This window comes from Rhodoplanes elegans (assembly GCF_016653355.1).
Lineage (GTDB): Bacteria > Pseudomonadota > Alphaproteobacteria > Rhizobiales > Xanthobacteraceae > Rhodoplanes > Rhodoplanes elegans.
The window spans coordinates 1-55,878 of sequence record NZ_NHSK01000111.1 but is presented as its reverse complement, the minus strand read 5'-3'; the positions used below and the strand labels follow the sequence as shown (position 1 = coordinate 55,878).

The 55,878-nt window shown below is 69.6% G+C and carries 37 protein-coding genes and 3 pseudogenes; 3 read left to right on the top strand and 37 right to left on the bottom strand.

Translation table 11 applies throughout. The features are described 5' to 3' along the window. Positions 1-3,365: DNA polymerase III subunit alpha (gene dnaE, locus CCR97_RS14630; protein ID WP_201159596.1), on the bottom strand; the 3,365-nt coding region annotated here is incomplete at its 3' end. A gap of 575 nt (positions 3,366-3,940) precedes the next feature. Between dnaE and CCR97_RS14625 the strand changes: the two genes are divergently transcribed. Beyond that, positions 3,941-4,237: a PilZ domain-containing protein gene (locus tag CCR97_RS14625; protein WP_207199471.1), complete on the top strand. Its 297-nt coding sequence runs from the start codon at positions 3,941-3,943 to the stop codon at positions 4,235-4,237. Positions 4,238-4,401: 164 nt separating this feature from the next. On the opposite strand, the gene CCR97_RS14620 is transcribed toward CCR97_RS14625, so the two are convergent. The 25 genes and pseudogenes from CCR97_RS14620 to ribD form a co-directional block, all read right to left on the bottom strand. Continuing rightward, positions 4,402-5,094, bottom strand: a complete 693-nt coding sequence (locus CCR97_RS14620) for an ABC transporter ATP-binding protein (RefSeq protein WP_111358443.1) — start codon at positions 5,092-5,094, stop codon at positions 4,402-4,404. A 14-nt stretch (positions 5,095-5,108) separates the two neighbouring features. Further along, positions 5,109-6,377, bottom strand: coding sequence for a lipoprotein-releasing ABC transporter permease subunit (locus tag CCR97_RS14615; protein WP_111358442.1), 1,269 nt, complete (start codon positions 6,375-6,377; stop codon positions 5,109-5,111). Between the two features lie 213 nt (positions 6,378-6,590). Further along, on the bottom strand, positions 6,591-7,919 hold the full coding sequence (proS, locus tag CCR97_RS14610; RefSeq protein WP_111358441.1) for a proline--tRNA ligase: 1,329 nt from the start codon (positions 7,917-7,919) through the stop codon (positions 6,591-6,593). Positions 7,920-8,572: 653 nt separating this feature from the next. Beyond that, positions 8,573-8,848 carry a DUF1467 family protein gene (locus CCR97_RS14605; RefSeq protein WP_111358440.1) on the bottom strand — a complete coding sequence of 92 codons (276 nt, stop codon included), beginning with the start codon at positions 8,846-8,848 and terminating at the stop codon, positions 8,573-8,575. A gap of 232 nt (positions 8,849-9,080) precedes the next feature. Beyond that, on the bottom strand, positions 9,081-9,485 hold the full coding sequence (mce, locus tag CCR97_RS14600) for a methylmalonyl-CoA epimerase (protein ID WP_111360167.1): 405 nt from the start codon (positions 9,483-9,485) through the stop codon (positions 9,081-9,083). Positions 9,486-9,556: 71 nt separating this feature from the next. Further along, on the bottom strand, positions 9,557-11,227 hold the full coding sequence (locus tag CCR97_RS14595; protein ID WP_170146074.1) for a ribonuclease J: 1,671 nt from the start codon (positions 11,225-11,227) through the stop codon (positions 9,557-9,559). Then, the gene (locus CCR97_RS14590; protein ID WP_207199470.1) at positions 11,227-12,033 is read right to left on the bottom strand and encodes a biotin--[acetyl-CoA-carboxylase] ligase; all 807 of its coding nucleotides are present in this window, start codon (positions 12,031-12,033) and stop codon (positions 11,227-11,229) included. The genes CCR97_RS14595 and CCR97_RS14590 overlap by 1 nt, the downstream gene beginning before the upstream one ends. Before the next feature lie 139 nt (positions 12,034-12,172). After that, positions 12,173-13,609, bottom strand: a complete 1,437-nt coding sequence (nuoN, locus tag CCR97_RS14585) for an NADH-quinone oxidoreductase subunit NuoN (protein ID WP_111359290.1) — start codon at positions 13,607-13,609, stop codon at positions 12,173-12,175. Positions 13,610-13,708: 99 nt separating this feature from the next. Continuing rightward, a pseudogene (locus tag CCR97_RS14580) lies at positions 13,709-15,205 on the bottom strand (NADH-quinone oxidoreductase subunit M); the annotation flags it as partial. Continuing rightward, the gene (nuoL, locus tag CCR97_RS14575; protein WP_111359288.1) at positions 15,205-17,334 is read right to left on the bottom strand and encodes an NADH-quinone oxidoreductase subunit L; all 2,130 of its coding nucleotides are present in this window, start codon (positions 17,332-17,334) and stop codon (positions 15,205-15,207) included. The gene nuoL and the pseudogene CCR97_RS14580, both read right to left, overlap by 1 nt. A gap of 8 nt (positions 17,335-17,342) precedes the next feature. After that, positions 17,343-17,651: an NADH-quinone oxidoreductase subunit NuoK gene (nuoK, locus tag CCR97_RS14570; protein WP_111359287.1), complete on the bottom strand. Its 309-nt coding sequence runs from the start codon at positions 17,649-17,651 to the stop codon at positions 17,343-17,345. Positions 17,652-17,664: 13 nt separating this feature from the next. Next, a complete protein-coding gene (locus CCR97_RS14565; RefSeq protein WP_111359286.1) occupies positions 17,665-18,270 on the bottom strand; it encodes an NADH-quinone oxidoreductase subunit J in 606 nt (201 codons plus the stop codon). A 274-nt stretch (positions 18,271-18,544) separates the two neighbouring features. Continuing rightward, positions 18,545-19,033, bottom strand: coding sequence for an NADH-quinone oxidoreductase subunit NuoI (gene nuoI, locus CCR97_RS14560; protein ID WP_111358321.1), 489 nt, complete (start codon positions 19,031-19,033; stop codon positions 18,545-18,547). Between the two features lie 10 nt (positions 19,034-19,043). Further along, the gene (nuoH, locus tag CCR97_RS14555; RefSeq protein WP_111358322.1) at positions 19,044-20,069 is read right to left on the bottom strand and encodes an NADH-quinone oxidoreductase subunit NuoH; all 1,026 of its coding nucleotides are present in this window, start codon (positions 20,067-20,069) and stop codon (positions 19,044-19,046) included. 6 nt (positions 20,070-20,075) lie between these two features. Continuing rightward, the gene (gene nuoG / locus CCR97_RS14550) at positions 20,076-22,169 is read right to left on the bottom strand and encodes an NADH-quinone oxidoreductase subunit NuoG (protein ID WP_111358330.1); all 2,094 of its coding nucleotides are present in this window, start codon (positions 22,167-22,169) and stop codon (positions 20,076-20,078) included. A gap of 109 nt (positions 22,170-22,278) precedes the next feature. Continuing rightward, on the bottom strand, positions 22,279-22,482 hold the full coding sequence (locus CCR97_RS14545; RefSeq protein ID WP_111358323.1) for a hypothetical protein: 204 nt from the start codon (positions 22,480-22,482) through the stop codon (positions 22,279-22,281). A 13-nt stretch (positions 22,483-22,495) separates the two neighbouring features. Next, complete coding sequence (nuoF, locus tag CCR97_RS14540) at positions 22,496-23,818, bottom strand: NADH-quinone oxidoreductase subunit NuoF (protein WP_111358324.1); 1,323 nt, start codon at positions 23,816-23,818, stop codon at positions 22,496-22,498. Continuing rightward, complete coding sequence (nuoE, locus tag CCR97_RS14535; protein ID WP_111358325.1) at positions 23,818-24,573, bottom strand: NADH-quinone oxidoreductase subunit NuoE; 756 nt, start codon at positions 24,571-24,573, stop codon at positions 23,818-23,820. The genes nuoF and nuoE overlap by 1 nt, the downstream gene beginning before the upstream one ends. Then, positions 24,573-25,763, bottom strand: a complete 1,191-nt coding sequence (locus CCR97_RS14530) for an NADH-quinone oxidoreductase subunit D (protein WP_111358326.1) — start codon at positions 25,761-25,763, stop codon at positions 24,573-24,575. The genes nuoE and CCR97_RS14530 overlap by 1 nt, the downstream gene beginning before the upstream one ends. Positions 25,764-25,848: 85 nt before the next feature. Further along, positions 25,849-26,463, bottom strand: coding sequence for an NADH-quinone oxidoreductase subunit C (locus tag CCR97_RS14525; RefSeq protein WP_111358327.1), 615 nt, complete (start codon positions 26,461-26,463; stop codon positions 25,849-25,851). Between the two features lie 13 nt (positions 26,464-26,476). Then, positions 26,477-27,067 carry a NuoB/complex I 20 kDa subunit family protein gene (locus tag CCR97_RS14520; protein ID WP_201159595.1) on the bottom strand — a complete coding sequence of 197 codons (591 nt, stop codon included), beginning with the start codon at positions 27,065-27,067 and terminating at the stop codon, positions 26,477-26,479. Next, positions 27,058-27,423 carry an NADH-quinone oxidoreductase subunit A gene (locus CCR97_RS14515; RefSeq protein WP_111358329.1) on the bottom strand — a complete coding sequence of 122 codons (366 nt, stop codon included), beginning with the start codon at positions 27,421-27,423 and terminating at the stop codon, positions 27,058-27,060. The genes CCR97_RS14520 and CCR97_RS14515 overlap by 10 nt, the downstream gene beginning before the upstream one ends. A 563-nt stretch (positions 27,424-27,986) precedes the next feature. Beyond that, positions 27,987-30,698, bottom strand: coding sequence for a bifunctional acetate--CoA ligase family protein/GNAT family N-acetyltransferase (locus CCR97_RS14510; RefSeq protein ID WP_201159594.1), 2,712 nt, complete (start codon positions 30,696-30,698; stop codon positions 27,987-27,989). A 492-nt stretch (positions 30,699-31,190) separates the two neighbouring features. Further along, positions 31,191-32,465, bottom strand: a complete 1,275-nt coding sequence (locus tag CCR97_RS14505; protein WP_111356928.1) for an amino acid ABC transporter substrate-binding protein — start codon at positions 32,463-32,465, stop codon at positions 31,191-31,193. Between the two features lie 159 nt (positions 32,466-32,624). Next, entirely contained in the window at positions 32,625-33,728 is a 1,104-nt protein-coding gene (gene ribD / locus CCR97_RS14500) for a bifunctional diaminohydroxyphosphoribosylaminopyrimidine deaminase/5-amino-6-(5-phosphoribosylamino)uracil reductase RibD (RefSeq protein ID WP_244670467.1), read from the bottom strand. A gap of 246 nt (positions 33,729-33,974) precedes the next feature. Between ribD and CCR97_RS14495 the strand changes: the two genes are divergently transcribed. Then, the gene (locus tag CCR97_RS14495; protein WP_170145797.1) at positions 33,975-34,673 is read left to right on the top strand and encodes an alpha/beta fold hydrolase; all 699 of its coding nucleotides are present in this window, start codon (positions 33,975-33,977) and stop codon (positions 34,671-34,673) included. Positions 34,674-34,904: 231 nt separating this feature from the next. On the opposite strand, the gene CCR97_RS14490 is transcribed toward CCR97_RS14495, so the two are convergent. The 6 genes and pseudogenes from CCR97_RS14490 to dsrO all read right to left on the bottom strand — a co-directional run bounded on the left by CCR97_RS14490 (position 34,905) and on the right by dsrO (position 44,200). Continuing rightward, positions 34,905-35,912: a helix-turn-helix domain-containing protein gene (locus CCR97_RS14490; RefSeq protein ID WP_170145796.1), complete on the bottom strand. Its 1,008-nt coding sequence runs from the start codon at positions 35,910-35,912 to the stop codon at positions 34,905-34,907. Positions 35,913-36,003: 91 nt separating this feature from the next. Continuing rightward, positions 36,004-36,336 carry a hypothetical protein gene (locus CCR97_RS14485; RefSeq protein WP_111356924.1) on the bottom strand — a complete coding sequence of 111 codons (333 nt, stop codon included), beginning with the start codon at positions 36,334-36,336 and terminating at the stop codon, positions 36,004-36,006. A 28-nt stretch (positions 36,337-36,364) separates the two neighbouring features. Beyond that, positions 36,365-37,471, bottom strand: a pseudogene (locus tag CCR97_RS32535) (methyl-accepting chemotaxis protein); the annotation flags it as partial. A gap of 1,770 nt (positions 37,472-39,241) precedes the next feature. Further along, positions 39,242-42,331 (bottom strand): molybdopterin dinucleotide binding domain-containing protein, encoded by a 3,090-nt coding sequence (locus CCR97_RS14475; protein ID WP_201159593.1) that lies wholly within the window; start codon positions 42,329-42,331, stop codon positions 39,242-39,244. 10 nt (positions 42,332-42,341) lie between these two features. Beyond that, a complete protein-coding gene (gene nrfD / locus CCR97_RS14470; protein ID WP_111356923.1) occupies positions 42,342-43,442 on the bottom strand; it encodes an NrfD/PsrC family molybdoenzyme membrane anchor subunit in 1,101 nt (366 codons plus the stop codon). Beyond that, positions 43,439-44,200, bottom strand: coding sequence for a sulfate reduction electron transfer complex DsrMKJOP subunit DsrO (dsrO, locus tag CCR97_RS14465; protein ID WP_201159592.1), 762 nt, complete (start codon positions 44,198-44,200; stop codon positions 43,439-43,441). Before dsrO ends, nrfD begins: the two co-directional genes overlap by 4 nt. Before the next feature lie 398 nt (positions 44,201-44,598). Here dsrO and CCR97_RS14460 point away from each other — a divergent pair, with 398 nt between their 5' ends. Continuing rightward, entirely contained in the window at positions 44,599-45,057 is a 459-nt protein-coding gene (locus CCR97_RS14460) for a GyrI-like domain-containing protein (protein WP_111360746.1), read from the top strand. Between the two features lie 236 nt (positions 45,058-45,293). On the opposite strand, the gene CCR97_RS14455 is transcribed toward CCR97_RS14460, so the two are convergent. The 5 genes and pseudogenes from CCR97_RS14455 to CCR97_RS14435 form a co-directional block, all read right to left on the bottom strand. Continuing rightward, complete coding sequence (locus tag CCR97_RS14455) at positions 45,294-45,920, bottom strand: response regulator transcription factor (RefSeq protein WP_111360766.1); 627 nt, start codon at positions 45,918-45,920, stop codon at positions 45,294-45,296. 79 nt (positions 45,921-45,999) lie between these two features. Next, positions 46,000-47,814, bottom strand: a complete 1,815-nt coding sequence (locus CCR97_RS14450; RefSeq protein WP_201159591.1) for a PhnD/SsuA/transferrin family substrate-binding protein — start codon at positions 47,812-47,814, stop codon at positions 46,000-46,002. Positions 47,815-47,941: 127 nt separating this feature from the next. After that, positions 47,942-50,167: a penicillin-binding protein 1C gene (gene pbpC, locus CCR97_RS14445; RefSeq protein WP_111358231.1), complete on the bottom strand. Its 2,226-nt coding sequence runs from the start codon at positions 50,165-50,167 to the stop codon at positions 47,942-47,944. A 25-nt stretch (positions 50,168-50,192) separates the two neighbouring features. Then, on the bottom strand, positions 50,193-55,466 hold the full coding sequence (locus tag CCR97_RS14440) for an alpha-2-macroglobulin family protein (RefSeq protein ID WP_111358230.1): 5,274 nt from the start codon (positions 55,464-55,466) through the stop codon (positions 50,193-50,195). Positions 55,467-55,774: 308 nt separating this feature from the next. Further along, positions 55,775-55,878: pseudogene (locus CCR97_RS14435) on the bottom strand (IS110 family transposase); the annotation flags it as partial.

The window sequence follows — 55,878 nt, the reverse complement described above, 5'->3', positions numbered from 1 at the left end:
CGCTCACCCCCGCCTGGGCGGGGGTGAGCGGAGCCCGGAGCCGCGCCGCCCCCGGCCGGCTCCAGGCGTTTCGCCACCGCCTCGATCGGGGCCTCGTCCCGCAGGAAGATCCGAAGGCCCTTCTGCTGCTTGGCGGCGGCCTCGTCCAACAGCTCGACGGTCTGGATGCGGGCCCGCACCTCCTCGCCCTCGGCATTGGCGGCGATGAACAGGAGCACGGCGCGGCCGGGCTCGAGCAGGTCGCGGTACTGCGCGAGCGCCTCGGCGAACAGGATCGCCTCGTAGTGGCCGGACGGGTCACTGAGGCCGATGATCCCCATCTTGTTTCCGGTCTTGGTGCGCCGCTCGGTGCGCGACACCACGGTGGCGCCGAGCCGCCCGGCCGTGGCCCCCGCCTTCACGCTGCGCGAAAACTCGGCCCAGGTCTGCAGGCGCAGACGCTTCAACAGATGCGCGTAGTCGTCGAGCGGATGGCCGGTGAGGAAGAAGCCGATGGCGTCGTATTCGCGCTGCAGCTTCTCGGCCGGCAGCCAGTGCTCGTAGGCCGGGATGCGCAAGGGCTCGGGCGCGGACGCGCCGCCGAAGAAGTCGTTCTGGCCGCTCGCGGCGGCCTCGTGGGTGCGCTGCGCGGTCGCGAGCACGGCCTCGACCGCCGCATGCGCGCGGGCGCGGTCCGGCTCGATGCAGTCGAAGGCGCCGGCGGCGGCGAGGCTTTCGAGCACGCGCTTGTTGACCTGGCGCGGGTCGATGCGGCGGGCGAAGTCGGCGAGATCGCGGAACGGCTTGCCGTCGCGGCCGGCGACGATCGCCTCGACGGCCTGGCGGCCGATGCCCTTGATGGCGGCGAGCGCGTAGAAGATCGTGTTGCCGTCGACGTCGAAGTCGACGCCGGACCGATTCACGGAGGGCGGCGCCACCGTGATGCCGAGCCGCTCGGCCTCCGAGCGGAAGTCGGAGAGCTTGTCGGTGTTGCCCATGTCGAGCGTCATCGACGCGGCCAGGAACTCGACCGGGTAGTTCGCCTTGAGATAGGCGGTCTGATAGGAGACGAGCGCATAGGCGGCCGCGTGGCTCTTGTTGAAGCCGTAGTCGGCGAACTTGGCCAACAGATCGAAGATCATGTCGGCCTGCGCCTTCTCGACGCCGCGCTCCATCGCGCCGTCGACGAAGCGGATGCGCTGCTTGTCCATCTCGGCGCGGATCTTCTTGCCCATGGCGCGGCGCAGAAGGTCGGCCTCGCCGAGCGAGTAGCCGGACAGCGCCTGCGCGATCTGCATCACCTGCTCCTGGTAGATGATGACCCCGAAGGTCTCGCGCAGATACGGCTCCAGCTTGGGATGGACGTATTCGGGCTGCTCGTGCCCGTGTTTTCGGGCGCAATACGTGGGAATGTTCGCCATCGGGCCCGGACGATAAAGCGCGACGAGCGCGATCAGATCCTCGAGCCGGTCGGGCCGCATGTCGACGAGCGCGCGCCGCATGCCCTGGCTTTCCACCTGGAACACGCCGACCGTCTCGCCGCGGGTCAGCATCTCGTAGGTCTTCTTGTCGTCGAGCGGGATGTGGGCGAGGTCGATGGTGATGCCGCGCCGGGCCAGGAGCTTGACGGCGGTGTCGAGCGTCGTGAGCGTCTTCAGGCCGAGGAAGTCGAACTTCACCAGCCCGGCCTGCTCCACCCATTTCATGTTGAACTGGGTGACTGGCATGTCGGATTTGGGGTCGCGATAGAGCGGCACCAGGTGGGAGAGATTGCGGTCGCCGATCACGATGCCGGCGGCGTGCGTCGAGGCGTGACGGTTGAGGCCTTCGAGCGTCTGGGCGATCGCGAAGGCGCGCGCCACGACGGGCTCGGTGTCGCGGGCGGCCTGCAGCTTGGCCTCGCCCTCGATCGCCTCCTTCAGCGTGACGGGCTTGGCCGGGTTCTGCGGGACGAGCTTGCACAGCTTGTCGACCTGGCCGTAGGGCATCTCCAGCACGCGCCCGACGTCGCGCAGCACGCCGCGGGCCTGCAGCGTGCCGAACGTGATGATCTGGGCGACGTGATCACGTCCGTAGCGCTTCTGGACGTAGTCGATCACCTCGCCGCGGCGGTCCTGGCAGAAGTCGATGTCGAAGTCCGGCATCGACACGCGATCCGGATTAAGGAAGCGCTCGAACAGGAGGCCGAAGCGGATCGGGTCGAGGTCCGTGATGGTGAGCGCCCAGGCGACCACCGAGCCGGCGCCCGAGCCGCGGCCCGGCCCGACCGGGATGCCCTGGCTCTTCGCCCACTGGATGAAGTCCGAGACGATCAGGAAGTAGCCGGGGAAGCCCATGCGGGCGATGACGCCGAGCTCGAAGGCGAGGCGCTCGCGATACTCCTCCTCGGTGTGGCCGGGGGCGACGCCGTGCGCCTTCAGCCGCGCCTCGAGCCCCTCGGCGGCACGCGCTCGCACGGTCGCCTCCTCGTCGAGATGCTCGCCCGTCTCGGTGCCGTAATGCGGCAGGATCGGTTTTCGCGTGCGCGGCCTGTACGCACACCTTTGAGCGATCTCGACCGTGGCGGCGAGCGCCTCCGGAAGATCGGCGAACAGCGCCGCCATCTCGGCCCGGGTCTTGAAGCGGTGCTCCGGCGTGAGGTGGCGGCGATCCTCCTCGGCCAGCAGCCGGCCCTCGGCGATGGCGAGCAGCGCGTCGTGCGCCTCGTAATCCTCTGCGCCGGCGAAGAACGGCTGATTGGTGGCGACGAGCGGCAGGCCGCGCGCATAGGCGAGGTCGACCAGCGCCGGCTCGACCAGGCGCTCCGCCGCGGTGCCGTGGCGCTGCAGCTCGACATAGAGGCGGTCGCCGAACAGGCGCTCCAGGGTGGCGAGCCGGCTCGCCGCGAGCGCCCCCTGCCCGGCCGCGATCGCCTTGTCGAGCGGCCCGTCCGGCCCGCCGGTGAGCAGGATCAGCCCGTCGCTGTGCCCCTCCAGCCAACCGATCTCGATGTGCGGCGCCTCGGTCGACGGGGTCTCCAGGAAGGCCCGCGAGTTGAGCCGCATCAGGTTGCCGTAGCCCTGCTCGCGCGCCGCCAGGAGCACGATGCGCGGCAGCGTCCGGGCATGCGGGCCGGCGCGGCCGATGGCACCGCCGGGCTGCTCCTGGTCGCAGAAGTCGACGGCGAGCGAGATCCCGGTGATCGGCTGGATGCCGGAGCCCGAGATCTTCTCGGAGAATTCGAGCGCGCCGAACAGGTTGTCGGTGTCGGTCAGGGCCAGCGCGGGCTGGCGGTCGGCCTTGGCGAGGCCGGCGAGCTTGCCGATCGGTAGCGCGCCTTCGAGCAGCGAATAGGCCGAGTGGACGTGCAGGTGGACGAAGCCCGGGTCCTTGGCGAGCGGCGGCACCGGTGGCGGCGCGGGTGCGATTACGGGCGCACCGCAGGCCGCAGACGCCGCCGCGGCATTCGGCGTCCCGGCATCCGGGACGGACGGGGTCGAGCTCGGTACGGTCACGGCGGCACTCGCAAGGGTCGGCCGGCCGCCCCGCGGCCGTGCGCACGGCCCGACTCGCCGGCCGGGCCCTCCGCCCCCACATTCGCGAACCGCGCGGGCTCCTGTCTACCGACCGCCCGTCGTCACCCACAGCCGCGACGCGGCAATGCCACGCGCCGCCCGACCGTCACCTTCGGCAGCGTCCTCAGATCACCGCGAACAGCTTCGCCCACACGACGAGGGTTCCGACCAGCAGGGTCATCGAGGTCAGGGCTCGCATCAGATCGCTGGCGGCGGCGCGCATGATCGTCTCCCTCGACACCGGAAAAGAACATGACGAGAACACTAGTTCCTTCTCCGTTCTTCTGTCAAGGACGAACGACATGTCGCGGACCGATCTGACGAGCATAAACCCGGCCTCCCTCCGGATGGTTTAACGGCCCCGACTTTTCGCGATTCAATTAATCGAAACGAAAACCGTGGCTGGCATGGTGCGGCCGATCACCCGGCGGTACCCGGAGAAGCGCGAGGAGGCGCAGGTGGAAGAGCGCCGTAGAGCAAGCCGTCTCCGGGTCCTGAAAACAGGCCGGATCGCCACCAGCGACAAGGCGCCCAAGATCGAGTGCGCCGTGCGCAATCTCTCCGACGCCGGCGCCTGCCTGCACGTCCATTCCGGCACCTTCGGCATCCCGCGCGAGTTCGAGCTGGTGATGGACGGCGGCCAGCGTCAGCCGTGCCGGGTGATCTGGCGCACCGAGAACCGGCTGGGTGTCAGCTTCGGTTGACGTCGGACGATCCGAAAAATCGAAGCGTTCCAAAAGTTTGACCGGGATCAATCGAACGTTCGCGATGCGTTCCGCCGGTGGGGGCGAGTAGCGAGTAGCGACCAGGTTTGCGAAGCGGCCGCCGCCGTGAATCCCTATTCGCCATTCGCTATTCGCCCACTCTCCTACTCCAGCTCGATGATCCGGCCGTCCTTCAGGGTGACGCGGCGGTCCATCCGGGCGGCGATGTCGAGATTGTGGGTGGCGATCACGGCCGCGAGGCGCGAGGCGCGCACCAGCTGGGTCAGCGCCCGGAACACGTGCTCCGAGGTCTTGGGATCGAGATTGCCGGTCGGCTCGTCGGCGAGCAGGAGGCGCGGCGCGTTGGCGACCGCGCGGGCGATGGCGACGCGCTGCTGCTCGCCGCCGGACAGCTCGGACGGCCGATGCGGCAGCCGGTCCTTCAGCCCGAGATAGGACAGGAGCTCCTCGGCCCGCGCCTCCGCCTGCTGGCGCGGCAGGCCGCGGATCATCTGCGGCAGCATCACGTTCTCGAGCGCCGTGAACTCGCCGAGCAGGTGGTGGGCCTGGTAGATGAAGCCGACGTCGTTGCGACGGATGCGGGTGCGCTCGCTGTCGGACAGGCCCGAGGTCGGCACGTCGTCGATGAACACCTCGCCGGCGTCCTGGTGCTCCAGGAGCCCGGCGATGTGCAGGAGCGTCGACTTGCCCGAGCCGGACGGCGCGATCAGCGCCACCATCTGGCCGGACCACACGGCGAGCTCGGCGCCTTTCAGCACGTCGAGGACGACGTCGCCCTGCCGGTACTGCCGCTCGACCTGATGCAGGAAGACGACGGGGCTTTCGGTCGCGGCCATGGGGTTGCTTTCGCCTACTCGTACCGGAGCGTGTCGACCGGATCGAGACGGGCCGCGCGCCAGGAGGGATAGAGGGTCGCCAGCAGCGACAGGCCGAGCGCCATCACGACGACCGCGATGGTCTCCGAAGCGTTCATCTCGGCCGGCAGCCTGGAGAGGAAGTAGAGCTCGCGCGGGAACAGGTCCGTCTGCGTCACCCAGGACAGGAACTGGCGGATCGAGTCGATGTTCACGCAGACCAGCGTGCCGACCACGAAGCCGGTGAGCGTGCCGACCACGCCGATCGAGGCGCCGGTGATCAGGAACACCCGCATGATCGCCCCTTGCGTCGCCCCCATGGTGCGCATGATGGCGATGTCCTGGCTCTTGTCCTTCACCAGCATGATCAGGCCCGACACGATGTTGAGCGCGGCGACCAGCACGATGAGGGTGAGGATCAGGAACATGACGTTGCGCTCGACCTGCAGGGCGTTGAAGAAGGTCGAGTTCCGCTGCCGCCAGTCGATCATGTAGATGGGCCGCTGGGCGGCGTCGGCGACCAGCTTGCGGTAGCGGTCGATCGCGTCGGGATCGTTGGTGTAGACCTCGATCGCCGTCACGTCGTTCGAGCGGTTGAAATAGGCCTGCGCCTCGGGCAGCGGCATGAATACGAAGGCGGCGTCGTACTCCGACATGCCGATCTCGAAGACCGCCACCACCTTGTAGGGCTTGATGCGCGGGGTGGTGCCCATCGGCGTGACGGCGCCGCGCGGCGCCACCAGCGTCAGATTGTCGCCGACCTGCAGCGAGAGCTGATCGGCGAGCCGGCGGCCGATGGCGATCCCCTGCCCCTGGTCGAAGCCCTCGAGGGTGCCCTTCTTGATGTTCTTCGACACCGAGGCGAGCTTGTCGAGGTCGGCAGCCCGCATGCCGCGCACCAGCACGCCGTTCGCCGCGAAGGGCGACGAGGCGAGCGCCTGGCCCTCGACGATCGGCGCCGCGAGCCGGATACCCGGCACGGCGGCGATGCGCTGCGCCACCGGATCGAAATCGGTGAGCGGCGATTCGAGCGGCTGGATCAGCAGATGGCCGTTGAGGCCGAGGATCTTGTCCAAGAGCTCGGTGCGGAAGCCGTTCATCACCGCCATCACGATGATCAGGGTCGCGACGCCCAGCATGATGCCGAGGAACGAGAACCCGGCGATCACCGAGATGAATCCCTCCTTCCGCCGGGCGCGCAGATAGCGCAGCGACAGCATCCATTCGAAGGGTGCGAAGGGTCTCGTCCCGGCAGCGTCGGTCATGGCGGCTCTTTCCACGCGGGATTACACCCGATTCTGCCGGATTCGCGAGCCCCGCGTGTGGGTCGCGCCGCGTTACCCGCAGGTTTGATCGGCCCTTCCGATTTCATTGAATTCGGGCGGAATCGGGCCGGGGTGCAAAAGGATGCTCGGGTTCTGAAAACGGCGCCCGTCTTCCCTCTCCCCCCTGCGCGGGGAGAGGTGAAGAGACAGGGCTCACCCCACCGGCGCCAGCCGCTCCAGCACGTCGGCCGGCGACAGGAGCTCGCGGTCGCCGCCGGCGCGGCGCTTCAGCTCGACCTTGCCCTCTTTCAGGCCCTTGGGGCCGACCAGGATCTGCCACGGCACCCCGATCAGATCGAGGGTCGCGAACTTGGAGCCGGGGCGCTCGTCGAGATCGTGATAGAGCACCTCGACGCCGCGCGCCGATAGCGCCTGGTACAGCTCGCCTGCGGCCGCGTCGGTCGCCGCGTCGCCCTGCTTCAGGTTGGCGATGCCGACCCGGAACGGCGCCACCGGCTCCGGCCACACGATGCCGGCCTCGTCGTGCGACGCCTCGATCAGGGCCGCCACCAGCCGGGTCGGGCCGATGCCGTAGGAGCCCATGTGGACCGGCTTCTCGCTGCCGTCCGGATGCGCCACCACGGCCTTCATCGGGGCCGAGTACTTGGTGCCGAAATAGAAGATGTGGCCGACCTCGATGCCGCGCGCCGATACCCGGTCGGCCTCGGGGATGGCCGCGAAGGCGGCCTCGTCGTGCTTCTCCGAGGTCGCGGCATAGTGCGACGTCCAGCGGTCGACGATCGCCTGGATTCGGGCGACATCGTCGAAGTCGACGCCCGCCTCCGGCACCGGCAGGTCGAGATAGTCGCGATGGCAGTAGACCTCGCTCTCGCCGGTCTGCGCCAGGATGATGAACTCGTGGGACAGATTGCCGCCGATCGGGCCGGTGTCGGCGACCATCGGGATCGCCCGCAGGCCGAGCCGCGTGAAGGTCCGCAGATAGGCGACGAACATCTTGTTGTAGGCGTGCTTGGCGCCCTCGTAGTCGAGGTCGAACGAGTAGGCGTCCTTCATCAGGAACTCGCGCCCGCGCATCAGCCCGAATCGCGGCCGCACCTCGTCGCGGAACTTCCACTGCAGGTGATAAAGATTCAGCGGCAAGTCCTTGTACGACCGCACATAAGCGCGGAAGACCTCGGTCACCATCTCCTCGTTGGTGGGACCGTAGAGCATCTCGCGCTCGTGCCGATCCTTGATGCGCAGCATCTCCTTGCCGTAGTCGTCGTAGCGGCCGCTCTCGCGCCACAGCTCGGCCGACTGGATGGTCGGCATCAGCATCTCGATGGCACCCGAGCGGTCCTGCTCCTCGCGGACGATTCGGCAGACCTTGTTCAGGACGCGCAGTCCGAGCGGCAGGAAGGCGTAGATGCCGGCCGATTCCTGCCGGATCATCCCGGCCCGCAGCAGCAGCCGGTGCGACACGATCTCCGCTTCTTTTGGCGTCTCGCGCAGAATCGGCAGGAAAAACCGGGACAGGCGCATGTCGAAACTCCTCGAGGAATGGTGCAGAGAAACCGGATTAGCGTCGAAAATACAAGGGCGATCGAAGACCGGCCGGGATGCCGGCGGCGTTGCTCTCCGGGCACTCGGTTTCGTTTACCAAGACAACTCCTGGGCATGTTGCAGCGCGAGACAACTGGGATGACAAGGCGGAATCCTTTAGCTATGAAACGAACGTCGTTCCTGACGTTCCGGGATTGAAATAATGTTGCGTCAGGAACGTGGTCCAGGTCTGTGGGAGGAAGAGCCAAACGGCGCGCTCGATCGCTGCCGCCCCTAGAACAACATAGCGGGGAAATGGCAAAAAACTCGGCGTAGAAGGCAGGACCGCGGTCCTGCTTTTTTTTTTGCCTGCCTGCCTGACTGCCTGCCTGCCTGCCTGCCGGGCCGGCGGGCCCGGTCGCCAAACCGAACCCTCCGGATTTCGGCTCGTCCCGTCGTCCTGAGGAGCGCCGAAGGCGCGTCTCGAAGGGCGCGGCCCGGGCGCTGCCGGCCGGTCACGCGCCGGGTGGCCTCATGGTTCGAGACGGCCGCTTCGCGGCTTCCTCACCATGAGGAGAAGAGCAAGCCTCCTCACCATGAGGGGGGAGAGAAAGCCTCCTCGCGACGACGGGCGACGGTTGTCCGGGGCGGCGTCAGTGCCGCGGGAACAGGCCCCACAGCGTCGCGAATCGCTCCATGTCGATGGCGCCGCCCGTCACGGCGCCCCAGAAGGCGCCGACCAGCGCCGTGGTGACGAGCGTAGTCCAGCCGGCCTTGGCGAGGAGCCGCGGCGCCGCTGGCGCGCCTGGATCGGTGCCGGGCGAGATGTCGCCGGTCTCGTGCTGCGAGCGCACGCCGAACGGCAGGATCGCGAACAGCACGATCCACCAGGTGACGAAGTAGATGGCCGCAAAGGTCGTCCAGGGCATGGGGGTGAGTGCCCGTCAGGTTCGTAGTGTCGATTCGTCTCGAAGCGATCGCCAAGGGCAGACAGCCACCCTCTCCCTGAGGGAGAGGGTCGGGCGCGAGCGCAGCTCGCGACCGAGGTGAGGGTTTACGGAGCAGTTGGAGAACTCGGCACCCCCTCACCCGGATCGCGCGCCGATGCGCGAGATCCGACCTCTCCCCGCTGGGGAGAGGTGTGAGCAACGTCCCTGCCTTCTACGCCTGCTCGAGCTCGACGAGCGTGCCGTTGAAGTCCTTCGGGTGGAGGAACAGCACCGGCTTGCCGTGGGCGCCGATCTTCGGGTTGCCGTCGCCGAGCACGCGGGCGCCGCCGGCCTTGAGCCGGTCGCGGGCCGCGAGGATGTCGTCGACCTCGTAGCAGATGTGGTGGATGCCGCCGTCCGGGCTCTTCTCCAGGAACTTGGCGATCGGCGAGTTCTCGCCGAGCGGATGCAAGAGCTCGACCTTGGTGTTGGGCAGCTCGATGAACACCACGGTGACGCCGTGGGCCGGCTGCGGCAGCGGCTCGGAGACCTTCGCCCCCATGGTCTCGCGGTAGAGCTTGCAGGCCTTCTCCAGATCGCCCACGGCGATCGCGACATGGTTGAGACGTCCGATCATGTCGGTCCCCTTTGGCTGGCGTCGCGGACCACCCGCGCGGCCGTTGCCCCTTTATGCCCGATCGCGGCCGGTCAGACTGTCAGTACGTGTACGAGGCAGAGCGGCTTCTTGCCCCAGGACGCCGCAATGCCGCCCCGCACCGCGCGCCGCACCGCCTCGGCGACCGTGTCCGGGTCGCGCCGGCGGGCGCGCGGCAGATGCTCGACCGTCTCCAGCGCGGTCTGTACGGCCTGCGCCGCGAAGCTCTTGCCGCGGCCGTCGTTCTCCGGGATGCCGATCAGCTCGACCTCCGGGTCGGAGCAGAGCGTGCCGGTCTCGTCGAGCGCGAGCGCGACCGACACGACCCCGACGAAGCCGAGCCGCCGGCGGTCCGCGACCGTGCGGGCCTCGGCCTCGACGATGAGATAACCGTCCTTGTAGAGGCGGCCCTGCGGCACCTCGTCGACGATGCCGGCCGGCCCCGGCGCGAGGCGCACGAGGTCGCCGTTGCGGCAGCCGACGACCTCGGGCACGCCGAGCGAGCGGGCGAGCTTCGCATGCGCCGCGAGGTGCAGGGGCTCGCCGTGGACCGGAATCATGATGCTCGGCTTCACCCAGCCGAGCAGCTCCTTCAGCTCGTCGCGGCGCGGATGGCCCGAGACATGGACGAGATGATCGCGCTCGGTGATCACCTCCACGCCCTGAGCGACCAGGCCGTTGATGATCTTGTTCACGGCCTTCTCGTTGCCGGGAATCGTGCGCGACGAGAAGATCACCTGGTCGCCCTTGGCGAGACCGATCTCGGGATGCGAGTCGGAGGCGATGCGGGCGAGCGCGGCGCGCGGCTCGCCCTGGCTGCCCGTGCACAACGCGACCACCTTGTCGCGGGGGAAGTAGCCGTAGTTCGAGGCGGAGCGGAACTCCGGCACGCCGTCGAGATGGCCGGTCTCGCGTGCCACCTGGACGACACGTTCCATGGCACGGCCGACCAGCACGACTTCGCGGCCGCAGTCGCGGGCGGCGAGCGCGATCGAGCGGATGCGCGCGACATGCGACGCGAAGGTGGTGATGGCGACGCGCTGGGGCGCCGCGGCGATCAGCTTCGCCAGCGTCGCGCCGACCTCGCTCTCGGAGGGCGAGCGGCCGTCGCGCACCGCGTTGGTCGAGTCGCCGACCAGGGCGAGGCACCCTTCCTCGCCGAGCCGGCGCAGCCGCGCCTCGTCGGTCGCCGGGCCGACCACGGGCGTCGGGTCGAGCTTCCAGTCGCCGGTGTGCAGGACCTTGCCGAGCGGCGTGCCGATGATCAGGGCGTTCGACTCGGGGATCGAATGCGACATCGAGCAGAGCTCGACCGTGAACGGGCCGAGCTTGATCGTGCCGCCGAGCGGCACGACGTTGACGGGAATCTCCGGCGCGCCGGGCTCCGCCTGGCGCTTCGCCTCGAACAGCGCGGCCGTGAAGGGCGTCGCGAAGATCGGCACCTTCAGGCGCGGCCACAGGTCGATGATGGCGCCGAAATGGTCCTCGTGGCCGTGGGTGAGGATCAGGCCGTGAAGGCTCTTGCGCTCCTCCAGCAGGAATCGGATGTCCGGCATCACGAGATCGACGCCCGGCAGATCCTCGCCGCCCCCGAAGGACACGCCGAGATCGACCGCGATCCAGGCTTTCTTCCGGCCGCTGCCGTAGCCGTAGACGGAGAGATTCATCCCGATCTCGCCGACCCCGCCGAGCGGGGCGTAGACGAGCTCGTCGGCCTTGGTGATCATGCGTCGCGCCGGTTCGAGGGGAGCGCGTCCGGCCGGTGAAGCGGAAACACGTCGCCGGCGGCGATCTTCTGGACGCCCTCGTCACCGGTGATTAGCAGATTCCCGTGGCCGTCGATGGTCTCGAATCGCCCGGCCGTCTCGGTCCCCTCGAATCGCACCATCAGCGGGGTCCCGGGCACCGGTCCGCGGGCGAGCCACGCGTCGCGAATCGAGGCGAAGCCGCGGCTGCGGTCCCATTCGGCGAGACGCGCCCGCATGGCGCCGGCGAGCGCCAGGAACACGGCGGCCGGGCTCGCCGCGGCGCCCTCGGCGGCGAGGTCGGTCGCCGGATAGAGCGTGTCGTCGGGATGATGGGCGCAGTTGATCCCGATGCCGACCACCACCACGAGGCCGTGCCGGGTCTCGCCTTCGACCAGAATGCCGGAGAGCTTCCTGCCGCCGCACAGGAGGTCGTTCGGCCACTTCAGCGTCAGCCGGGGCGCGAGCGACGGCGCGACGGCGCAGACCGCGTCGTGCACGGCGAGCGCCGTGACGAAAGAGATCTGCGAGGCTTCCGGGATCGGCGCCGGATCGGCCAGCAACAGGCTCGCGAACAGGTTACCCGACGCCGACGTCCAGGCACGGCCACGCCGCCCCCGCCCCGCGCTCTGGCGTTCGGCCGTGATCCACACCGGCCCGGTCTCGCCATCGCGGGCGCGCCGCAGCGCCTCGGCGTTGGTGGAGTCGATCGCCTGGAAGGCGAGGTGCGGGATGTCGGCGGCGCCGAGTCCGAGCGTCGTGCCGGTGATGAAAGCGTCTGGCAAGCCGCCCGCCCTCTCTCCGTCATCCTGAGGCGCCCGGCGAAGCCGGGCCTCGAAGGATGCGGCCGCAGCGCTTCGGCCGTCGCCCTTCGAGGCTCGCCTGCGGCGAGCACCTCAGGGTGACGGTTCGGCGCTCAGTTCATCAGAACAGCGACTTCGCCGCCGCCGAGGCGGCGTCGACCAGCGGGGCCGGCCAGACGAAGAACAGGAGGACGAACAGCCCGGTCACGGTGAGCACCACGCCGAGCTCGCCGCGCATCGGCGAGAGCGCCGGCGCCGGCTCGTCGAAATACATCACCTTGACGATGGCGAGATAGTAGTAGGCGCCCACGACGCTCGTCACCACGCCGATGACGGCGAGCGCATAGAGGCCGGCGTTCACGGCGGCGAGGAACACGTAGAACTTGGCGAAGAAACCGGCGAGCGGCGGGACGCCGGCGAGCGAGAACATCATCATGCCGAGCAGGAAGGCGACTCCGGGCTTGGTGCGCGCGAGGCCCGCGAGATCGGAAATGTTCTCGACCGGCCCCTCCTCCCGCTTCATCGCGATGATGCAGGCGAAGGTGCCGAGCGTCATGGCGACATAGATGGCCATGTAGATCAGCACGCCCTGGACGCCTTCGGCCGTGCCGGCGGCGAGCCCGATCAGCGCGAAGCCCATATGGCCGATCGACGAGTAGGCCATCAGCCGCTTGATGTTGGTCTGGCCGATCGCCGCGAAGGAGCCGAGCGCCATCGAGGCGATCGAGACGAACACGACGATCTGCTGCCACTGCGGCACCACGGTCGGGAACGCCGTGGTGGCGAGCCGGACGAACACGGCCATGGCGGCGACCTTCGGCGCGGCGGCGAAGAACGCCGTGATCGGCGTCGGCGCGCCCTCGTAGACGTCGGGCGTCCACATGTGGAACGGCACCGCCGAGATCTTGAAGCACAGGCCGGCGAGCAGGAAGACGAGCCCGAAGGTGAGCCCCACCCCGCCCGCGGCCGCGCCCTGCGCGATCCCGGCGAAGGTGACGCTGCCGGTCGAGCCGTAGACCAGCGAGGCGCCGTAAAGCAGCATGCCCGACGACAGCGCGCCGAGGACGAAGTACTTCAGCCCGGCCTCGGTCGACTTCAGCTTGTCACGATCGATCGCGGCGACGACGTAGAGCGACAGGCTCATCAGCTCGAGCCCGAGATAGAGCGCGATCAGGTCGCCGGCCGAGATCAGCATCAGCATGCCGGTGGTGGCGAGCACGATCAGCACCGGATACTCGAAGCGCGCCCGGTCCGGCGACGACAGGAACTCGCCCGACATCACGATCGCGACGGCCGAGCCGATCAGCGCCAGCAGCTTGAAGAACTTCGCATACGGGTCGAGCACGAAGCTGCCGCCGAAGGTGGTCTGTGTCTCGGCCGGCATCAGCGCGACGACGACGCCCGCCGCGATCAGCAGCATGACGGCGAAGCCCGAGACGGCGCCGGTCGACTGATTTCCCCGGAAGGCGCCCATCAGGATCAGCACCATGGCGCCGGCCGCGAGCACGATCTCGGGCATGGCCGGGTAGAGGGCGGGAAGCTCGGCGAGGTTGTTCATCGGGATGCCGTTCTTGTCCGGTCAGCGGCCGAGGGCGGCGGCGGTCTTGGTGGCGATCTCGGAGGCGGTCGAGGCAGCGGACTTGCCGGCGATCTCGGGCGCCGCGCCGGCGGCGGTCTTGATCGCGTCCTGATAGTCCTGCACGAGCGCCTGGATCGAGGCCGCCGACATGTCTATGACGGGCTTCGGGTAGACGCCGAACCAGATCGTCAGGACGATGAGCGGCGCGAAGATCGCGATCTCGCGCGGCTCGACGTCGCGGATATGCGCGAGCGACGGCTTCTCCAGCGCCCCGAACACCACCTTGCGGTAGAGCCACAGCGCGTAGCAGGCCGACAGGATGATGCCGAAGCTGGCGAAGAACGCGACCCAGGTGTTGACCTGGAAGGCGCCCATCAGGGTGAGGAACTCGCCAATGAAGCCCGACGTGCCCGGCAGGCCGACATTGGCCAGCGTGAAGATCATGAAGATCGTCGCGTAGACGGGCATGCGGTTGACGAGGCCGCCATAGGCGGCGATCTCGCGGGTGTGCATGCGGTCGTAGATGACGCCGACGCAGAGGAACAGCGCGCCCGACACGATGCCGTGCGAGATCATCTGGAAGACGCTGCCGGCGATGCCCTGCTGGTTGCCGGCGAAGATGCCCATCGTGACGAAGCCCATATGGGCGACCGACGAGTAGGCGATCAGCTTCTTGACGTCCTCCTGCATGAGGGCGACGAGCGACGTGTAGACGATCGCCACCACCGAGAGGACGAACACCATCGGCGCGAAGAACTCCGACGCCTCCGGGAACATCGGCAGCGAGAAGCGCAGGAAGCCGTAGCCGCCCATCTTCAGGAGCACGGCGGCCAGCACCACGGAGCCGGCCGTCGGGGCCTCGACGTGGGCGTCCGGCAGCCAGGTGTGCACCGGCCACATCGGCATCTTCACCGCGAAGGAGGCGAAGAAGGCGAGCCACGCCCAGGTCTGCAGATTGCGCGGGAAGTCGTGCGCGAGCAGCGTCGGGATGTCGGTCGTGCCGGCGTTGCCGTACATCGCCATGATGGCGAGCAGCATCAGCACCGAGCCGAGCAACGTGTAGAGGAAGAACTTGAAGCTCGCATAGACGCGGCGCGGACCGCCCCACACCCCGATGATCAGGAACATCGGGATCAGGCCGCCTTCGAAGAACAGGTAGAAGACGACGACGTCGAGAGCCGCGAAGGTGCCGGTCATCATGGTCTCGAGCACCAGGAACGCGACCATGTACTCCTTCACGCGCTTCTGGATCGGCTTCCAGCTGGCGACGATGCACAAGGGCATCAGCGCCGTGGTGAGGATCACGAAGGGCAGCGAGATGCCGTCGACGCCGACGTGGTAGCTGATGGTGCCGGCGAGCCAGGGAGCCTTCTCGGCGAACTGGAACTCGGTCGAGCCGGCGTCGAAGCGCCAGACCATGACGAGCGACACCGCGAAGGTGATCACGGTCGTCCACAGCGCGATCCAGCGCGCGTTGGTCTTCACCGAGTCGTCCTCGGCGCGCAGCATCATAATCAGCAGCGCGCCGAGGAGCGGCAGGAAGATGGTGACGGAAAGGACGGGCCAGCTGGCCATCACCGGGCTCCCCAGATCATGAACCACGTCACGAAGGCCGACACGCCGATCAGCATCGCGAAGGCGTAGTGGTAGAGATAGCCGGTCTGCAGCCGGATCACGTTGCGGGTGACGTCGATCACCCGGGCCGAGACGCCGTCCGGCCCGAGCCCGTCGATGATCGCCCCGTCACCCTGCTTCCACAGGGTGCGGCCGAGCCACATCGCGGGCCGCACGAAGATCAGGTCGTAGAGCTCGTCGAAGTACCACTTGTTCAGGAGGAACAGGTAGATCGGCTTGAGCCCCTTGGCGAGCGCGCGCGGGATCGACGGCGCCTTGATGTAAAACAGCCAGGCGATCGCGAAGCCGGCGACCATCATCACGGTCGGCAGATAGACGACCCAAGTGGGCACGTGGTGCATCTCGCCCAGGATGTCGCCGACGACGATCGAGTTGCGGAAGAACTCCTTCACGCCGTCGCCCGCGAAGGCCTCCTTGAACGGCACCCCGGCGAGGATCGAGCCGGCGGCGAGCACGCCGAGCGGGATCAGCATCGGCAGCGGGCTCTCGTGCGCCTTGTCGTAGTGGTGCCGGTCGTGCGGCGCGCCGTGGAAGGTCTTGAACACCAGGCGCCAGGAGTAGAACGAGGTGAGCGCCGCCGCCGCCACGGTGCACACGAAGGCGTAGAGCGCCATCGGGTTGTGATGGCCGTGCTCGCTCGCGAAGGCCGCCTCGATGATGGCGTCCTTGGAGAAGTAGCCGGCGGTGAGCGGGAAGCCGGTGAGCGCCAGCGTGCCGACCAGCATCATGCAGTAGGTGAACGGGATCTTCAGGCGCAGCCCGCCCATCCGGCGGATGTCCTGCTCGTGATGCATCGCGACGATCACCGAGCCCGAACCCAAGAACAGGAGCGCCTTGAAGAAGGCATGCGTGAACAGGTGGTACATGCCGACCGAGTAGGCGCCGACGCCCATGGCGACGAACATGTAGCCGAGCTGCGAGCAGGTCGAGTAGGCGACGATGCGCTTGATGTCGTTCTGCACGAGGCCGATCGTCGCCGCGAACAGCGCCGTGGTGGCGCCGATGAAGGTGACGACGGCGAGCGCCACGGGTGCGAGCTCGAACAGCGGCGACAGGCGCGCCACCATGAACACGCCGGCCGTCACCATGGTGGCGGCGTGGATCAGGGCCGAGACCGGGGTCGGGCCCTCCATGGCGTCGGGCAGCCAGGTGTGCAGCAGGAACTGCGCCGACTTGCCCATCGCGCCCATGAACAAGAGGAGGCAGATCACGGTGAGCGCGTCGAGATCCCAGCTCAGGAAGTGGATCGTCTTGCCGACCAGCGACGGCGCCTGGGCGAAGACGGTGTCGAAGTCGACCGCCGCCGTCATCACGAACACGGCGAAGATGCCGAGCATGAAGCCGAAGTCGCCGACCCGGTTGACCACGAAGGCCTTGATGGCGGCCGCGCAGGCCGACGGCTTCTTGTACCAGAAGCCGATCAGCAGATAGCTCGCGAGGCCGACGCCCTCCCAGCCGAAGAACAGCTGGACCAGGTTGTCGGCCGTCACCAGCATCAGCATCGCGAAGGTGAACAGCGACAGGTAGCCGAAGAAGCGCGGCCGGTCCGGATCGTCGACCATGTAGCCGATCGAATAGAGATGGACGAGCGCCGACACGGTGGTGACGACCACCAGCATCACGGCGGTCAGGCTGTCGACGCGCAGCGCCCACTCGACCTTGAGGTCGCCGGAGAGGATCCACGGGGCGATCGCCTCGCGCACCTCCGCGCCGCCGAAGCCGACGCGGGCGAAGGCGATCCACGACAGCGCCATGGAGACGAACAACAGGACGGTCGTCACCACCTCGGCGGCGCGCGAACCGGGCGCCGCAGGCTCGGCGTGGTGATGGTCGTCGTGGCCGCCATGCGCGGCGCCGTGCGCACCGTGCGAATGCTCGTCGTGCGACACGTGGACGGCGGTGTGGCTGCCGTGCGGATCGGGGGCGCCCGAGCCGTGCGGCACCGCGTGCGCGTGCTCCTCGTCCGGCGCGGGATACCCGCCCGGATGGAGCGTGCGGGCGCCGACGATGGCGATCGCGGCGGCGATCAGGAAGCCCAGCAGGGGCAGGAAGACGATGGCCTGGTACATCGCGCCGCTCAGCCCTTCATGAGGTTGATGTCCTCGACCGCGATCGAGCCTCGATTGCGGAAGAAGACGACCAGGATCGCGAGCCCGATGGCCGCCTCGGCGGCCGCCACGGTGAGAATGATCAGGGCGAACACCTGCCCGACCAGGTCACCCATGTGGGTCGAGAAGGCCACCATGTTGATGTTGACGGCGAGCAGGATCAGCTCGACCGACATCAGGATGATGATGACGTTCCGCCGGTTGAGGAAGATGCCGAAGATCCCGATCGTGAACAGGATCGCGGCGACCGCGAGATAATGGCCGAGGCCGATGGTCATCCTTGCGTCCCCCTCACAGCCCCTGCCCCGGCCGGACGTTCCGGAGCTCGATGATCGCCTCTTTCCGGCGCATCAGCTGGTCCGGGATCGACTGCCGCTTGACGCCGGGCTTGTGGCGCAGCGTCAGCACGATCGCCCCGATCATCGCGACCAGCAGCACGAGGCCCGCCGCCTGGAAGAAGTAGACGTAGCGCGTGTAGAGCACGAGGCCGAGCGCCTCGGCGTTGCTCACTCCGGTCGGGATCGGCAGCGCGACGGTCTTCGGCACGCCGGGCCCGATCGCCCAGGCGCCGGCGATCAGCAGGAGCTCGACCAGGAGCACGATGCCGATCAGGGCGCCGATCGGGAGATAGTTGTCGAAGCCGCGCCTGAGCTCGGCGAAGTCGACGTCGAGCATCATCACGACGAACAGGAACAGCACCGCGACGGCGCCGACATAGACGACGATCAGGATCAGGGCCAGGAACTCGGCGCCCATCATCACGAACAGGCCGGCCGCGTTGACGAAGGCCAGGATCAGGAACATCACCGAGTGCACCGGGTTGCGCGAGGCCACCACCATCACGGCGGAGGCGACGCAGACGCCGGCGAACAGATAGAAGAACAGCGCGGGGATCATGACTTCGTCCTCGGCGGGGCGAACGGAACGAGGCGCGGCGCCAGACTTCCTTCTCCCCGCGCGCGGGGAGAAGGTGTCTCGCCGCGGCGCGGCGAGACGGATGAGGGGACGTCTCCGCAGAGCAGAGACCACGAGATTCGCATAGACGAGATTCGCGGCGACGCCCCCTCACCCGGATGTCGCGCGGATCGCGCGACATCCGACCTCTCCCCGCACGCGGGGAGAGGTGTCCGGGGCGCGGCGTTCGTGGGGTGGGAAGACGCGATCATCCCGCTCACCGGTACGGCGCGTCGAGCGCGATGTTCTGGGCGATCTCGCGCTCCCAGCGGTCGCCGTTCCCGAGCAGGCGGGCCTTGTCGTAGTAGAGCTCCTCGCGCGTCTCGGTGGCGAACTCGAAGTTCGGACCCTCGACGATCGCGTCCACCGGGCACGCCTCTTGGCAGTAGCCGCAGTAGATGCACTTCACCATGTCGATATCGTAGCGCGTGGTGCGCCGCGTGCCGTCGTTGCGGCGCGGCCCCGCCTCGATGGTGATGGCCTGGGCCGGGCAGATCGCCTCGCACAGCTTGCAGGCGATGCAGCGCTCCTCGCCGTTCGGATAGCGGCGCAGCGCGTGCTCGCCGCGAAAGCGCGGCGACAGCGGGTTCTTCTCGAACGGATAGTTGATGGTGGGCTTCGGCTTGAAGAAATAGCGCATCGACAGGCCGATGGCCTGCACGAACTCCCACAGGAAGAGCTGCTTGGCGGCGAGGTCGAGTCTCATCGGGGGTCCCTCACTTCGGCGCGAGCCCGGTGTACTGCAGCACCCCGGCGACGACGACGACCATCACCAGCGAGATGGGCAGAAACACCTTCCAGCCCAGCCGCATGAGCTGATCGTAGCGGTAGCGCGGCACGAACGCCTTCACCAAGGCGAACATGAAGAAGACGAACAGCACCTTGAGGCTGAACCAGATCACCCCGGGCACCCAGGTGAACGGCGCGAACGGGATCGGCGAGAGCCAGCCGCCCATGAACAGGATGACGCACATGGCGCACATGGTGGTGATCGCCACGTACTCGCCCAGCATGAACAGGACGTAGGGCGTCGAGCCGTACTCGACCATGAAGCCGGCGACGAGCTCGGACTCGGCTTCGACCAGATCGAAGGGCGGCCGGTTCGTCTCGGCCAGCGCCGAGACGAAGAAGATGATGAACATCGGGAACAGCGGCAGCCAGTACCAGCCGAGCAGGCCGTACTGGGTGTCCTGCGCCTTGACGATGTCACCGAGGTTCAGCGAGCCGACGCAGAGCAGCACCGTGATGATCACGAAGCCGATCGAGACCTCGTAGGACACCATCTGGGCGGCGGAGCGCAGCGACGACAGGAAGGCGTATTTCGAGTTCGACGCCCAGCCGGCCATGATGATGCCGTACACGCCGAGCGACGAGATCGCGAAGATGTAGAGGATGCCGACATTGATGTCGGCGACGGCCCATCCGTCGGCCACCGGGATCACGGCCCAGGCCGACAACGCCAGCACGCAGGTGACGATCGGCGCCAGAAGGAACAGGCCCTTGTTGGCCCCGTCCGGGATGATCGGCTCCTTGATGGCGAACTTCAGCATGTCGGCGAAGGACTGCAGCAGTCCCCACGGGCCGACCACGTTGGGGCCGCGCCGGATCTGCACGGCCGCCCAGATTTTCCGGTCGGCGTACAGGATGTAGGCGATCGCCGTCATTAGGATCAGCAGCACGGCGACGCTGTGGATCACGATGAGCAGGAGCGGCCAGAGGGTGTTGGTCCAAAGCTCGGCCATCGGGGGCTACTCCGCGGCGCGCAGCGCGGCGCCGCCTTGCGCGAGTGCGGAGCACTCGGCCATGACGGCGGACGCGCGGGCGATCGGGTTGGTCAGGTAGAAGTCCGTGATCGTCTCGCCGAAGGGCGCCGGGTCGATCTGCCCGGCCGTGCCGGCCCGCGAGGCGAGCCGCTGCACGTCGTCGCCGCTCGCCGGCGTGATGCGGTCGAGCCGCTGCAGGTGCGGGTGGGTCTTGAACAGCGCGGCGCGGAGCTGGGCCAGCGAGTCCCACGGCAGCTTGCGACCCAGCACGTCGGAGAGCGCGCGAAGAATCGCCCAGTCCTCGCGGGCGTCGCCCGGCGGGAACGCAGCGCGCAGACCCATCTGCGGCCGCCCCTCGGTGTTGACCCAGAGGCCGGACTTCTCGGTGTAGGCGGCACCCGGCAGGATCACGTCGGCGCGGTGGGCGCCGCGGTCGCCGTGGGTGCCGATGTAGACGACGAAGGTCTCGGGGGCGACCTCGATCTCGTCAGCGCCGAGCAGGACCAGCACGTCGAGCGTGCCGAAGGCGGCCATCTTGGTCGCGTCGAGGCCGCCCTGCCCCGGCACGAAGCCGACGTCGAGACCGCCGACCCGCGAGGCCGCCGTGTGCAGCACGCCGAAGCCGTTCCAGGTGTCCGTCACGGCACCGGCCGCCACGGCCGCCTTGGCGGCGAGCGCCGCGATCGCGGCGCCGTCGGGCCGCGCCGTCGCGCCGGCCCCGAGCAGCACCAGCGGCCGCTCGGCGGCCGAGAGGATAGGGGCGAAGTCGCCCTTGCCGGCGGCGAGGTCGGCGAGCGTCTCCGGACCGGCGCCGAGATAGTGGTACGGATAGGTGAGATCGACCCGCGGGCCGATCACGCCGACCGCGAACGGCCCCATGCGCCAGCGCTTGCGGATGCGGGCGTTGAGGATCGCCGCCTCGCGACGCGGATCGGCGCCGACGATCACCAGTGCGTCGGCCTGCTCGATCCCGGCGATGGTCGGGTTGAACAGATAGGTGCCGCGGCCGAGCGCCGGATCGAGCGCCGCGCCATCCTGGCGGCAGTCGATGCTCTTGGAGCCGAGGCCGGACAGCAGCTCCTTGAGCGCGAACATCTCCTCGACGCTGGCGAGATCACCCGCGATGGCGCCGATGCGGCCCGGCCCGGTGGTGTCGATCTTCGCGGCGATCGCCTTGAACGCCTCGCCCCACGACGCCGGCCGCAGCTTGCCGTTCTCGCGCACATAGGGACGATCGAGGCGCTGGACCCGCAGCCCGTCGACGACGTGGCGGGTCTTGTCGGAGATCCACTCCTCGTTCACGTCCTCGTTGAGACGAGGCAGGATGCGCAGCACCTCGCGACCGCGGCTGTCCACCCGGATCGCCGAGCCGACCGCGTCCATCACGTCGACCGACTGGGTCTTCGAGAGCTCCCAGGGGCGCGCCGTGAAGGCGTAGGGCTTCGAGGTGAGCGCGCCGACCGGGCAGAGATCGACGACGTTGCCCTGCAGCTCGGAGGTCAGCGCGTGCTCGAGATAGCTGGTGATCTCCATGTCCTCGCCGCGCCCGATGGCGCCGAGCTCCGGCACGCCGGCGACCTCGGTGACGAAGCGCACGCAGCGGGTGCACTGGATGCAGCGATTCATCGAGGTCTTGACGAGGGCGCCGAGATACTTGTCCTCGACGGCGCGCTTGTTCTCCTGGAAACGCGAGGAGTCGACGCCGTAGGCCATCGCCTGGTCCTGCAGATCGCACTCGCCGCCCTGATCGCAGATCGGGCAGTCGAGCGGATGGTTGATCAGCAGGAATTCCATCACGCCTTCGCGCGCCTTCTTCACCATCGGCGACTTGGTGAGCATCACGGGCGGCTCGCCGTTCGGACCGGGGCGCAGGTCGCGCACGTTCATGGCGCAGGAGGCGACCGGCTTGGGCGGGCCGCCCTTCACCTCGACCAGGCACATGCGGCAATTGCCGGCGATCGACAGGCGCTCGTGGAAGCAGAAGCGCGGAATCTCGGCGCCCGCCGCCTCGCACGCCTGCAGGAGCGTGTACTCGGCCGGGACGTCCACTTCGATGCCGTCGACGACGATCTTGGTCATCGCGCTTCCCTTGTCCTCTCCGTCGTCACGTTCGGCTTCGCGCCGGGCATCCGAGCGCCCGAAGGCCCGGATGGCCGGGACGCGCCCGGCCATGACGTCAATCTTCGTTCTAGGCGTCCGACAGCTCGAGCCGCCGCTCGATCCTGGTCAGTCGATCCTCGAGCCGGTCGATCCGGCGGTTGACGCCGGCCAACCCTTCCACGACTCCGGTCATCCGCACTTTCAGCTCGCGCACATCGTCCGTCAGATCGTTGAGCTTGCGATCGAACCGCCGCATGAACTCCAACAAGATGCTGTCGATCTGCTCGGCCATCGTTCGGTCCGCCCTACTCCGCCGCCTCGGCGACCGTATTGGGATCGCGCACGCCCTCGTCGTCGGGGCGACCCGCGTACTCGTCGATGCGCTTCTCGATCTCGTGGCGGAAATGCGTGATCAGGCCCTGGATCGGCCACGCCGCCGCGTCGCCCAGCGCGCAGATGGTGTGACCCTCGACCTGCTTCGAGACCTCGAGCAGCATGTCGATCTCGCGCTTCTGCGCCCGCCCCTCGGCCATGCGCGAGACGACGCGCCACATCCACCCGGTGCCCTCGCGGCACGGCGTGCACTGGCCGCAGCTCTCGTGGCGATAGAAGTACGAGATGCGCGCGATCGCCCGGACGATGTCGGTCGACTTGTCCATCACGATCACGGCGGCGGTGCCGAGACCCGACTTCAGCTTCATCAGCGAGTCGAAGTCCATCGGCAGGTCGTTGCAGAGATCGGCCGGCAGGCAGCGCACCGACGAGCCGCCCGGAATCACGGCGAGCAGATTGTCCCAGCCGCCGCGCACACCGCCGGCATGCCGGTCGATCAGCTCGCGCAGCGGGATGCCCATCTCCTCCTCGACATTGCACGGCTTGTTCACGTGCCCGGAGATGCAGAACAGCTTCGTCCCGGTGTTGTTGGGCCGGCCGATCGAGGAGAACCACGAGGAGCCGCGGCGCAGGATGGTCGGGCCGACCGCGATGCTCTCGACGTTGTTGACCGTGGTCGGGCAGCCGTAGAGGCCGACATTGGCAGGGAACGGCGGCTTCAGCCGCGGCATGCCCTTCTTGCCCTCGAGGCTCTCCAGCAGCGCCGTCTCCTCGCCGCAGATATAGGCGCCGGCGCCGTGATGGACGTAGAGGTCGAAGTCGAAGCCGTGGATGTTGTTCTTGCCGATCAGCCGGGCCTCGTAGGCCTGGTCGATCGCCGCCTGCAGGCGCTCGCGCTCGCGGACGAACTCGCCGCGCACGTAGATCCAGCCGACCGAGGCGCCCATGGCGAAGCCGGCGACCAGGCAGCCCTCGATCAGCAGATGCGGATCGTGGCGCAGGATCTCGCGGTCCTTGCAGGTGCCGGGCTCGGACTCGTCGGCGTTCACGACCAGATAGCTCGGCCGTCCGTCCGCCGAGGTCTTCGGCATGAACGACCACTTGAGGCCGGTCGGGAAGCCGGCGCCGCCGCGGCCGCGCAGGCCCGAGGCCTTGATCTCGTTGATGATGCCATCGCGGCCTTTCTCCAGCAGCGCCTTGGTGCCGTCCCAGGCGCCGCGCCGGCGCGCGCCCGCGAGGCCCCAGTCGTCGAGGCCGTACAGATTGGTGAAGATGCGATCGCGATCGTGCAGCATCATTCGCGCCTGGTGGTTCTGCCGCCGCGGGGACCGACCCCGACCGGCGGCTTGGGAACGGCCTCTTCACGCACGTTCGCGGCCTCGCCGGGCCGCTTGGCGTCGCTGTCGGCGAGCGCCGGCTCCTTCTCGGTGGCGGGCGCACCCGTCCCGGCGTCGCCGGTGAGCGTGGTCGGCCCGCCGACCGGCGCCGAGAACTGCCGGTCGATCTGCGGTCCGGTCTTCACCTCGCGGCCCGCCGCGAGATCGTCGAGCAGCTTCGCGAAGTTTTCGGGCGTCAGATCCTCGTAATAGTCATAGTTGATCTGGGCCATCGGCGCGTTGACGCAGGCGCCCAGGCACTCGACCTCGACCCAGGAGAAGGTGCCGTCGGCCGTCACGTGATGCTCGTGGCCGATCTTCTCCTTGCAGACCTTCTTCAGCGCGTCGGCGCCGCGCAGCACGCACGGCGTCGTGCCGCAGAGCTGGACGTGGTGCTTCCCGACCGGCTCGAGGTTGAACATCGTGTAGAACGTCGCGACCTCGAGCACCCGGATCACCGGCATGCCGAGCAGGACCGCGACGTGCTCGATCGCCTTCTGCGGCACCCAGCCGCCGGCCTGCTCCTGCGCCCGCCACAACAGCGGGATCACGGCGGAGGCCTGGCGTCCCTCCGGATACTTGGCGATCTGGCCCTTGGCCCATTCGAGATTCTCGGCCGTGAAGGCGAACGCCTCCGGCTGCTTCTCGGCGGGAGCGAGACGACGGACGGCCATTAGCGGTCAACCTCCCCGAACACCAGGTCGAGCGAGCCGATGATGGCGGTCATGTCGGCCAGCATGTGCCCCTTGCTGATGTGATCGATCGAGCTCAGATGCGCGAAGCCGGTCGCCCGGATCTTGCACTTGTAGGGCTTGTTGGTGCCGTCGGCGACCAGATAGACGCCGAGTTCGCCCTTCGGCGTCTCGGCCGCGGCGTAGACCTCGCCGGCCGGCACGTGGAAGCCCTCGGTATAGAGCTTGAAGTGGTGGATGAGCGACTCCATCGAGCGCTTCATCTCGCCCCGGCGCGGCGGCGTCACCTTGTTGTCGGTGGCGAGCACGGGCCCCTGCCCGTCCGGTTGCTTCAGCTTGGCGAGGCACTGCTTCATGATGCGGATCGACTGCCGCATCTCCTCCATGCGCACAAGATAACGGTCGTAGCAGTCGCCGTGCTTGCCGACCGGGATGTCGAACTCCATCTCGTCGTAGCACTCGTAGGGCTGGGCGCGGCGCAGGTCCCAGGCGCCGCCCGCGGCGCGCACGAGCGGGCCCGAATAGCCCCAGCCCCAGCACTCGTCGAGCGTCATGATCCCGATGTCGACCATGCGCTGCTTGAAGATGCGGTTCTCGGTGAGGAGCGCGTCGAGATCCGCGATCATGCCGAGGCAGGGGTCGCAGAACGCCTCGATGTCGTCGAGCAGCGCCTGCGGCACGTCCTGATGCACGCCGCCCGGGCGGAAGTAGTTGGCGTGCATGCGGGCTCCCGAGGCGCGCTCGTAGAAGCCCATGATCTGCTCGCGGAACTCGAAGCCCCACAGCGGCGGGGTCAGCGCGCCGATGTCGAGCGCGCCGGTCGTGATGTTGAGGATGTGGTTCTTGATGCGGGTCAGCTCGAGGAACAGGACGCGCAGGAGCTGGCCGCGACGCGGCACCGTGATGCCGAGCATCCTCTCGATCGCCATGCAGAAGACGTGCTCCTGCGACATCGGCGAGGAGTAGTCGAGGCGATCGAAATACGGGATCGCCTGCATGTAGGTCTTGTACTCGATCAGCTTCTCGGTGCCGCGATGGAGGAGCCCGACATGCGGGTCGGCCCGCTCCACCACCTCGCCGTCGAGGTCGAGCAGCAGCCGCAGCACGCCGTGCGCCGACGGATGCTGCGGCCCGAAGTTGATCGTGAAGCTGCGGACGGACGTTTCGGCCATGCTCAGGTCGCCTGTGAGACGCGAGTAGCGGGTAGCGAGTGGCGAATGGCGAGTAGCGAACGGCGGCGCGTGCTCATGTGGGCGCTCACTTCGCCTTCTCGTCGCCCGGCAGCACGTAGTCGGTTCCCTCCCAGGGCGAGAGGAAGTCGAAGTTGCGGAACTCCTGACCGAGCTGCACCTTCTCGTAGACGACGCGCTTCTGCTCGTCGTCCCAGCGCACCTCGAGGAACCCGGTGAGCGGGAAGTCCTTGCGCAGCGGGTGCCCCTCGAAGCCGTAGTCGGTGAGGATGCGGCGCAGGTCCGGATGGCCGGTGAACACCACGCCGTAGAGATCGAACACCTCGCGCTCGAACCAGTCGGCGCCCGGATAGACCGAGATGATCGACGGCACCGGCGTCGTCTCGTCGGTCTGCGTCTTGATCCTGATGCGCCAGTTCTTGGTGGGCGACAGCAGGTGGTAGACCACGTCGAAGCGCTTCGACCGCTGCGGCCAGTCCACCGCCGTCACGTCGACGAAGCCGACGAAGGCGAAGTCGGGATCGTCGCGCAGCCGCTTGGTGACCGCGACGATCTCGGCCGCCACGGCCGTGATCGTCAGCTCGCCGACGGCCACGCTGTACCCCGTCACGGCGCCCGGCAGCGCGCGCAGGACGGCCTGTCCGAGCTCGTCGAGCCTGTCCACGACGACCTTGTCGTCCATGCGATCCTCGCGCCTATCGTTCGATGGTACCGGTACGGCGGATCTTCTTCTGGAGCAGCAGAACGCCGTAGAGCAGCGCCTCCGCGCTCGGCGGGCAGCCCGGGACGTAGACGTCGACCGGGACGATGCGGTCGCAACCGCGCACCACCGAGTAGGAGTAATAGTAGTATCCGCCGCCGTTGGCGCACGAGCCCATGGAGATGACGTAGCGCGGCTCCGGCATCTGGTCGTAGACCTTGCGCATCGCCGGCGCCATCTTGTTGGTCAGCGTGCCGGCGACGATCATCACGTCGGACTGGCGCGGCGAGGCGCGCGGCGCGAAGCCGAAGCGCTCGAGGTCGTAGCGTGGCATCGCCGCGTGGATCATCTCGATGGCGCAGCAGGCCAGCCCGAACTGCATCCACATCAACGAGCCGGTGCGCGCCCAGTTGATGATCTCGTCGGTCGCCGTGACGATGAAGCCCTTATCGGCCAGCTCGTCGTTCAGGCCGACGAAGAAGGGGTCGTCGGCCCCGACCGGCTTGCCGGTGCGCGGGTCGAGGACGCCGGTCGGGGCGGGAGCCACCAGAGTCCGGTCGGATTGGGTCCGGTCGGTCAATCCCATTCGAGGGCTCCCTTCTTCCATTCGTAGACGAAGCCGATGGTCAGGACGCCGAGGAAGACCATCATCGACCAGAAACCGAACAAGCCGATCTCGCCGAACGCCGCCGCCCAGGGAAACAGGAACGCAACCTCGAGGTCGAAAATGATGAACAGGATGGAGATGAGATAGAATCGGACGTCGAACTTCATGCGGGCGTCGTCGAATGCGTTGAACCCGCATTCATAGGCCGAGAGCTTTTCCGCGTCGGGATTCTTGTAGGCGATGAGGAACGGCGCGACCATCAGGCCGAGCACGATCACGAGGGCGATGGCGACGAACACCACGATCGGCAGATAGTCGAGCAGCAAGCCGTTCATTCGAGACCCCTGATCGCGATCGACATTCCGACGGGAGGGAGGTCCCTGCCGGCGGCCGTTCTCGTGCTTCTCGGTCCCGGACGGTTCCGGTCCGGGCTACCCCGCTGCGCCCGTGCCGCGGCATCCCAGGGCGATCGATTGGAGCGTTTCCAGGGCGGCGACGCGAGACGCTTACCGCAGTGCCCCACAGCCCGCAAGCGGCGCGGATGCCGGAAGAAGGGGCAGCGGCTCTGCATCGCCAGAGCATCCGCGCGCCATGGCCGAAGCGGCCGGGGCCGCACTGTGCAGGCTCCCTAAATAGGCACATCCCAAAGCATTTCCACCCGAGCACGACACCTCCGCTGGTTGTTCTGGGGGCGCCGGCGACGCGCCGCGTTCGGTGCCGTTCCCGGTATCATGCGGAGGATGACTCCGTGCCGCAAGGCAAGATGTAGCGAATCAGCATTCCGCCCTGTGGCCGGCGCCTTCGGCGCCGACGGGAGCGCCCGGGGCCGGCCGTGCGCCCAGCCCGGTGAGCGGAGCGCCCGTGCGCGCGAGACAGCGCGGCGGCGGGCCCGTCCGCCTCACTCCGCGGCGCTCGCGACCGGCCCCTCGGCGCTGAGGTCGAGCACCACCTTGCACAGGCCCGGATCCTCCGGGTCGTGCTCGATGCGGAAGCCGAGCTCCGTGCACATGCGCAGCATCGTGGTGTTGTCGCGCAGGACCTGGCCCTCGACCTCGGAAAGTCCCTCGGCCCGGGCGTAGTCGATCATCCGCTGCATCAGCACCCAGCCGAGGCCCCTGCCCTTGAGGTCGGAGCGCACCAGCACGGCATACTCGCCCTTCTCGTAGTTCGCGTCCGAGTGGATACGCACGCCGCCCAGCATCTCGCCGGTGCGCTCCTCGATGGCGACGAACGCCATGGCGCGGGCGTAGTCGATCTGCGTCATACGGGCGATGAAGGTATGACTGAACTCCTTCACGGGTGCGAAGAAGCGCAGCCGCAGGTCGTGCTCGCTGACGTGCTTGAAGAAGTCGAGGTAGAGGTGCTCGTCCTCCGGGCGCACCGGGCGCAGCAGCACCGGGTGGTCGTCCCAGCCCGGCACGTGCATCTCGAGCTCCTTGGGATAGGGCCGCACGGCGAAGCGGCTGCGGGCGCCGGCCGCGACGGGCGCGATGGTGATGCGGCCGTCCACCGCGATCACGCCGCTCTCGTCGGCCAGGACGGGATTGAGGTCGATCTCGCGGATCTCCGGCATGTCGGCGAGGAGCTGCGAGATCTTCACCAGCACCAGCTCGATCGCCTGGCGGTCGGCCGGCGGCACGTTGCGATAGGCGCCGAGCAGCGGGCCGGCGCCGGTGCGGTCGACGAGGTCGCGGGCGAGCTTCATGTCGAGCGGCGGCAGCGCCAGTGCCTTGTCGTTGAGCACCTCGACCGCCATGCCGCCGCGGCCGAACACCACCACGGGGCCGAAGATCGGGTCCTCGGCGGCGCCGACGATCAGCTCGCGTGCCTTCGGCTTGACCACCATGGGATGGACCGTCACGCCGATCAGCCGCGCCGTCGGCATCGCCGCGCGGGCGCGGGCCAGGATGTCCTCGGTCTCGCGGCGGACCGCCTCCTCGCTCAGGATGTTGAGGCGGACGCCGTCGATCTCCGACTTGTGGACGATGTCGGGCGACAGGATCTTCAGCACCACGGCCTGGCCCTTGGCCAGATACGGCCGCGCCGCGCGCGCCGCCTCGAAGCCGTTGCGGGCGAGATGGCTCGGTGCGACCGGGATGCCGTAGGCGCCGAGCAGCGCCTCGATCTCGATCGGGTCGAGCCAGGTCTTGCCGGCGGCGAGCGCCTTGGTGATCACGCCGCGTGCGGTCTCGGTGTCGGAGACGAACTGGGTCGGCACGCTCGGCGGCGTCTCCATCAGCGAGTCGTTGGCCTCGCGATAGCGGACCAGATGCATGAACCCGCGGATCGCCTCGGTCTCGCTGTCGTAATGCGGAATGCCGGCCTGGTCGAAGATGCGGGTCGCCTCGCCGCGGTCGCCGACCCAGACGCACAGCACGGGCTTGCGCATCATGCTCCGCGCGCGCTCGCGCTGGATCACCTCGACGACGGCGGCGGCCGACTCGGCCGGCGAGGCGAGTGCGGTCGGGCAGTTCATCACCAGCACGGCGTCGTTGTCGCGGTCCGAGATCAACTGCGCCAGCACGGCGCGGTAGCGCTTGGCGTCGGCGTCGCCGATCAGGTCGACGGGGTTGGAGCGCGACCAGGACTTCGGCAGCACGGCGTCGAGCTCGGCGACGCGCTTCTCCGAGAGAGTCGCGAGCGTGCCGCCGAAGTCGATCAGCCGGTCGACCGCCAGGACCCCGATGCCGCCGCCATTCGTCATGATGGCGAGGCGCTTGCCCTCGAACGGGCTGAGATGGCCGAGCGTCTCGGCGGCGGCGAACAGCTCGTCGAGGTCGAGCACGCGCAGCAGGCCGGCGCGCCGGAACGCCGCGTCGTAGACGGCGTCGGCGCCGGCGAGTGCGCCCGTGTGGGTCGCGGCGGCGCGCGCCGCCTCGGTGTGCCGGCCGGACTTGACCACGATCACGGGCTTCACGCGGGCCGCGCCGCGGGCCGCGGACATGAACTTGCGCACGTCGGTGATCGACTCGACATACATCAGGATCGCACGCGTCTTCCGGTCGAGGGCGAAGTAGTCGAGCAGGTCGCCGAAGTCGACGTCGACGGCGTCGCCCATCGAGGCGACGGCCGAGAACCCGATCGAGCGGCTCGCCGCCCACTCGACGAGGCTCGACGCGATGGCGCCCGACTGCGAGATCAGCGCGAGGTCGCCGACCTTCGGCATGCGGGTGGCGAAGCTGGCGTTGAGCGCGAGGCTCGGCACCAGGACGCCGAGGCAGTTCGGCCCGAGCACCCGCAGGCCATGCGGCCGCGCCGCCTGGGCCGTCGCCTCGGCGAGCGAGCCGGGCCCGTGACCGAGCCCCGAGGTGATGATCACGGCGGTCGGTATCTTCAGGGCGCCGGCCTTCGCCACCAGGCCCGGCACCTCGGCCGGCGGCGCCGTGATGACGAGCACGTCCGGCGTCCCCTCGAGCTGGTCGAGGCTCGCCACCGCCGGCACGCCGTCGATCTCGGCGTGGTGCGGATTGACGAGCTGCAGCTTGCCCTTGAAGCCGGCCTCGCGAATGTTTCGAAGAACGATACGCCCGAGGGAGAGATCGCGCGGACTCGCTCCGGCGAGCGCCAGCGACTTCGGGGCGAAGAGCGACTGCAGTCGGTAGGTGCTCATGGATTCGCCTCGTCTGGCGCCGAGGGCCCGCTGCGGACAGATCCCCGGCAGAATGGTCGGCCTGATGCGGCAATTCTCGCCGCTTGCGAATACGCAGCATTGCTGCAACGCAAACTACGAAGGCGGCGGACAAACGAAAAGACGACGAACGGCGCAGACGGCGGATGGAAAAGACCGGGCGGGAGACCGGGCGACCCCCGAACTAATACAAAAAACGTCGACTATGCCGGGAGATAGGGACCAGCCCGGGGGCTCTGTAGCCCGACTCGCGCAGGCACCGCATGCGCAGTTTACCGAAGGCGCGACCCAGCGACGCGGCGGGGTGGATTCCGTCATTCCGGGGCGCGGGCGCGGCCCGCGAGCCCGGAATCCATAACCCCAGTCTCAATGGCTCACGACATTCAGGGCGTATGGGGGTTCCGGGCTCGGCGCTACGCGCCGCCCCGGAACGACTGAGGGCGGGCGCAGGTAGCCCGCCCGCAATATCCGTCGCTACCGCTTGATCGGCTCGAACGGCACCTTGAGGTCGCCCGACTTGTACTTGGCCGGGTGCAGGATCACCTGCTTGCCCTGCTTCTTGAACTGCTCGAGATCGTTGCCCTCGATGCCGCGGTACTGGATCAGCAGGATGCGCGGCTCTGCCCATTCGCCGCGGTCGCCGAACGCGATATCGCCGACGATCGTCGTGAATTTGGTCTTGCGGATGTGATCGGCCAGCGCCTTGTCGTCGAGCGAGCCGACCGCCTGCACGGCGGCGCCGAGGATCTGCATCTCCGAATAGGCGAAGGGCGGGATGTAGAGGCCGAGCGGATCGACGCCGGCCGGCGCGGCGCGCTCGCGATACTTCACCAAAAACTGCTCGATGCCGGGGAAGTTCATGGTCGGCTCGGGGACGTAGAGATCGTAGGCGACGATGTTCTCCAGCATCGGCCCGAGCTGCTGCTTCAGCGCCGCGAACTGAAGGCCGATCATGCCGCCGCCGACCATCCGGGCGCCGAGCCCGACCTCGTGGACAGTGCGGATCATGCCGGCCGAGTCCGGCGGATAGGATGCGATGAACAGGAGGTCCGGATTGGCCGCCTTGATGGCCCGCACGATCGGCGTGAAGTCGACCGTGGAGGGCGGATAGGTGCGGTCGTAGACGATGCGGAAGCCGGCCTTCTTGGCGTTCTCGCGCGCACCTTCGAGCGCCAGGATCGAGAACTCGGCGTCGGCGCCGACCAGCGCGACCGTGCGCGGCTTCGGGTCGAGCTTGCCGGCGAGCTCGAAATAGCCCTTCGAGAACTCGAACTTCGCCTCCGGCCCGTTGGGCTGGATCTGGAAGTAGCGGTCGTAGCGGAACTGGTCGTTGGCGGCGAGCGCGAACAGCGACATGAACAGCTTGCCGCGCTGGATCACGACCGGCATGGCGGCGGCGGTCGGCACCGTGGCGTAGCCGGAGATCACCAGGTCGACCTTGTCGACGTCGAGGAGCTTCGTGTAGATGCCCGGCACGGTCGCCGGATTGGACTGGTCGTCGTAATAGACGAGCTCGACCTTGCGGCCGAGCAGGCCCCCCTTCTGGTTCACCTCCTCGGCCCAGATCTGATAGGCGAGCAGCGCCGCGCGGCCGCCGCCGGCGAGCCCGCCGGTCAGCGCCATGCTGAACCCGATTTTTATCGGCGCGCCCTGCCCGGCTGCCGGTCCCGGCACCGAGAAGGCGGCGAGCGTGCCGGCGAGCGCCGTGCCGCCGCGGACGAGCGTCTCGCGTCGCGTGAAGTCGGTCACTGTGTTTCTCTCCCTTGGCCGCTCCCGTCCCGGCCCGTTCTGGTCCGCGAGACGAGGCTCGGGGATCGACGGTGCCGGCGAAGCGGTCCTGTTCGTTGGTCGCCTGTCGACGATAGGTCGCCGGGCGCGCCGGGGCAACGGCGGTGGTGGGCGCCGGGATCAGAGGCACGCGGCGCGACGCGTATAGGCGTCGAGCCGGTCGGGGCCGAGCATCTCGGTCGCCTGCAAGGCGAGGGCCGGCCCGGCGGTCAGCGCGGCCAGCGGAAGCCCCTCCAACGGATCGACGCCGTCCGGGCCGATGACCAGCGGCCCGTGCAGCAGCACCGCCGCGTCGATCAGGTCGACGCGTGAGAGCGCGGCCGCGACGGTCGGGCCGCCCTCGATCAGCAGCCGGGTGATGCCGAGGCCGCCGAGCGCCCGCAGCGCCGCGGCCGGGTCGACCCCGGGGCCGGTCTCGGCGGGCGCGACATGGATCAGATGAGCGCCGGCCTCGCGCAGCCGCGCCACCGCGTCGGCCGGCGCGTCGGGCCGCGTCACGATCCACAGCGGCGTCTCGCGTGCCGTCGCCACCAGGCGGGACGTCGGCGGCAAGCGAAGCGTCGCGTCCATCACCACCCGCACCGGCGAGCGCGGAAAAAGCCCCGGCAGCCGGCAGGTGAGCAGCGGGTCGTCGGCCAGCGCCGTGCCGATGCCGATCAGGATCGCGTCGTGCATGGCGCGCATCAGGTGGACGCGGGCATTCGCCGCCGCGCCCGTGATGGCTACCGGACGCCGTCCGGCGAGCGCCACCTTGCCGTCGGCCGAGAGCGCCATCTTCAGCGTGACGTGCGGTCGCCCCTCCAGCACGCGGCGGATGTGGCCGGCATGCGCCGCGAACGCCTCGGCGGCGCCGACCCCGATGTCCACGACGATGCCGGCGTCGCGCAGGATCGTGTGGCCGCGCCCCGCCACCCGGGTGTCGGGATCCTCGATCGCCGAGACCACGCGGGCGATCCCGGCCGCCCGGATCGCGTCGACGCAGGGCGGCGTCTTGCCGTGATGCGAGCACGGCTCGAGCGTCACATAGAGGGTTGCGCCGCGGGAAAAATCGCCGGCGCGCTTCAGCGCCTCGGTCTCGGCATGCGGGCGGCCGCCCGGCTGGGTCCAGCCGCGGCCGACGATGCGGGGCGTGCCGCCGTCGAACCGCACGACGACGGCGCCGACCGCCGGATTCGGCCAGGTGTTGCCGAGTCCACGCCGGCCGAGCGCCAGCGCCAGCGCCATGAAGCGGGCGTCGAGAGCGGGATCGGCGGAGTTTTCGGGGGACGCGGCCACGATCGGTCTGCACGGTTCGGACGAAGGGCCGCGACCATGCCGGTCCGGCCGTCGCGTCGCAAGCGCGTCGCGCGAATTCCGCATCTCCGCTCCGAAGCCGGCGCCATGGACGCCCGCCCGGGCCGGGTATCTAATCCGCCTGCCCCCGCCTCTCGGCCGCGCCGGTCTCTGCGCGCGGCGATCCGGAGAACATCGATGAAAACCTTCGTGCTGGTGCACGGGGCGTGGCACGGCGGCTGGTGCTGGCGCCGCGTCTCCGACCTGCTCGTCGAACAAGGACATCGCGTGTTCGCCCCGACCCTGACCGGGCTCGGCGAGCGCAGCCACCTGCTCGGCCCGGCGGTCGGGCTCGACACCCACGTCGCCGACGTCGTCAACGTGATCAAATGGGAGCGGCTCGAGGACGTGATCCTGGTCGGCCACTCCTATGCGGGCTTCATCCTGACGGGCGTCGCCGAGCAGGTCGCCGACAGGATCGGCGCGCTCGTCTTCCTCGACGCCTTCATGCCGGAGAACGGCTCGGCCATGATCGACGGCACGTCGCAGGGCGTGCGCGACGCCATCGCGGCCGCGCCACAGACCGGCGAGATCGCGCTGAAGCCCTACCCGGCCGCGGCGCTCGGCGTCGCCGAGCCGGACCGGCCGTGGGTCGACGGCCTGTGCACGCCGCATCCGATGAAGACCTACACGGACCGCATGGTGCTGACGGGTGCGCGGGACAGGATCGCCAAGAAGGTGTTCATCCGCGCCAAAGGCTTCCCCAACGCCGCCTTCGACGCCGTGACGGCGAAGCTCGCTGCCGATCCGTCGTGGCGGATGGAGGCGCTCGCCTGCGGCCACGACGCCATGGTGGCCGACCCGCAGGGCGTCGCCCGCATTCTGCTGGCGGTGTGAGTTCGTTCCCACCCATCGGCGCCGTCATTCCGGGCCGGCGCCATCGGGTCCGACCTTCGGCCGGCCCGACGACAGGCTCCGCGCCGGACCCGGAATCCAGCCAGAAACGCGCTCGTCGTCGCTGGATTCCGGGTTCTCGCGTTCCGCGCGCCGCGGAATGCCGACAGGTCATATATAGTCGGAGCGACGGCGCCCGCGACTCGGGAGAGGGGTGCCGGCGCGTCGTGCCGTTCACGGCCTATCGCCGGACCAGCTTCGAGCTTTGCCGGCACGCGCACGCTGCAGAGTCTCTCTCGGTAGCTCGCCGTAACGTTGCCGATACAGCCGCGAGAACTCGCCGAGATGGCTGAAGCCGGTCGCGACGGCGATTCCCGTAACGGTCGCCTCCGGGTCCGCCCGCTCCAGCCGGTCTCGCGCAAGCGCCAGGCGGTGGTCGCGCACATACTGCACGATGGTCTTGTCGAACTCACTTCGGAAGCGGAACTGCAGCGTCCGCAAAGACACACCAGCGAAACGTGCTAGAGCGGCGAGATCGACATCGCCCTCGGCATGGGCGTGAATGAACTCCATGGCACGAGGCAGCGCGACGCCGCCACGCGAGGGGCCGCGCTGTCGCGAGTGGCGCGCCGCCGCCGCGATGACGCGCGCGAGGCGAAGAACGAGGATCTGCTCGTGCGCGCTCCGGAAGCGGTCGAAGTCGACCAGCGCGGCCGGCTCCTGATCGATGCTGGCGACCAAGTGATGAACGTGCTCGGCGAAAAGCCGCAGTCCGTCGAGGCGCGGATCGCAGCCGAACCGATCGAGCACGGCGCCGATCTCGGCATTGCACTCCAGCAGATCCATCGCCCCGGCGAGGCGCGACCTCGGCATCCGCACCTCCAGGAAATGCCCGGCTCCGGCTTGGCCGTCCAAGCCGCGTGCCGGCATCAGCGCCGCCCGGCCGAAACCGGCGAACTCGCGGGTCCAGCGCCCGCCCTGGATGCGGAACGCGGCCGAGGTCGGCAGCAGCACTCGCACGGTCTCGATCGGCTCCATTCGCGCCAGCACACCGACCGAGGTGACGGCCGAGCCGAGGATGACCGAATCGGAAGCCTTTCCAAACGTGAAGGCGGCAATCTGACCCTTGAAGGCCTCTCGCGCCGCGGGCTCGAATCTGGAGACCTCCGGAGTGAACACGCGTCCGCCCACGCGAAACTCGTCGAAGCTGCTGGATCGGACGATCACGAAGCGGTCGAGCATGCCGTCCCCTCCGTCGATTTTTCTCTTCTTGCCCGCTCCGGCCGGCCACTGGACCGGCCGGAGCGAGTCGGGGTGGTTCGTCGGGAGCCAGTCAGCGGCGGCCGCTGTCCTTGCCTCCTGTGAGCATTGTCGCATTCCCGTCGGGCATCATCACGACCCCGTCCACGGCGAGGATGCTGGTCATGATGACGGAGCGGAGCCGCGCGCGGGCGCTCGCCATCACGGCCTTCGACTCGGCGATCCGGTTCTGATGATCGTTAGCGTCCGGGAGATCGGCCGCCGCCCGGTCCAGCGCGTCGAGGATCGCCATCAACGGCTGCGTGCAGTCGAGCAGCGAGCCCAGCAGTCGGTGAGCGTCGGCCGGACCGGCCTCGGGAGCGTTCTCGGCCAGCGGCACCTTGGGGAAGTCGACGATGTTCGACATTGGATCACTCCTGTGAGGACGATGCGCGTCATGCCGAACGGACGTTCGCCAGGAACCGGTCGACCTCGAGCTTGAGGCGGTTGCTTTCGCCGGCCAGCGACTGGGCCGAGGACAACACCTGGGAGGAGGCCGACCCCGTCTCGCCGGCGCCGCGGTTGACCTCGGTGATGTTGCTGGCGACCTCGGTGGTGCCGGCCGCCGCCTGCTGGACGTTCCGGGCGATCTCCGAGGTCGCCGCACCCTGCTCCTCGACGGCGGCCGCGATGGTGGCGGAGATCTCCGAGACCCGCGCGATCGTCCCGCCGATCGCCTTGATTGCGACGACCGAAGCCTGGGTGGCCGATTGCATCCCGGCGATCTGGGACGAGATCTCGCCCGTGGCCTTCGCGGTTTGCGCCGCCAGCGCCTTCACCTCCTGAGCGACGACGGCGAACCCCTTGCCGGCCTCACCTGCCCGTGCCGCCTCGATGGTGGCGTTGAGCGCCAGCAGGTTGGTCTGCTCGGCGATCGCCGTGATCAGCTTCACGACGTCGCCGATGCGGCCAGCGGCGATCGAGAGGTGGCCGATCTGGGCGTCGGTCTCCTGCGCCTCCCGCACGGCCTCGCCGGTGATTCGCGTCGATTCCTGGACCTGGCGGCTGATCTCGTTGACTGACGCGGCCATCTCGTTGGTGGCGGACGCGACGGACTGGACGTTGGTGGAGGCCTGCTCGGAGGCGGCCGCGACGGTCGCCGAGAGGTGCTGCGTGGTCTCGGCCGTGCGGGTGAGCGTGCCAGCCGCCGCCTCGAGCTCGGTCGCCGCGGCCGACACCGTGTCGACGATGCCGCCGACCGCCCGCTCGAAGCCGTCAGCGAGCCGGACCATCTCGGCCTTGCGTTCGGCGCTCGCGCGCCGGTCCTGCTCGGCTCTCTCCTCGGTCTCGCGCCGGGCCCGCTCGGCCGCCTTGACCTTGAACGCCTCGACGGCGGCCGCCATGGCGCCGACCTCGTCGCCGCGGCCGAGACCCGGCAGCACCACCGAGAAGTCACCTTCGCCGAGCCGCTTCATCGCGGCAACCAGGCCGACCAGCGGTCGCGTGATGCCGCGGCCGATCACCACGGCGAGCCCGAGCCCGAGCACCACGGCGGCGATGCCGAGGCCGATCATCAGGACGTTCGCCTGGGCGACGACCTGATGTGTCTCGGACTGGATCTGGGCGAGGCCGGCGCGCTGCGCCTGGCTGTACGCGCCGAGTGCCGTGTTGATACGGTCGGCGAGCTCGACGAAGGTTCGGTTGAGCAGCGCGTCCAGCTCGGCGGTCTCCTTCACCACCGCCTCGAACGCCTGAGCGTACGCATGCATCGTCTGGGTCGTCTCGGTTGCGAGGCGGCGGTGCTCGGGATTGCTCAGACGCCGGTCGAGCCCGGTTGCGGCCGTGTCGAACGCGGCAAGGCTGGTGCGGAACCGGGACACCGTCGCCTGACCGGGCTTGCCGAGAAACCGCAGGGCGTCGAGGCGCGCCAGCATCAGCGCCTCGCGCACCAGCGCCGCGGCGGCCACGGCTTCGGCCTCCCCGTCGGCCGTCAGCTGGCGCACCAGCTCGGCCACCGCCGCGCGCGCTTTCGTTCCGAGCGGATCCATGCGCTCGGCGACCGTCTTTTCGCGCGCCGTGCGCAGTGTCACGGCCGTGCCGATCTCCCCGACATACTGGTCGACGAGCGGCCTGACCGCCTGCAGGGCCGCCTTCCGCTCGGCGACGATCAGGGCGTCGGTCAACGCGGCGATGTCCTTCGGCAGGGCAGCCGCCAACCCACGCACCCGCTCCAACGCCTCGGGGCTGCCCGTCGTCGTGTAGGCCAGTACGTTTCGCCGCAAGCCGACGAAGTTGCGCTCGATGGCGAGGCCCGCGACCGTGTTGGTGCTGATCGTCCCGTAAGTGTCGAAGGACTGCCCGATGGAATTGATGCTGCGCACGGCCAAGAGGGCGAGCGCGACCAGCAGGACCAGGGTGACGCCAAATGCGGCATAGATTCGCGTCCCGATCGGGAGCCGACTGACAAGGAGGCTCAGGCGGCTCGATCTCCACACCGGAACCGGCGGGCTCGACATGGACATGGACATGGGGCCTTGTTCCTCGACGGTGCATCCGCCGGAGCACACGTCGCCTGAGGCCGCGCGCAGGGGTTCACCTGCACCGAGCCGAATGACGTGTCGCTCCGTTGTGCGGAGATTTCAGCGAACGATCTGAACTGACTGGCACCGACCGGATGATGACACACGGTCGCGGCGATACGCCGTTATTACGGATTTGACTGTTTGCGGATTAAATTTTAGTAAAAAAGTAAAATAACTTCAAGCAGTCAACCTGTGTGTTCTTTGAGATACAGTTTGGATGGAAGTAATTACTGTTTCTTTCTGTGATAAGTAGCGTATTCGCCGGATTTAGATTGTCGGATTCGCGCAGGAATGTCGGATTTCCGCGAAGGAGGTATGAAGATCGGGGGCACTTCGGATGGCAAAATGAATCGGCCTCGCGCGAAAGCTGCGGCTTTCCGGGTCAGCTTCGTAGAGTCGCCATTGCACGCCAAGCGTGCGCCACCATTGTTCTGGTCCGCGCAGATAAAGGAGGCGCTGCGTTCTGTCGGGCAAGGAGCCCCCCAGCGACGTAGCGATCCGTGCCGACGCGGGTGCGGCACGCCGAGCTGGTCGCCGGCGACATGCCCCAGTGGTCACCCTCGATCCGCGATGCGCTGTCGCCGGGACGCCGTGGCGGGAGTTCATGGCCCGACCTGCGCGACCATCAGCTCCGTCGATCCGCGCCGCGTCGACCGGCACCGAGAGGCCGCCGTCGCCGTCCCGGTGCTCGGCCTTCCCTGCTCGCGCTGCGACCCGCACGCGCCGATGTCACGACCAACGATCAGTCCCTCACGCCCGCGAAATACGCGCCGGCAGGCCTTGGCGGACCGAGGTGCCGGAGACCGGGTCGAGCCAGACCGACAAGTCCTTGCGGGTCGGATCCGACAGGCCGAGATCGTTGAGGTTGATGCCGGCGCCGAGCGCCTTTCCATCGGCCTGGCGGGTGCCGCCGATCTGGTGCGCGCGCGCCCCGAACTCGGTGTGGCCGAAGCCGTGCTCGACGGCGATGACGCCCCGCATCACGCCCTTGCGGACCAGCGCCGTGCCGACCACCGTGCCGCCCGGCGTCGCGATCCGCACCGGGTCGCCGTTGGCGATGCCGAGCCGCGCCGCGTCGTCGGCATGCAGGGCCACCGGGTTCTCCGGATGGATGCCGCGCAGCCGGTCGAGGCCGATCGTGTAGGCGCTCATCAGCACCGACTTCTGGCTGATCAGCAGCATCGGCCACTCCGCCTCCGAATAGACCGTGCGCATCGGCGTGCCGTCGCAGAAGGACGGCGGCGTCCATTGCGGCACGCCGGAGTGGCGCCTGCCGGTCATCGAGCTCTTGGCCGTGCCGACCTGCTCGTTGTAGAGCGTCAGGGCCGGCGCGAATTTTTGGGCCATGCGGTCGCCCTCGTAGGCCTGGCCGTAGGGCTGATAGCGCCCACCGCGCGTGAACACGTGGGCGGCCTTGCGCCACTCCTCGGGCTTCAGCGTCGCCTGCAGGGCCGGCACGTGGCGGCCGAAGCCGGTCAGCGCGACGTCCTCGTCGGTCGCATCGTTCACCGGCTTCTGGCCCGCGAAGCCGACATTGGCGGCGGCGCGGAAGAACCAGTCGGTCGGCTTGTCGAGTGACAGCAGCGTGCCGGCGGCGTCCGCCATGGCGTTCGGCCCGAAGCCCGGCAGGCCGAGCGTCTTGCCGAGCGCGATGAAGAACGCCTCCATCGAGATCGGCTCGCCGTCCGCCGTCTTGGCGTTCTTGGACTCGACCACGGGCCAGCGCGCCGTCGAGGTGCGGCTCGGCACCGCATGCCAGGGCGCCGCGAAGCCCCAGGTCTCGAACAGCAGCGTGTCGGGCAGGATGTAGTCGGCGAACGCGCCGGTCTCGTTGATGAACGGGTCGATCGAGACGATCAGCGGCAGCTTCTTCGGATCCTTCAACGCGGTCGAGATCGCGCTCTTCAGCCCCGGGATGCCGTAGATCGGGTTGGCGTTCCAGACGAACAGCGCCTTCAGCGGATACGGATAGCCGTTGAGCGCGCTGGTCAGCCACTCCGAGCCGAGCTGCGGGGCGGCCGGATACCACGGCGCCTGCGACGGATACGGCTTGCCGGCCGCCGCCTTGCGCTTGAACTCGCTCGACCGCTCGTAAGGCACGTTGCGCGACAGCGGCGTCCCCTTCGGCGTCACCTGACCCGGGAAGCCGTCGAGGTCGTAGCGCGGCCCCTTGCCTTCCGCCGGGAAGGCGCCGCCCGGCACCATCGTGCCGCCCTTCACGTTGATGTTGCCGATCAGCGTGTTGAGGGTGACGAGCGCGAAGGCGCTGTAGAAGCCGTTGCCCGCCATGGTGCCGCCATGGGTGTTCACGGCCGCCTTCTTGCCGTGGCTGGTGAACTCCTCGGCGAGCCCGGCCAGCGTCTCGGCCGGGATGCCGCAGACCGCCGCATACTCCTCGAGCGAGAAGCGCCGCGCGCTCTGCGCATACAGATCGAACGAGGAGCGCAGGCGGATCGGCGTGTCGCCGACCGTGAAGGCGTCGTTCACGAGCAGCGCGGCCGGGCCGGCGAGCGCCGTGTGCGGCGCGAGCGCCCCGGTGCCGGGCTCGACCACGACGAACGGGTCCTTGTCGGCGTACCTCTCCCCCTCGATCGTCAGCCCCAGGTCGGACCCGCGCAGCATGAAGCCGTCGCGCGGATGGCCGGGCTCGGCGACGACGAGATGGGTCGCGTTGCTCCAGCCGGCCTCGCCGGCGGCGGCCGCCGCCTTGGGGTTCGGCTGCGTCAGGAAGTTTCGATCGTAACGCTCGTTGTCGATGATCCAGCGGGCGAGCGCCATGGCGAAGGCTCCGTCGGTCGCCGGCTTGATCGGGATCCAGCGGCCGCGATGCTTGGCCGCGAGGCTGTCGGAGTGGCCGATCACCGGATCGACGACGACATAGCTCAGCTTGCCGTCGGTGCGGCCCTTGGCGACCATCGCGGCCTGCCGCTTGAACGGGTTGCCGGCGTTGGCCGGCGCCGTGCCGCAGAAGATGATGAACTCGCAATTGGCGAAGTCGGGCTTGGCGTGCGGCAGCGTCTTGACGTTGCCCATCGCGGCGGCGGAGCCGGACCGATAGGAGCCGCCGCAATAGCCGCCGTGGCCGATGAAGTTGAGCGAGCCGAACGCCTTCTGGACGAAGCGTCGGGCGAAGTTCTCACGACCCTCGTTGGTCGACGAGAGAAGCCCGACCTGATTGACCTTCGGCCCGAGCTCGGGCGCCTTCGGGTCGATCGGATCGAAGCTGCGCAGCGCGCGCAGGCCCTCGACGTGGCCCTCGCCGAACAGGTCGCCGCCCTCGGCGACCTCGCGCACCATCTGCTCGAACGAGATCGGCTGCCAACGCCCCTCGCCGCGCGGGCCGACGCGCTTCAAAGGCTGCGTGATGCGATACGGGCTCGACATCCAGCCGAGCATCGCCGAGCCGCGCCCGCAGGTGGTCGAGCGCCCGTCGAGCCCCTTCTCGCCGGCCCGCGACACCGCGACGAACGAGTCCCGGACCGACATGTCGGGCGGCAGCGGCGGATCGGCGGAGAGCGGGTGGAAGGGATTGCCGGCGACGCGCAGCACCGCGCCGCTCGTCTTGTCGACCCGGACCCGGACGCCGCAATAGGTCGTGCAGCCCATGCACATCACATAGGAGACCTGCTGGTCCGGGTTCGGCGTCAGCTGGCCGGTCGCGGGATCGACCGTGAACTCGGGCTTCAGCGAAGCGCCGTGGATGTCGGCGGCCTTCGCCTTGGGAGCGAGCGAGTCGACGACGCCCTCGACCACCTTGCGGCCGGTCTCGGCATAGCCGGCCGCGAAGGCGCCGAGCCCGCCGACGGCGACGCCGGTCTTCAGAAGGGTTCTGCGGTCCATGGCGGGTCTCCTACTCGGCGGGCGCCAGCGCGGCGCGCGACCGTGCAGCGGTGGCGTCGGGCAGCAGCGTGGTGATCAGGACGAAGACGAACAGCCACAGGCCGAGCGAGCCGGCGATGCCGAGCAGGCCGTCGTGGCCGAGCGGGAGCTGGTAGACGTAGAGGCCGGCGCCAGTCTTCGGCACGGTCTGGCCGCCGATGAACACGGTCCAGCGGAACATCCAGGCGGCGTGCAGGCCGAGGAGGCCGACGAGCCAGGCCCAGCCGGGCGGCCGCAGCCACAGCAGCAGAAGCGGCAGCATGGTCGCGGCGGCGGCCCACACGGCCGTCACCTGCCAGGCGCGATGGCCGGCGACGCTGTCGAGCGCACGGGCATGCGTCTCGCTGAGCCCGAAGGCGCCGAGCCCGAACCAGACGAGGCCGAGCGCGACGGTGGCGAGAAGGGCCGCCGTCATCCAGCGCGCCGCGACCGCGTCGCCGGCGCGCGTCGCGTCGCCGCGCAGCCTTGCGATCAGCAGGGTCAGGCCGGCCGCGCCCGTGACCGCGGTGGCGGCGAACTGCAGCGGCAGCACCGGCGTGTTCCACAAGGGCCGCGCCTTCACCACCATGGTCTCCATGCCGGTGTAGAGCAGGATCAAGAGCCCGAACACGACGGTCCAGCCGGCGAAGATCTTCGTCAGCCGCGGGCTCGGCGTGCCGCCCGCCGCGATCAGGCGGCGCAGCCGCGACACGAGGTCGTCGCCCTGCCCCGCCGCGGCGAGATCACCCCGCAGAGCCGCCCAGGCGTAAGCGAGAAGACCGGCGACGTAGCACGGGATGAAGAACGCGCCCCACGCCATCCACGAGCCGAGATTGGGGTTCGCATAGAAACGCCAGAAGCGGCCCGGCTGGTGCAGGTCGGCGAGCAGCGCGACGGGGGCGACGAGCCCGCAGGCGAGCGCCCCGATCAGCGCGTTCTTGGCGAAGCCGCGCTGGCTGCGCGCCCCGAGCGCCAGGCCCGGCACGGAGACCAGAAAGCCCGCGACCGACAGGCCGACCAGGAAGAAATACTGCACGGCCCAGGGCAGCCAGGTGACGTCGCGCGAGACGTTGACGACTTCGAGGATGGTCATGCGTGCGCCTCCCGGTGCGACGGGTGCCACAGGGTGGGCTCGCCCTCGACCTTGCCGGTCAGCCGGTCGTCGAGGCCGAGATAGAAGACGTGCGGGCGGGTGCCGAGCTCGGGCTTCAGCACCTTGGCGTCGCCCTTCGCCACCAGCTTCGCGACGGCGCTCTGCGGGTCGTCGAGATCGCCAAAAATGCGCGCGCCGCCGACGCAGGATTCGACGCAGGCCGGCAAGAGTCCCGCCTCCACCCGGTGGGCGCAGAACGTGCACTTGTCGGCCTTCTGGGTCGCCGCGTTGACGAAGCGCGCGTCGTAGGGACAGGCCTGAACGCAGTAGGCGCAGCCGACGCAGGCATTGGCGTCGACCACCACGATGCCGTCCGCCCGCTGGGAGGTGGCGCCGACCGGGCAGACCGGAAGGCAGGGCGCGTCGGCGCAGTGGTTGCACAGCCGCGGCAGCATCACCATGGCGGCGCGGTCGCCCTCCTGCACCTCGTAGGTCGAGACGATGGTGCGGAATGAATCCTCCGGCACGGCGTTCTCGTGGATGCAGGACACCGTGCAGGACTGGCAGCCGATGCACTTCGCGACATCGACCACCATGGCGAAGCGCGGCGTCCGGCCGGGCGATGCGGCGGCGCCTGCGCCTGCCGCGGTGGCCCCGGCAGCCGCGGTCGGCGCGGCGATCGCGGCCTTGGCCGCGCCTGCCGCGCCGACCGTCACGGCGCCGAGGGTTCTGAAGAAATCACGTCTCGTGTCGGCCATGCCGGGCTCCTCCTCGCCGGATGGCCACGACACGCAAACGCGCGCCCGGCCGCTCCGCGGCATGCCGGGACGCTACGCCGATCCCCACGCGGTGGTAATTTGGAGATTTCCCCCAAGGACTTAGGGGTTAACCCCTAAGTCTGGGCCACCGCCCCGGGCCGACGTGACGGCGGCCGCGACCCGACCGAGACGGTGACGCGTGGCGTGACGAATGCGGCGCCACGCCGGCCTCTCGGGACGTGAGCGATGGTCGGCGGCTCCGATCCGGTCGCGCGGCCGGCCCCCACAGCAGCTTCCTTCTTCACAGGCGCGAGAAAGGCGACTGAAAGAGAAAATGACTCTCCCGATCGATTTGCGCACGCGCTGTCGCCGGGCTACGCCCCGGCCCGGAGGTGGTCATGCAAATCAAGGAAACACCCGACATGTGGGTGCTGCGTCTCGCGCGGCGCCTGTGCCTGCGCGACGTGAAGCACGCGTCGGCCGAATGCGGCGGGCTGATCACGCGGCAGATCGAGCGCTTCGAGCTCGCCGTCGCGGGCCCCTGGGTGCTGGTCGCGCACCATCTGCCGCGAGACGGCAAGACGCCGTTCGACTGGGAGATTTGCCGTCCGGTGGAGAAGCCGCCCGCCTATGACGGCGACATCGCACTGGTCCATCTCGAGCCGATCATCGTCGCCGCGACGGTCTATCACGGACCGATGCGCAGCCTGTTCACCCAGGGCTACGCTCCACTCGTCGCCGCGATCGAACGCTCGCGCCACGACTTCTCCGGCGAGAGCCGGGAGGTCTATCACGACTGGCACGGCCCCGGCGCGCCCTACCACAAGATCGAGATCCAGTTCGGCCTCTCCCGCTGAGAGGGCTTTGCATGATTGCTCCGTCGTCCCGGGGCGGCGCGAAAGCGCCGAGCCCGGGACCCAACCCCTGTCTGTCGTGAGCCATCGACACCGGGGGTATGGATCCCGGGCTCGCGGACCTCAAGGTCCGCGCCCCGGGATGACGGTCTCTGCAAATCCGCCGCCGAGCCCGAGAGACCGGATGGGAGCCGCGCGGCACGGATGCCGGCCGGTGTGCGGTCGGGATGCGAGCCGCCCTACCCGGTCCCGGCCGCGAGCGTCATCATCCGGGCGAGGTCGGCGCCCGTGGTCGCCGCCATCTTCTCCATCGCGTTGTGACGGTGGATCTCGACGGTCTTCAGGCTGATGCCGAGCGCGTGGGCGATCGCCTTGTTCTGCTTGCCGGCGGCGACCAGATCGGCGACCTCGCGCTCGCGCGCCGTCAGCTTGTCGAGCCGGGCCCGGATCGCGCCGACCTCGCGGGCCGCCTGGAGCTTCGTCTCGGCGAGCCGCAGCGCCTGGTGGATGCGCTCGATCAGCACCTGGTTGTTGAGCGGCTTCTCGATGAAGTCGAGCGCGCCGGTGCGCATCGCCCGCACCGCCATCGGCACGTCGCCATGGCCCGTGATGATCACGACCGGCATCACGGCGCCGCGGCGCAGCAGCTCCTCGTGCAGCTCGAGCCCGCTCATCCCGGGCATCCGCACATCGGCGACCAGGCAGGCGACGCGGTCCGGATCGTAGCCGGCCAGGAACGCCGCGGCGGACGCGAACGCCTCGACGGCGAGCCCGAGCGGCTCCAGCAGGAAGACGAGCGAATCCCGCATCGCGTCGTCGTCGTCGACCACGTAGACGACCGGCGGCTTGGTCCCGTCCGCGCTCATGCGTTCGCCCCGAGCAACAGGTCATTCCGGGGCGCGGACCGGCAGGTCCGCCCCGGAATGACGGCCCCCATGGTCGCGCTCATGCGCCCTCTCCCGACGGAGTCGTCTCCTCGCAGACCGCGCCGTCCGCGGCCGGCAGCCACAGGCGCATCACGGTGCCGCTGCCGTCGCGGTCGACCGCGTGCAGGCGGCCGCGATGCTCCTCGACGATCGAATGGCACAGCGCGAGGCCGAGGCCGAGCCCGGCCGGCTTGGTGGTGAAGAACGGCTCGAACAGCCGCGCCTTCACGTCCGCGGACATGCCCTCGCCGCGATCCATCACGGCGACGCAGGCGCCGCCGTCGCAGGCGAGGGTCTCGACCCGCACGGTCCATGGCCCGGCGCCGCGGCAGATCGAGGCGTCGGCGGCGTTCTGCAGGAGGTTGAGGATCACCTGCTGGAGCTGGATGCGGTCGCCGCACACGAGCGGCAGGTTTTTGGCTGGCGCGGTCTCGAGAACGATGCCGCTGCGCCGCGCCGGGCCTTGAAAGAACTCCAGCGCCTCGGTCACCACCTCGTTCAGGTCGAGGGCCATGTGCACGGGCTCGCGCTTGCGCACGAAGGCGCGCATGCGCTGGATCACCTGGGCGGCGCGCTCGGCCTGTTGGCGGATCAGCTTCGTCGCCTGCACCAGCGCGCCGGTGTCGACCGGCGTGCCGGCCGACGCCTGACGCAGCCGCAGCTCGCAGCCGTCGGCGTAATTGGCGATGGCCGCGAGCGGCTGGTTCAGCTCGTGCGCCATGCCGCCCGCCATCTCGCCCAGGATCGACAGCCGCGCGGCGTGGTCGAGCTCCTTGCGGTGCAGCGCCTCCTGCTCCTCGATGCGGCGGCGGTGATCGATCTCGCGGACCAGGTCGGCGTTGACGGTGGCGAGCTCGGCGGTGCGCCGACGCACCAGCCGCTCGACGCGCAGCGCATGCACGGCCCAGGCGCCGAGCGCGATGCCGAAGATCGCCAGCACCTGCCAGTAGCGCGCCAAGAGCTCGCGCGCCGTGACGTGGCGCAGCGCCTCGTAGGGGCCGATCTTCAGGTCCCGGAACGCCTCGTGGACCGGCTGATAGTCGAGCGGCACGGTCCAGCCCGGCACGCCGGCCGGCGGCTGGAAGGTCAGGAGCGCGGTGGCGACCCGCTTCGCCTCGGCGGCCGAGGTGGCGCGCAGCTTGGCGATCGGCCAGTCGGGATAGACGCGGCTCGACACCGCGCAGCTCGTCCCGGGGTTTTCACGCGGCGCGACGACGCGCAGGGCCCCGGGCGCGAACGCGCCTTCGGCCTCCTGCTGCTCCAGCAGGCAGCCGCGCAGGATGCCGGCGTCGACCCGGTTGGAGAGCACCGCGTCGATCACCCGGGTCATCGGAAAGCCGACCGTGTCGAGCCCGGCGAGATCGCGGAACGGGTCGATGCCGGCGGCGGCGAACTCCCGCCACGCCGCCTGGAACCCGCCGAACGCCGTCGGCCCGACGATGGCGACGCGCTTGCCGGCGAGGTCGGCGAGCGTTCTCAGGTCGCTGCGGTCGCGCCGCACGACGATCGCCGAGGCGACCGGCAGGCCGGAGTCGAGCGTCGCGATGCGGCTGATGCCGTGCGCCACCTCCAGCTCGACGTAATGGCCCGGATTGGTGATCACGTAGTCGACGGCGCCCTCCGCCACGGCGCGGTCGAGCCCGGCATGGTCGTAGGGCACGATGACGACCGTGCTGCCCGGCAGGCCGGCCTCGACGGCGCGCGCCGTCGGCCCCCACTCCTCCAGGCTGTGCTCGGCCCCGAGGAACGCCAGCACGCCGATCCGGATCGTCTCGGCGCGCAGCGGCGAGCCCGCGAGCGCCGCCAGGACGGCGCCGAGCAGAAGGACGATCACGCTCCGGAGGGACGCCCCGCGGCCGCCGGACGGACGCAGGGCACGGCGGGACAGGCACATGGCTGCCGATGTGGCCAGTTTTTTCCGCAATTTCAATCCGAACGACGCCGGAGGCCAGCGGGCCGCGCTACTGCAGCCGCACCAGCACGCTGTCGGTGGCGCCGCGCGTGTCGGTGACGGTGAGGCGGACGAAGCCGGGGCCGTCGGGCGTCACGGTCGCGGTCTTGCGGTCGCGCAGCGTCGCCCGCGGCAGGCCGTCGACCATGACGGTGACGGGCCCGGAGCCACCGGCGATCTTCACCGGCAGCGAGGCCGCCTCGCCGGCCTCGGCGGCGAGCTCGACGCGCGCGCCGTTCGGCGGGAACACGATCTTGAGCGGCGGCTCGGCGCCGGCGCTCGGCAGCGAGCCGGGACGGAACCGCTGCAGCGGCAGCGGCAGCTTGCCGGTGGCGGCGAACAGCGCGCCGCGCGGCGCCGGCGGCAGCGCCACGACGGGTCGCCCGAGGCGAGCAAAGGCGTCGAACAGGATCGGCGCGGCGGTGCCGCGGCCGATCATCCCGGGCACCGGCGCGCCGTCCGGCCGCCCGACCCAGACCCCGATGGTGCGGCGGCCGTCGAAGCCCACCGCCCAGGCGTCGCGATAGCCGTAGGACGTGCCGGTCTTGAAGGCGATGCGCCCGCCGGCGGCGTTCTCGGGCGGCGGCGCGCCGATCAGGACGTTGCCGACATACCAGGCCGCGACCGGGTCGAGCAGGCGCAGCGTCTGGTCGGGCGGCGGCGCCGGCACGAGCCCCGCGTCGTCGAGCCGCTCGGCGAGCGGGATCGAGGTGCCGAGCCGGGCGAGCCCGCCATAGAGCCGGACGAGGTCGGCGAGCGTCACGCCGGTGCCGCCGAGCCCCATGGCGAGGCCGGGCGCCTCGCCGGGCGGCAGCACGAGGCGGCCACCGGCCTGGGCGATGCGGGCAGCGAAGCGGTTCGGCCCGACCTTTTCCAGCACCTGGACGGCCGGGACGTTGAGGGAGAGCTGCAGCGCTTTGCGGGCCGTGACCGTGCCCTGATAGGTCAGGTCGAAATTCTCGGGCGCGTAGCTGCCGTAGCGGACCGGGCGGTCGTCCAGGAGCGTTTCGGGGTGGACAAAGCCGTCCTCGAAGCCGAGGCCGAAGATGAACGGCTTGAGGGTCGAGCCGGGCGAGCGCACCGCGAGCGTCATGTCGACCTGGCCGGCACGGCGGGCGTCGGCCCAGTCGGCCGAGCCGACCCGGGCCAAAACTTCTCCCGTCGCGTGCTCGACGGCCAGGATGGCGATCGAGATGTCGGGGCCGAGCGCGGTCGCGCGATCCTTGGCGAGGGTTTCGAGCACGACTTGAAGCGGCGCCTCCAAGGTCGTGCGGTGCATGCGCTTTTCCGGCGCGGCGGTGACCAGCCTGTCGGCCGTGTGCGGAGCCAGCATCGGCATCGGCTTGCGCCCCGTCGGCACCGGCTCGGCCTTGGCCCGCTCGATCTCACCCGGCTCGACGACGCCGGCCGCCGCCATGCGGTCGAGCACCCGGTCGCGCGCTTTTCGCGCGATGTGCGGGGACCGGTCGGGCCGACGCGCCTCCGGCGACTGCGGCAGCGCCACCAGGAGCGCCGCCTCGCCGAGCGTCAGGCGCCGCGGCTCCTTGCCGAGCCAGGCGAGCGACGCCGCCCTTATGCCTTCGAGATTGCCGCCATAGGGCGCGAGCGAGAGATAGAGGCCGAGGATCTGGTCCTTGGTCAGCGCCCGCTCGAGCTGGACGGCCCGGACGATCTGCCGGAGCTTCGTCGTGAGCGACCGCTCGGCGCGCGGCTCCAGCAGCCGGGCCACCTGCATGGTCAGCGTCGACCCGCCCGAGACGATCCGTCCGTTGGTGCCGAGCTGCACGGCGGCGCGCCCGAGCGCGACGAGGTCGACGCCGCCATGCTCGGCGAAGCGCCGGTCCTCGTAGGCGAACAGGAGCGCGAAGAACCGAGGGTCGACAGTCTCCCGAGTGGCGGGCAGCCGCCAGCGGCCCTCGGGCGTCGCATAGGGCCGCAGGATCCGTCCCTCGCGGTCGGCCACCACGGTCGACCAGGCGAGGTCTTTACCCAGCGGCGGCGGCCCGAGGGACGTCACCCACAGCGCCGCCGAGCCGAGGCCGAGGGCGAGGACCGCGGCCCCGGCTGCCAGGACATGTGAGGCCAACCGCCATCCGCGACGTGCAGCCTCTCGGGCGTCGTCGCCCGCGCAGGCGGGCGACCCAGTACGCCCTGCCTCTCGGCAGTCCGGAGGAGACTCCGCGGCGTACTGGGTGCCCCGCCTGCGCGGGGCACGACCGAGGATGCGGCGGCGCATCGTCTCGAAGGTCACGTGCCGCCCCCTACTGCCGCGACACGCTCACCTCGACCGTGCCGGTGCCGGTGCGGCCGAAGCGGTCGGGGCGGTACATGTCCTCGACATAGGCCTGCGGCAGCACGTAGCGGCCCGGCGACACCGCCCGCACCACATAGGCCACCGTGAACACGGCCGGCGACTTGGCGTTGCGGGTGAAGGCGGCCGAGAAGCGGTCGTCGCGGAACTCGGCCTTCTCGGGCTCGGCCGAATCCTGGATCCAGTCGAGCGTCCCGGTCTCGCCCGAAGAGACGAGCCGCGGGTTGTCGATCTCGAAGCCGGCCGGCAGCGGGTCGACGACGAGCACCCGGCCGTATTGCGGCTGCGGCTCGGTGATCTTCAGGACCACGGCGAAGCGCTGGTTCTGCCGGGCCTTCGACGCATCGACCTTCTCGCCGGCGAGCGTGTAGTAGGTCCGCTCGATCTTGAAGCCCTTGTCGGCGGCGGGCTCCGGCACCAGCGGCGCGCCGGAGACCGACACCACGGCCTGCACGGGCGCCTCGCCCGTGTTGGTGACGCGCAGCGGCGTCGCGAGCTCGGCCGGCCGGAAGGCGCGGTAGAGCGGGCTCTTGCGCGCCGCGCCCGCGACCTCGATCGACAGCGGCACCGACTTCGACAGCGCGCGCGCCGCCAGCACCATCCAGGCGTTCTCCTGCGTGGAGGTGTAGAAGGCGCGCGCCCGCGCCTCCTCGACGCCCTTGAGGGCCGCCGGCAGCAGGCTCGCGGCGGCGTTGCTCTCGGCGGCGAGCGCCGTCACGGCGGCAGCGTCGCGCAAGCTCGAGCCGAAGTCGGGCCGGCCGAACTCCAGCGCCTTCGGCGGCTCGATCGCCTGGACGGCGGCCGCGAACACCCGCTCGGCCCGGACACGGTCGCCCAGCATGGCGAGTGCCGCGCCGATCTGCGCCTTGGCGGTCGGGGTCGCGAACTCGCCGAGCTTGGTGTCGGCGATGTAGCGGAGATCCCCGACCGGCGCCTCGCCGTTGCGGGCGAGGACGTAGAGCGCATACGGCAGATCGCGCGCCCCCTCCTTGCCGGGCTCCGGTGCGTTGACGACGTAGTTCTTCAGCCGTTCGAGGGCGAGCTTGAAGGCCGTGTCCGGCACCACGAAGCCGCGCTCGCGCGCCCTTGTGAGGAAGTCGGTCACGTAGGCGTCGAGCCAGACGTCGTTACCGCCGACGCCCCACAGGCCGAACGAGCCGGAGGAGTCCTGCCGGGCCAGCAACCGGTCGATCGAGTCGCGGATGCGCTGGTCGGCGTCCTGGTCGAGCGCGAGATGCGCCTCCACGGACATTTCGTTCACGTAGAGAAGCGGCAGCGCCCGCGACGTGATCTGCTCCGAGCAGCCGAACGGGTAGCGGTCGAGCGCCTTCAGGAGCGTCGCCGCGTCGAGTGCCGTCGACGGGCCGACCGAGAAGGCGAGCCCGCCGGTGCCCGGGACGAGATCGCCGAACAGGTCGGCACCGAGCGACAGGGTCTCCCCCTTGGCGATGGTGCGCACCGTGCGGCGCGTGGCGATCTGGGTCGCCGGCTTCACGGCGAGCGGATAGGTCCGCTCCAGCGCGAAGTTCTCCGGCCCGGTCACGGCGATCTTGACGATCGCGGTGCCGGCCGCCGTCGCCGAGATGGGCAGCGACAGCGAGGCGCGCTGCTTGGCCGCCATCCGCACGCTCTGCGGACCGGTGCCCGGCCCGGTCGTCCCGCCGATCTGGGCCGGCCCCTCGACCGAGGCGGCGACCCGGTAGTCGCCGGCCCGGCCCTCGACATTGTCGAGCTCGAGTTGGATGGTCGAGCGATCCCCGGTGAGCAGGAAGCGCGGCAGCGTCGCGGTGAGCACGACGGGGTCGCGCACCGTCACGTCGACGTTGGCGCGGCCGACCTTGCCGGCCGACCAGGCGATCGCCATCACCCGCACCGTGCCGGCGAAGGCCGGGATGTCGAACGCCACCTCGGCCTTGCCGTCCGGGCCGACCGGCACGACGCCGGAGAACAACGCGACGGGCGGCTGGGTGGGCGGCGAGCCCGACAGCTCGGCCGCACCGCCGTCGCCGCCGGTGCGGATCGCCCCGACCGTCCCCTGCATGCCGTCGATCAGATGGCCGTAGAGGTCGCGAAGATCGGCGGAGAGCCGACGCTGGCCGAGATAGTGCTCGTCGGGCGCCGGCGGCTTGTAGCCGGTGAGGTTGAGGATGCCGACATCGACGGCCGCGACCGTGATGCGCGCCTCCTGCCCCGCTTGGCCGGCGCCGCCGGCGAGCCCGGCGATCGTCACCGGCACGCGCAGCGTCGTGTTGGGACGCATCAGTTGAGGCGTCGCGAGCGACACCTGCAGGGTCTTCGCCGCGCGGTCGACCGCGAGCCACTGCACCCCGATGGCGCGGCCCGGCATGCGCTTGGCCTGCGCGTCGAGCGGACGCAGATGGGTCGCGACCACATAGGCCCCGGTGCCCCAATCGGCACCGACGGGAACGCGGATCTGGGTGGTGCCCTGCGGCACCTCCTGGGTGACGCTGGTGATCAGCCGGTCGCCGATGACCGAGAGGCGGACGCGGCCGGCGGCGCGGGCGGTCACCGACACCGTGAGCGTGTCGCCGGCCTTCACCTCGGGCTTGTCGAGGGCGATCTCCAGGAGGTCCGGCGTGTCGGCCGAGGCTTCCGCGAAGAAGCCGGCGTCGAACGAGATCGACGTGGTCGGCCCGTCCGGATCGTTGGAGGAGACGTCGAGCCGGTAGCGGCCCCACTCCACCGGCGCCGCGATGCGGCCGGGTTGGCCCGGCGCGACGTCGAGCGTGCCGTCGGCGACCCGCTTGGTCGACTTCACCGACTCGTAGCTCCAGGCGCCGTCGGCCCGGTACCACTGGTAGCGCGTGTCGACCTTCAGGAGTTCGTATTTCAGGCCGCGGCGCGCCAGCGCCTGGCCGTCCGGCGCGACCACGACGACGTCGAAGGTCGCGGTCTCGCCCTCGCCCAGCGAGCGGCCGGAGAACAGCGGCTTGACGCCGATCATCGGCCCTTCGGGCACGACCGGCAAGGTGATCTTGCGCTCCACCGCGCGGCCGCCGGTCTCCGCCATGCGGACGACGACCTGCGCCTCCAGCGGCCGGCTGGTCTCCGGCAGCTTTTCCAATGTCACCGGAACGACCGCCCGCCCCTTGTCGTCCGTGGCCGGCAGATCGTCGAGCGTGATGCGGCTCGACTCGGCGTCCTGCTCGGCCTCGTCGTCGACGCTGCCGAACTGATAGCCCGGGAAGCCGGCGCGCTCCTTGGCCTCCTTCAGCGTCACCTCGCCGGACAGCTCGAGATTGGAGGCCGGCGCGCCGTAGAGGAAGCGGCCGTCGACCGCGATCTCCACGGGCGTGCCCTTGGCGATGCCGGTCGCCTTGGTCGACAGGTCGAACTCGATGCGGTCGGGGACGTAGTCCTCGACCATGAAGGTCGTCTCGCCGACCGGCGGACGCTTCGGATCCGTGTAGGCCTTGAGCCGCCAGGTGCCGGTCGGCGCCGTCGAGACGATCGGCAGGTCGTAGGCGCGGCCGCCGAGGCCCTGGTCGGCGACCACGGCGCGGCGATGCTCGACGCCGTCCGGACGCTCGAACACGAGGGTCAGCGGCACGCCCGCCGCGGCGACGCCGAGGCCGTCGCGCAGCAGCGCCGTGACGTGCACGGTCTCGCCGGTGCGATAGACGCCGCGCTCGGTCACCACGAAGGCGTCGAGGCCGGCCGGGGCCGCCCTCCCCTTCACGCCGCGGTCGGACAGGTCGAAGGCCGGCGCCTTGAGGCTGAGGAAGCCGTAGTCGCGGCCGTTGTCGTTGACGCCGACGATCATCACGGGCGCGGCACCGCCCTCGCCCCGCGTGAGCCCCGCCTCGAAGACGGCATGGCCGTCGGCGTCGGTCTTGCGGACCGCCAGGACCTCGTTGTTGCGGGCGACGAGCCGCACCTCGGTCTGCGGCTTCGGCTGGGCGGTCGCGAGCGAGTTGACGAACACATGGATGCCGTCGCCGCCCGACATGGCGGAGAGGCCGAGGTCGGAGACCACGAACCACTGGGTCGCGAGCGCCGAATAGTCGTTGTCGCTCGGCCCCTTGGTCTCGGCCGACATCACATAGACGCCGGGCTTCAGATCGCCGACCGCCTGGGTCACCGGGAAGGCCGTGGTCACCTCGGCATTGAGGGGCGACTGCACGGCGAGCTCGCCCGACCACACCTTCGATCCCTTGGTGTCGGCGATGCGCTCCAGCTCGTAGCGGTCGAGATTGCGCTCCAGATCCTCGCCCGCGACCGGGTCGACCAGGTTGCGGTCGCCGATCCGGTAGACGTTGATGTTGACGGTCGAGGTGTTGACGGTGACGACCGGGATGCCCTGCTGGCCGGTGCGCGGCAGCACATAGGCCTTGCCGGAGAACCGCACGAACGGCTTGCGGTCGCGGACGTAGAGATTGAATTCGGACGCCTTCTGCAGCGTCTCCTTGACGGTCGACGGCAGGCCGGGCCGGATCGTCACGGCGTAGCGCTCGCCGTGCTTGAGGCCCTCGACGCACAGCTCGCGGTCGTCCGCCGCGATGGCCGGCTTGTCGAGACCGGCGACCGAGACGAAGGGCGACAGGTCGGTGCGCGGACCGGGCAGCGCCTCGGAGAACTGGAAGCAGGCGCGCGGCGAGGCCGTGTCGGCGTCGACCGAGTAGTCGATCAGGCGGAAGCCGTGGTCGGTGCGCAGCGTCTCGTAGCGCGCGCGGACGTCGGCGACCTCCTTCAGCTCCAGCGACAGGCGCAGCGCGTCGAGCGCCGGGCGCCACACGCGCCGGTCCGCATAGGCGCGGCCGACCAGCACCAGGGCGTCGGCCTCCTCGGCCGGCGTTCCGGCGCGCTGATAGGCGATGTAGGCGGCGGTCGCGCCGCGCTCCCACAGGGTGTTCTGCTCGCGGCTGTCGGCGCCCTTCACCTGCAGGATGGCGCGGGAGAGGCGCAGCCAGTTGGAGGCGACGTCGGGGGCCACGGCGACGAGCTGGCCCAGCACGGTCAGCGCCGTGCGGGTGTCGTTGCGGGCGAGCGCCGCCTCGGCGTCGCGGCGGAGCTGGTCGGGTGATTTCGTGACCTGGCCGGCGTCCTTCTTGATCTGTGCCTCGAGGCGCAGCGCGCCGTCGGCGAGCTCGTCGCGCTGGAACGCTTTTTCCGCGGCGGCGGCGGGCGCCACTCCGGCAGGAGCGAGAAGGACCGGAAGCAGAAGCAGCGCGGCCATCACGGCAGCGCGGAGACGGGCGAGCATCGAAGCGACCTCCCTGGCGCGCCGGCGCAACCGCGCAACGACGCGCATCCCCCGGACCGCAAGGCCGGGTCCGACACGCCACCGGTCCGCGAGAATCGTGACCGGCGGATGGCGGTAAACGTGGCGGTATCGAACACGTGATCGGCGGCGCACACGCCCCGCCACCGGCTTGGTGCATTCGGGACGCCGGAAGGTTCGAGAGGCGGATCACGGGGCGGCGCGGCCGCCGGAGCCGCGGGGTGGTACGACGCCGCGCCCCCTCTCCCAGCATGCGGGGAGAGGGTCGGGGTGAGCGACTGTCTTGGCTGTCAAGCGTTTTGCCATGGTCGATTGTCCCTGAGCATGGCGTTGAGGATTGTCAGTAGCTTCCGAGCGACGGCGATCAAGGCGACCATCTTCGGCTTGCCGGCAC

Excerpts from the sequence above, each read along its gene's own strand:
- CCR97_RS14625 (WP_207199471.1), top strand. The coding sequence starts at position 3,941 with ATGGTGCGGCCGATCACCCGGCGGTACCCGGAGAAGCGCGAGGAGGCG.
- CCR97_RS14620 (WP_111358443.1), bottom strand. The coding sequence starts at position 5,094 with ATGGCCGCGACCGAAAGCCCCGTCGTCTTCCTGCATCAGGTCGAGCGG.
- CCR97_RS14615 (WP_111358442.1), bottom strand. The coding sequence starts at position 6,377 with ATGACCGACGCTGCCGGGACGAGACCCTTCGCACCCTTCGAATGGATG.
- proS (WP_111358441.1), bottom strand. The coding sequence starts at position 7,919 with ATGCGCCTGTCCCGGTTTTTCCTGCCGATTCTGCGCGAGACGCCAAAA.
- CCR97_RS14605 (WP_111358440.1), bottom strand. The coding sequence starts at position 8,848 with ATGCCCTGGACGACCTTTGCGGCCATCTACTTCGTCACCTGGTGGATC.
- mce (WP_111360167.1), bottom strand. The coding sequence starts at position 9,485 with ATGATCGGACGTCTCAACCATGTCGCGATCGCCGTGGGCGATCTGGAG.
- nuoN (WP_111359290.1), bottom strand. The coding sequence starts at position 13,609 with ATGAACAACCTCGCCGAGCTTCCCGCCCTCTACCCGGCCATGCCCGAG.
- nuoL (WP_111359288.1), bottom strand. The coding sequence starts at position 17,334 with ATGTACCAGGCCATCGTCTTCCTGCCCCTGCTGGGCTTCCTGATCGCC.
- nuoK (WP_111359287.1), bottom strand. The coding sequence starts at position 17,651 with ATGACCATCGGCCTCGGCCATTATCTCGCGGTCGCCGCGATCCTGTTC.
- CCR97_RS14565 (WP_111359286.1), bottom strand. The coding sequence starts at position 18,270 with ATGATCCCCGCGCTGTTCTTCTATCTGTTCGCCGGCGTCTGCGTCGCC.
- nuoI (WP_111358321.1), bottom strand. The coding sequence starts at position 19,033 with ATGAGACTCGACCTCGCCGCCAAGCAGCTCTTCCTGTGGGAGTTCGTG.
- nuoH (WP_111358322.1), bottom strand. The coding sequence starts at position 20,069 with ATGGCCGAGCTTTGGACCAACACCCTCTGGCCGCTCCTGCTCATCGTG.
- nuoG (WP_111358330.1), bottom strand. The coding sequence starts at position 22,169 with ATGACCAAGATCGTCGTCGACGGCATCGAAGTGGACGTCCCGGCCGAG.
- CCR97_RS14545 (WP_111358323.1), bottom strand. The coding sequence starts at position 22,482 with ATGGCCGAGCAGATCGACAGCATCTTGTTGGAGTTCATGCGGCGGTTC.
- nuoF (WP_111358324.1), bottom strand. The coding sequence starts at position 23,818 with ATGCTGCACGATCGCGATCGCATCTTCACCAATCTGTACGGCCTCGAC.
- nuoE (WP_111358325.1), bottom strand. The coding sequence starts at position 24,573 with ATGGCCGTCCGTCGTCTCGCTCCCGCCGAGAAGCAGCCGGAGGCGTTC.
- CCR97_RS14530 (WP_111358326.1), bottom strand. The coding sequence starts at position 25,763 with ATGGCCGAAACGTCCGTCCGCAGCTTCACGATCAACTTCGGGCCGCAG.
- CCR97_RS14525 (WP_111358327.1), bottom strand. The coding sequence starts at position 26,463 with ATGGACGACAAGGTCGTCGTGGACAGGCTCGACGAGCTCGGACAGGCC.
- CCR97_RS14520 (WP_201159595.1), bottom strand. The coding sequence starts at position 27,067 with ATGGGATTGACCGACCGGACCCAATCCGACCGGACTCTGGTGGCTCCC.
- CCR97_RS14515 (WP_111358329.1), bottom strand. The coding sequence starts at position 27,423 with ATGAACGGCTTGCTGCTCGACTATCTGCCGATCGTGGTGTTCGTCGCC.
- CCR97_RS14510 (WP_201159594.1), bottom strand. The coding sequence starts at position 30,698 with ATGAGCACCTACCGACTGCAGTCGCTCTTCGCCCCGAAGTCGCTGGCG.
- ribD (WP_244670467.1), bottom strand. The coding sequence starts at position 33,728 with ATGGCGCTGGCGCTGGCGCTCGGCCGGCGTGGACTCGGCAACACCTGG.
- CCR97_RS14495 (WP_170145797.1), top strand. The coding sequence starts at position 33,975 with ATGAAAACCTTCGTGCTGGTGCACGGGGCGTGGCACGGCGGCTGGTGC.
- CCR97_RS14490 (WP_170145796.1), bottom strand. The coding sequence starts at position 35,912 with ATGCTCGACCGCTTCGTGATCGTCCGATCCAGCAGCTTCGACGAGTTT.
- CCR97_RS14485 (WP_111356924.1), bottom strand. The coding sequence starts at position 36,336 with ATGTCGAACATCGTCGACTTCCCCAAGGTGCCGCTGGCCGAGAACGCT.
- CCR97_RS14475 (WP_201159593.1), bottom strand. The coding sequence starts at position 42,331 with ATGGACCGCAGAACCCTTCTGAAGACCGGCGTCGCCGTCGGCGGGCTC.
- nrfD (WP_111356923.1), bottom strand. The coding sequence starts at position 43,442 with ATGACCATCCTCGAAGTCGTCAACGTCTCGCGCGACGTCACCTGGCTG.
- dsrO (WP_201159592.1), bottom strand. The coding sequence starts at position 44,200 with ATGGCCGACACGAGACGTGATTTCTTCAGAACCCTCGGCGCCGTGACG.
- CCR97_RS14460 (WP_111360746.1), top strand. The coding sequence starts at position 44,599 with ATGCAAATCAAGGAAACACCCGACATGTGGGTGCTGCGTCTCGCGCGG.
- CCR97_RS14455 (WP_111360766.1), bottom strand. The coding sequence starts at position 45,920 with ATGAGCGCGGACGGGACCAAGCCGCCGGTCGTCTACGTGGTCGACGAC.
- pbpC (WP_111358231.1), bottom strand. The coding sequence starts at position 50,167 with ATGCGCCGCCGCATCCTCGGTCGTGCCCCGCGCAGGCGGGGCACCCAG.
- CCR97_RS14440 (WP_111358230.1), bottom strand. The coding sequence starts at position 55,466 with ATGCTCGCCCGTCTCCGCGCTGCCGTGATGGCCGCGCTGCTTCTGCTT.